32 protein-coding genes (1 of these 32 running past the window's edge) are annotated in these 57671 nt (G+C 40.9%); 10 read left to right on the top strand and 22 right to left on the bottom strand.

What is annotated here, in order from left to right:
• The 8 genes from K429_RS0108140 to K429_RS0108105 all read right to left on the bottom strand — a co-directional run.
• Positions 1–1871, bottom strand: partial view of a trehalase family glycosidase gene (locus K429_RS0108140; protein WP_026366581.1) — the 5' portion only. It extends 883 nt beyond the left edge of the window; the window shows 1871 of its 2754 coding nt (coding positions 1–1871); it begins with the start codon at positions 1869–1871; the stop codon falls past the left edge of the window.
• 27 nt (positions 1872–1898) lie between these two features.
• Positions 1899–3287 carry a glycoside hydrolase family 28 protein gene (locus K429_RS0108135; protein WP_007210802.1) on the bottom strand — a complete coding sequence of 463 codons (1389 nt, stop codon included), beginning with the start codon at positions 3285–3287 and terminating at the stop codon, positions 1899–1901.
• Positions 3287–4006 carry a sugar phosphate isomerase/epimerase family protein gene (locus tag K429_RS0108130; protein WP_226810435.1) on the bottom strand — a complete coding sequence of 240 codons (720 nt, stop codon included), beginning with the start codon at positions 4004–4006 and terminating at the stop codon, positions 3287–3289. Before K429_RS0108130 ends, K429_RS0108135 begins: the two co-directional genes overlap by 1 nt.
• Positions 4007–4164: 158 nt before the next feature.
• On the bottom strand, positions 4165–5742 hold the full coding sequence (locus K429_RS0108125; protein WP_026366580.1) for a glycoside hydrolase family 28 protein: 1578 nt from the start codon (positions 5740–5742) through the stop codon (positions 4165–4167).
• Between the two features lie 169 nt (positions 5743–5911).
• Positions 5912–9982 (bottom strand): two-component regulator propeller domain-containing protein, encoded by a 4071-nt coding sequence (locus K429_RS0108120; RefSeq protein WP_026366579.1) that lies wholly within the window; start codon positions 9980–9982, stop codon positions 5912–5914.
• A gap of 196 nt (positions 9983–10178) precedes the next feature.
• A complete protein-coding gene (locus K429_RS0108115) occupies positions 10179–11249 on the bottom strand; it encodes a M20 family metallo-hydrolase (RefSeq protein WP_026366578.1) in 1071 nt (356 codons plus the stop codon).
• Between the two features lie 148 nt (positions 11250–11397).
• Positions 11398–12003, bottom strand: coding sequence for a porin family protein (locus K429_RS0108110; protein WP_026366577.1), 606 nt, complete (start codon positions 12001–12003; stop codon positions 11398–11400).
• Positions 12004–12101: 98 nt separating this feature from the next.
• A complete protein-coding gene (locus K429_RS0108105) occupies positions 12102–12725 on the bottom strand; it encodes a porin family protein (protein WP_022209002.1) in 624 nt (207 codons plus the stop codon).
• Positions 12726–12951: 226 nt separating this feature from the next.
• Between K429_RS0108105 and K429_RS0108100 the strand changes: the two genes are divergently transcribed.
• Positions 12952–14757 (top strand): long-chain fatty acid--CoA ligase, encoded by a 1806-nt coding sequence (locus tag K429_RS0108100; protein WP_026366576.1) that lies wholly within the window; start codon positions 12952–12954, stop codon positions 14755–14757.
• 178 nt (positions 14758–14935) lie between these two features.
• Complete coding sequence (locus K429_RS0108095) at positions 14936–16954, top strand: family 43 glycosylhydrolase (RefSeq protein ID WP_026366575.1); 2019 nt, start codon at positions 14936–14938, stop codon at positions 16952–16954.
• Here K429_RS0108095 and K429_RS0108090 read toward each other — a convergent pair.
• Entirely contained in the window at positions 16948–21306 is a 4359-nt protein-coding gene (locus K429_RS0108090; RefSeq protein WP_026366574.1) for a hybrid sensor histidine kinase/response regulator transcription factor, read from the bottom strand. The two genes, K429_RS0108095 and K429_RS0108090, sit on opposite strands and share 7 nt — an antisense overlap.
• Before the next feature lie 279 nt (positions 21307–21585).
• Here K429_RS0108090 and K429_RS0108085 point away from each other — a divergent pair, with 279 nt between their 5' ends.
• The 3 genes from K429_RS0108085 to xyl3A all read left to right on the top strand — a co-directional run bounded on the left by K429_RS0108085 (position 21586) and on the right by xyl3A (position 29627).
• Entirely contained in the window at positions 21586–24864 is a 3279-nt protein-coding gene (locus K429_RS0108085; RefSeq protein WP_118402094.1) for a TonB-dependent receptor, read from the top strand.
• A gap of 23 nt (positions 24865–24887) precedes the next feature.
• Positions 24888–26912, top strand: coding sequence for a RagB/SusD family nutrient uptake outer membrane protein (locus K429_RS0108080; protein ID WP_007210791.1), 2025 nt, complete (start codon positions 24888–24890; stop codon positions 26910–26912).
• 126 nt (positions 26913–27038) lie between these two features.
• A complete protein-coding gene (gene xyl3A, locus K429_RS0108075; protein ID WP_026366573.1) occupies positions 27039–29627 on the top strand; it encodes a xylan 1,4-beta-xylosidase in 2589 nt (862 codons plus the stop codon).
• A gap of 465 nt (positions 29628–30092) precedes the next feature.
• On the opposite strand, the gene K429_RS0108070 is transcribed toward xyl3A, so the two are convergent.
• From K429_RS0108070 to K429_RS0108060, 3 genes are all read right to left on the bottom strand, one after another.
• Positions 30093–32528, bottom strand: a complete 2436-nt coding sequence (locus tag K429_RS0108070) for a glycoside hydrolase N-terminal domain-containing protein (protein WP_369796086.1) — start codon at positions 32526–32528, stop codon at positions 30093–30095.
• Between the two features lie 76 nt (positions 32529–32604).
• Positions 32605–34080, bottom strand: a complete 1476-nt coding sequence (locus tag K429_RS0108065) for a glycoside hydrolase family 28 protein (RefSeq protein WP_007216954.1) — start codon at positions 34078–34080, stop codon at positions 32605–32607.
• Between the two features lie 190 nt (positions 34081–34270).
• Positions 34271–37189: a pitrilysin family protein gene (locus K429_RS0108060; RefSeq protein WP_026366571.1), complete on the bottom strand. Its 2919-nt coding sequence runs from the start codon at positions 37187–37189 to the stop codon at positions 34271–34273.
• 103 nt (positions 37190–37292) lie between these two features.
• On the opposite strand from K429_RS0108060, the gene prfB reads away from it, so the two are divergent.
• Positions 37293–38408: a peptide chain release factor 2 gene (gene prfB / locus K429_RS0108055; RefSeq protein WP_007210785.1), complete on the top strand. Its 1116-nt coding sequence runs from the start codon at positions 37293–37295 to the stop codon at positions 38406–38408.
• A 95-nt stretch (positions 38409–38503) separates the two neighbouring features.
• Here the strand turns inward: prfB and K429_RS29385 are convergent, their stop codons facing one another.
• The 7 genes from K429_RS29385 to K429_RS0108020 all read right to left on the bottom strand — a co-directional run bounded on the left by K429_RS29385 (position 38504) and on the right by K429_RS0108020 (position 48977).
• Entirely contained in the window at positions 38504–39031 is a 528-nt protein-coding gene (locus K429_RS29385; protein ID WP_026366570.1) for a hypothetical protein, read from the bottom strand.
• A gap of 29 nt (positions 39032–39060) precedes the next feature.
• Positions 39061–39816: a hypothetical protein gene (locus tag K429_RS0108045; protein WP_026366569.1), complete on the bottom strand. Its 756-nt coding sequence runs from the start codon at positions 39814–39816 to the stop codon at positions 39061–39063.
• A gap of 98 nt (positions 39817–39914) precedes the next feature.
• Positions 39915–40175, bottom strand: coding sequence for a hypothetical protein (locus tag K429_RS0108040; RefSeq protein ID WP_026366568.1), 261 nt, complete (start codon positions 40173–40175; stop codon positions 39915–39917).
• Positions 40172–46261 (bottom strand): RHS repeat-associated core domain-containing protein, encoded by a 6090-nt coding sequence (locus K429_RS0108035; RefSeq protein WP_026366567.1) that lies wholly within the window; start codon positions 46259–46261, stop codon positions 40172–40174. Before K429_RS0108035 ends, K429_RS0108040 begins: the two co-directional genes overlap by 4 nt.
• Before the next feature lie 12 nt (positions 46262–46273).
• Entirely contained in the window at positions 46274–46696 is a 423-nt protein-coding gene (locus tag K429_RS0108030) for a T9SS type A sorting domain-containing protein (RefSeq protein WP_026366566.1), read from the bottom strand.
• Positions 46697–46715: 19 nt separating this feature from the next.
• Entirely contained in the window at positions 46716–47096 is a 381-nt protein-coding gene (locus K429_RS0108025; RefSeq protein ID WP_081679755.1) for a DUF3244 domain-containing protein, read from the bottom strand.
• A gap of 123 nt (positions 47097–47219) precedes the next feature.
• Positions 47220–48977, bottom strand: a complete 1758-nt coding sequence (locus K429_RS0108020) for a tetratricopeptide repeat protein (protein WP_026366564.1) — start codon at positions 48975–48977, stop codon at positions 47220–47222.
• Positions 48978–49409: 432 nt separating this feature from the next.
• Here K429_RS0108020 and K429_RS30660 point away from each other — a divergent pair, with 432 nt between their 5' ends.
• The 4 genes from K429_RS30660 (at position 49410) to K429_RS0108000 (ending at position 54144) form a co-directional block, all read left to right on the top strand.
• Positions 49410–49547, top strand: coding sequence for a hypothetical protein (locus K429_RS30660; RefSeq protein ID WP_007210771.1), 138 nt, complete (start codon positions 49410–49412; stop codon positions 49545–49547).
• A gap of 7 nt (positions 49548–49554) precedes the next feature.
• The gene (locus K429_RS0108010) at positions 49555–50022 is read left to right on the top strand and encodes a CYTH domain-containing protein (RefSeq protein WP_007210770.1); all 468 of its coding nucleotides are present in this window, start codon (positions 49555–49557) and stop codon (positions 50020–50022) included.
• Positions 50023–50139: 117 nt separating this feature from the next.
• Positions 50140–51432, top strand: a complete 1293-nt coding sequence (locus K429_RS0108005; protein ID WP_026366563.1) for a DUF4010 domain-containing protein — start codon at positions 50140–50142, stop codon at positions 51430–51432.
• 183 nt (positions 51433–51615) lie between these two features.
• On the top strand, positions 51616–54144 hold the full coding sequence (locus K429_RS0108000) for a TonB-dependent receptor domain-containing protein (RefSeq protein WP_007210768.1): 2529 nt from the start codon (positions 51616–51618) through the stop codon (positions 54142–54144).
• A 109-nt stretch (positions 54145–54253) separates the two neighbouring features.
• Here K429_RS0108000 and K429_RS0107995 read toward each other — a convergent pair whose 3' ends face one another.
• From K429_RS0107995 to K429_RS30275, 3 genes are all read right to left on the bottom strand, one after another.
• Complete coding sequence (locus K429_RS0107995) at positions 54254–56131, bottom strand: PQQ-binding-like beta-propeller repeat protein (RefSeq protein WP_026366562.1); 1878 nt, start codon at positions 56129–56131, stop codon at positions 54254–54256.
• Positions 56132–56180: 49 nt separating this feature from the next.
• On the bottom strand, positions 56181–57401 hold the full coding sequence (locus tag K429_RS0107990) for a S9 family peptidase (protein WP_026366561.1): 1221 nt from the start codon (positions 57399–57401) through the stop codon (positions 56181–56183).
• 126 nt (positions 57402–57527) lie between these two features.
• Positions 57528–57671 (bottom strand): sigma factor-like helix-turn-helix DNA-binding protein (locus K429_RS30275; protein ID WP_155923387.1); only part of this gene is annotated, 144 nt, incomplete at its 5' end.

The following is a 57671-nucleotide window of genomic DNA, read 5'->3' as shown; positions in this document are numbered from 1 at the left end:
TACGCTGAAGTTACTACAGGGGTTACAAACGGATATTGACTCTTATCACTGCGTAGTGCCTGCTGCGGTGGATAGTCGTCCCAGCCTCCGGAATTATAAAAATAATCCCAGGTTCGGAGCAGACCGGAGCCTTTCATGCGCGTAGTAGAGTTCGGGTTGTTTCCTAACATAAAATCAAAGTATTGTTTCAGCCTCGGATAGAGAAACTTCAGTACTTCACGCGATTGGCTATTGTTCCACAAATCATAGTAAGCATACATCTGGATAGGCAATGGAGTACCATGATGAATAAAAGCAGATTCACTTCCCACCGGTGTAGTATAAGCTCTGATACATTCGAAGGCTTTCGTTATATCCACATCAATCATGCCTAAAGCGATGAAGCCAAGGTCCCATGTATAGAGGCTATTCCAATTCTTCCCGGGTGTAAAATGCCGGATATATTCTTTCTGAGTGTAAACCGGATAAACAACATTGGAAAGTAATGCGGCCTGCAATAACTGATGCCCAAAACTATACTTCTTTCCTCCGGGTAGCAGGGCCTCCTCTGGTTTCACCGGTTGCTGAGACTGAGCTAGAGAAACAAACTTTTCAGGAGTGGAATGAAAAAGCTCTAAATCTTGTCTGACTTTCTCACGGCTGCCGGTACATACCAACATATACAGTGTTTGTTCTGAATGAGGAGCTAATACTACCGGTCGCAAAAAAGCATTTGTATAGTGCCATTGTTTGTCACCAATCAGTTTTCTGGCTAAATGATCGTGTGTTTTCTTTCGGAAAAATGACTCTAATTCACTATTCAGCACTTCCCGGATAAACGATTCTTTATAATTCCAGGCTACTCCATAGAAATTTTCACAATCTTCATATTTTAATATGAAATCCTGCTTCTCGTTTCCCACTTCAATTATTGGTGTAAAAGGTATTGCGGTGGGGGTAAACTTCAGTTTGCCCATATCTTCAGCAGTCCCGATAAAGAATCCGTCCAAACAAATCTCGGCAGTTCCTTCGGAAATAAGTTCCAGAATGTATTCACCACTCTTTCTGCCATAATAGGAGATCGGGAGAATTGTAAAATCTCCGGTTCCGGTGAATTTTACCACTTCATCAGTCAGTCCTTTCAAACGTAAAGTTGCAGTTTTCCCTTTTTCAACTTTATATCTGAATCCTATAGCCCCATCTTCCATACCTGAAGGTATATCTATCCGGTAGCTTACCCGGTCGCCCGCGTCTTTTCCAAATCCTTTTCCCAAAACGGACCCATCCAGTGAAAAACTGCTACGTTCTTCATTTCTGTACCACCCGTCGTACACCAGTCCATACTGAGGAGTTTTAAAAGCAGGTTCATTCTCTGTATAATCTATCGCACTATACCATTGCAAACGAGAAGCTCCTGAAGCTTTCACCTGTGGGTGTGCTTCCGGATAATCGATATAGGCCATTTGATTCAGGGCCAGATTTTGATAAGTCTCCGTATTGTTTACACAACGTATGCCTACCAGTGTGCTGCTTTCATCCAATATATAATAAGTAACATCTGTAAATACCCGGTCTTTCCACTCCAACTCATAGCGATAGGTGATGCGATTCATGGAAGGATTTATATTCCATGGATAATAGGACGATTCAAAAAGGACATGCGGAACCAACTGCCGGTTTCGGTAATAACCGGGCATTACAGAAAAGTCAAAGCGTATTCCTTTCTTTATGTCAGGTATATGCGAAATTCCTGCATAACGCTTTGAATAAGGTCCCCAGGATGTTAATGAAGTTATATCATGACTATCATTGAAACAAGATGGAGGGACGATCGCCCCCAACTGTGGAATCATTAATCCACTCATCAACAGCCCTGCTATAAATCGTTTCATGATGTGATTAGATTAAAGTTATACAGATTAAAGTACTCTAAGCTTCACCAATTCTTTGGGAGTCGGTTTTTCATCCAGCTTTTTACCGTTTACCTTTACACTTTGAAATCGAATATTTTCTCCGTTCTGGAAACAGTAGGGGGTAGGTACTTTACCGATTGTTACGTTTTTCAATACAATGTTCTGAAGAGGACGTTCTGCAAAACCGGCCATGTAAATACCACATTCATTGGATTGCTTGCAGGTTACATTCTCAATCAAGAATGAGTCAAATAACGTTGGATGGAAAGCTGAGCGTTCCCCTTTATAGTTCGGTTCAAAACGTATCAGGGCAGTACGTACTGTATCTGCTTGTACATTACGTACATATACATCCTGTATGTAAGCTCCACGGTCAAGATTCGATTTGAAATAGATGGCATTGGAGGACTTCGGAATTGTAATATTTTCAATAAAGATATTCCGGACTCCACCGGCAATCTCGCTACCAATACATACACCATTAATTTTAGAGCGGAAAGAACAATTACGTATCACAACATTTTCCGTCGGCTGACCGATGCGCCATGCGTCATTATCCCGTCCTGATTTGATGGCTATTGCATCGTCGCCTGTGGAGAAAGTACAACCTTCAATCAGTACGTTCCGGCAGGATTCCGGATCACAACCATCATTATTATAATTATGACTGTCAACTGTTACATTACGGACAATTACATTGTTACAGAAAATAGGATGAATCACCCAGAACGGAGAATCCATGATAGTGACGCCTTCTATTCTTACATTAGCACAGCCAAAAGGTTCGATAAAACCGGGACGAAGTTTATAGCCTTCGCCGAATATACGACGATAAACCGGTACATTGGTACGCCCCATCTTACGAAGCATTTCCTGTTCTACTGTCTGAATATTATTCCATGGTGAGAATTTTTTTGAGCCATTTCCATTTACGGTGCCCTCACCTGTCAGAGCTATATTCTGCACATGATATGCGTATATCAGCGGAGAATAGTTGAACAGCTCGGTACCTTCCCAACGAGTAATGACAGCCGGTAAATAGTCACTTTCATTAGTGCTGAAATCAAGTATCGCTCCTTTTTCCAGATGTACATTTACATTGCTTTTGAAGACCAGAGGCCCATTCATATAGTAAGTACCTGCAGGAACAGTGATTTTTCCTCCACCGTTGTCGCTACAAATTGTAATAGCCTTTTCAAAGGCTTCTTTACACAATGTTTTTCCGTCTCCGACTGCACCAAAGTCCGTGATGACATAAGTTTTGTCGGGAAATGTCACAGGATCTAGGCTCTGCACGATGGCATCTGCTTTATCCCAAGGTGATTGCTGAGCGCAGATATTCATAGCAAATGTCAACGCCACAGATGTGATCATTAAAGAGATTTGTTTCATCATTATTTATTTTTTAATAGGGTTATACTTTCTTGAATAGTACTTTTCAAATTCTTTTCTATCCTGTCGGGTTCTAATCCAACATAACCTTGGTAACCGACCTTTTTCAGCAATTTCATGAACTGTTGATAATTAAAGGAGTCTGTCCGGTTAAGTCCTTTCCGTTCTGGAATGCCCGCAATATGATAATGAGAAATATAAGAATGATATTTTTTTATATCACTCATTATATCACGTCCCATATCGTTCATATGCCAGACATCATATAAAAGTTTGAAATTCGGTGAGTTTAGTTTTTTACATAATGCTACTCCCCATTCCGGATTATCACACTGATAATAAGAGAAACGCTGTTTTGTGAAAATCTCTTCAGTATTACGGCTGCTGAGTAACTCCATTACCAAAGTCACATTTGCTTTTTCTGCGATATCCAATAGGGGCTTTAATCCTTCCACACATGCTTCCAAAGCCTCTTCATCCGATAAGTCCGTATTTATTCCAGAATAACATACCACTTGCTTAATTCCTTTTTCTGCTAATAGGGGAATGAAGCGTTTATAGTTTTCAATTAGTGATGAATGCCACCTCCGGTCGCAAAATCCTCGTTCGATTCCCATATCTATACCATCAGCCATGGCAACGGTTAGTCCTTTCTCTTTCACAATGTCCCACTTTTCCGGATCTACCATATCAATAGCTACAGCTCCGTTTTCTTTTGCCATATCACATAATATAGCAGTCTGTGTACGAAAACTCCACTTTACTAAAGATATGCCTATCGGGTCCTTTCCGTAAACTTCAGTTATGGAATTTATGGATAACCAGCAGATGAATATTACTTGAATATAGCGCTTCATAATTTTCATATATACTTAAGTTTTTATTTGTTTTCAAATAGATTACCGGCTTCTTTTACCTCTTGCCCGATTTCTTCATTGTACAACTGGGATACCTTACTGAAATCATTGCCAATCAACTTTATACCGGAAGATTTGCCGCTGTTTTCCAAAAAAGACGGTAGAGCATTTTCTGTTGAGAATCCTCTGATCATAAGATTTTCCACATTATTTGTCCTGATATAGGCAGATTCGCTCAGGTGCGAAATCGTTTTCACTTTATCTATGGTAATATCACGGCAATCGTCAAGGTACAGCGCATGCCTATCATCTTTATTGTCTAAATTAACTTGTATATCTTCTAAGGTCAGATGGCGTACATGACGGATAAAAAAGCCATATGCCGGTAAGTTTGCACCAAAAATCTTATTTTCCGGATAGCTGTTTTCCACTTCGGGGATAGTGCGTAGTGTATGTTCTTTACGCCCGCCACCAGGACAATTCAGTATTATATGGCTCAACTTTATATTTTCTGCATACTGATCGGGAATACCTGTAATGGAACAACTCATCAGGCTATTGCTTGTGGCCGTAATGTTACTGATTACTATTTCTTTCATTGTACCAACCAGCGGACTATGTCTTTGTCCGTAACGAATAAATATAGGGGTCAATGTATTGAACATGGTGATATTATTAATCACTATTTGCTCCATTGTTCCTCCATCGACCATTTCCAATGCAATGCCCGAATTGTTTGTATAATTGGCTGTTACACCAGGTATAGTATACTTTTTATAATCAAAATAATCATTTTGTTCCGGGCGCTTTATAACACAGTTGGATATGGCAATATTCTTGAATCCACCTCTGGAAGCTGTTCCCAATTTTATAGCATTACAATTACTGGAAACAATACAATTGGAAATGGCAATATTTTCACAAGGGCGTTCTTTGTAGTAGCTCTTCAAGCATATCGCATCATCAATACAATCGATTATACAATCGGATACGGTAATATTTCGCCCATCGAGATCTATTCCATCATTATTAAAATAGCTGGTAGAACGAATTGTAATCCCTCTTATTTGTACATGGTCACAATCGCTGATACGCAAAGTCCAATAAGAGGCATTGATCAGGCTTACATTACGAATATCTATTTGTGAACATCCTTCAAAATTAGCGGCATAAATACGGTCTGGGGATTTGGCACCTCCATGAAAAACAGTATCATTGCCATTCGCATCGATCACTCCACTCCCACAAATACCTGTATTATGGACATTTTCTGCATGAATAAGTCCCTTACGATGAGTTCTAAGTTCAGGATACTCATTTAGGTCCGAACTTCCTCTCAGTACGGCTCCACGATCTAAAAAGAGCATTACATTGTTTTTCAGAAATAATGTTCCACTGATATAAGTACCTGTAGGTATACATACCGTACCTCCTCCATTTGTGGAACATAAGTCAATAATTTTCTGTAAGGAAGCTGTCTCGGATCTTCCTGAATTGGCTTTCACTCCATAGTCTGTTACATTATATATAAAAGACGTAGCCTTTGACGGATGACTTATACAGACTAATAAAACCAGAATACTAAAAAGTGTCTTTTGCATATCGTATCATTTAAAGTTTCAGAATAGCCGGATTTAACTCCGATTGTTCGCTGACAAAGGTATGCGCAGAACTACTTTTTTGTTTGAAGCTATGTTACGGATATTAACACAAATGATACAAGAACATGATATAATCGCTTAATAATCGGATATTTCTGTATTTATTCAATTATTTATGCTGGTAGTCGGATGGTGAAACGCCATAGCTTTCCTTAAAAGTGCGAGTAAAATAAGAAAGGTTATTAAAGCCGACCTGATAGCAGACATCAGAAACAGAAACACCTTCCTGACGAAGCAAATCAGCTGCCACTTTAAGTCTTACATTTAGAATGAAACGGCTGGGAGATAAATTCGTAAGATACTTTATCTTACGATAGAGATGCACACGGCTTACTCCTAACTCTTTCCCGAAATCCTCAATGGTTAGTTCTGAATTAGTAAGGTTCTTTCGCAGAAAGTCATAGCATTTCTGCAAAAATTGCTCATCATAGTCAGTTACCTCTACGTTCATATCTTTCGGACTGATTCTTTTCTGGAAAGATTGTCGTAACCGTTCATTGTTATCTAATAAGTTTTGAATACGCGCCAATAATAAATCAAAATTAAACGGTTTGAATATATAATCATTGGCACCCGAAGACAATCCGTCTTTTACGTGTGTGTCCGATACATGTGCTGTCAGTAAGATTACTGGAATATGATTAATCTCAATATTACTTTTTATAGCTTTACAGAGTTCTATTCCGTCCATAACCGGCATCATTACATCACTGATGACCAAGTCGATCTCTCTCCGGTGTATGATTTCTAATGCTTCATGGCCATTATCACAATCGAATACATTGTATATAGTGGCAAGCTTACTTTTCAGATACTGTCTGATCTCATTGTTATCTTCTACAACTAACAAAGTTCTAAGCTCTTTTTCCACCTTTGGGCGTTCCATAGCAGGCTCTGTTTTGGGAGCGACTGAAGGAGTCAGAATCAAACGATGTTCCTGTTCTGTTTCATCGCATAACTCATCTTCCCGCAAATGGTCTTTACCTATTGGAATCAGGAATTTGAATACAACACCTGTGTCGCCGATATTTTCAACCCAAATATCACTATGATGCAGGCGCATGATCATACGATTGAAACTTAGACCGATCCCTGTTCCCTGCTGGCTCTTTGTGTTTTTAAGCCGATAGAAAGGTTCGAAAACATCTTCAAGTTTATCTTCCGGAATAATATCTCCTTCATTGAATACAGAAATAAGTATAGCTTCCTTTACCCGTTCATCTACCCGTTCCCGATAGGGTGACTTATTCAAAGTTATCACATCAACGTTTAGGGAGATGACACTTTCTTCATTGGAATACTTGAAAGCATTCATCAGGACATTATAAAAGACTTTCTCCAGTAGCTGAGGATTATACCAGGCTATTAGCTCTGTTTCAGGTAAATGTATCTTTAATGGATGATTTTGGATTCTGGACAATTCGCTAAAAGCAAGTATCACCTCCTTGATAAAAGGAATCAGGTGTTGTTTGGATGCTAATAATTCCATACGCCCTTCATCATGCTTGCGAAAATCCATCAACTGATTTACTAACTTCATAATTTTCATGACATTGCGTTGAACTCCCTGTAATACTCCTTTTTCCATCTGTGAAGGAGTGTTAGATGCCAATAGGTCAGTCAATGAACCGGAAATCAGTGTCAGTGGAGTACGTATCTCATGGGAAAAGTTTGTAAAAAGATCAAGTCGGAATTTATGCATCTTATCTAAATTCTTCTTTTCTATATTCTTGATCTCTAAGTCGTGTTCCAACTGCATCTTAATGCGCAGGTAGTAAAAGAACAAGGCCAACAATGCAAGTATTACAATCGTATATGCCAGATAAGCCCACCATGTACGCCATGGTGCAGGTTTAATAATGACAGAAAGCAGATTGGACGGTTCAGACCAGGTTCCATTACTGTTGCAAGCACAGACCTGGAACTGATATTCACCTGCTCCCAGGTTACTATAAGTCACCTGTCTTTGTGTACCGGCTAAATTCCATTCCTTGTCGATACCTTGTAATCGGTAACGATACAGGTTCTTGTCCGGATAGATATAGCTTAATGCAGCGAAAGCAAAAGTAAGATTATCTTGATTATACTTAAGTTCAACCCTGTGGTGGGTACGTATATTTTTACGGGATAGAGTATCTATTGACTGATTATGAACTAGAAAATCTGTCAGAACAACCTTAGGAGCCTTTTTATTAACATGCATCACATCTTTTGGAACGACTTCAACTAGACCGTTACTTCCCCCAAAGTATAGCAAATTGCGTTCTGAAACAAAACAAGACATAGACTTTACGTGCAACAATGGAAATCCATTGTAAGCATCATATCTTATAAATGTATGGTCTTCTTCATTATAATAAGCTATTTCATAAAATGAGCTGATCCAGATACGACCGTCATTATCCTCCAGTATACCGCAAATGTTGTTACCAATGTGATCGCTATTTGTATTGAATACCTGCTTCACTTCACCCGAACTGTCCATACAGACCAGTCCTTGTCCGAATGTTCCTATCCAAATACGATCTTTCTTGTCTTTATAAATGTAACTGACAGACAAATCTTCTCTACCCATAACAGGAATAGGTGTGAAAACATTCTCTGCGATATTATAGCAGAACAGACCATTATTACGAGTACCAATCCATAGCTCATTATCGGAAGCTTCATAGATAAAATACACGTCTCTTACCTTATGAGAACTGTTTGATGGATAGAAAGTCGTAAAGCTTTCATTCTGTTCGTTGAAACGGCAAATGCCACCCGGACCGCCGTTAAAACCAATCCAAATATATCCATTGGAATCCTGCAATGCACAGTTCACTCGATTTCCGGGAATGCGTCCGGTTTGTGAAGTAGCTGTATAATGTCCGATGAGTTGCTTTGTTTTCAAATCAAAAAGGTGGATGCCATGAGATTCTGTACCAACCCATAACGCACCCTTATGAATTAACAGAGGCTTACATTCCACTAGAGGAGTCTCTCCGTTGTATAACTCATAATATTGTTGAGTCCTCGTAACCGGGTTGTAATAAGTGATTCCAAGATCATCACTTCCAAGCCATATTCCTTGCCCATCGGGTACCATTGATCCGATTATTCCAGTGGAGGCTTTACCAGTCCGTTCGATTGGGATGTGAGTGAAATGATTCATATAACGTGAATGGAGAAAGAGTCCCATATAATATGATCCCACCCAAATATTCCCATTATTATCTTTATAACCGCTGGTAAGCATGATCCTTTCTTTCACATCTGTTCCGAGAGGATTCAGAGAATAGGTATTCCGTGTCTTGAGTAATTGCCCGGTCTGTTTATTATAAAAGAAGATTCCCCGCCGTTTACTGATCAACCACAGAATCTCTTTTTGTTCTATAATACAACAGATATTCTGATCGTCGTTCATACGTACCTGTCCGAATGGAAGAAGTGAGATAACGCTTCCACCTTTGGGTACTTTAGCCAACAAAGCTAAATTGTTTCCAATCCAAGTGTCTCCTGCTGTATCTTGCCAGACAGAAAGTACATTAATATTGCCACCTCCATGCTCTAACTGGATGCGTCGTACATTTTTGGTATGAATATCATAAATGTATAATCCATTATGTGTGCCAATATATATTTCTTTGTCACCATATTTCCCTACGGTATTGGTTTCCTCATTGAAAGCTCTGTGGTTTTCCGGAGCTATAAATTTTCTGGAATCTGTATCATACCATGTAATTCCTTTATCTGTTGCAATCCACAATAAATGGGTGGAGGGATCAAAATAGAGTTCATTAATCTTATTGCTTTTTAGTGGGGAAAGTTCGTTAGGGAAGAAAGAAAGAATATGCTGGCTGAGAAGATTTATACAATTAAGGCCATTGTCGGTTCCTACCCATATATTTTTATGAGCATCTTCAGCTATGCAACGTACCTTACTGTTGGAAATAGATTCTTTAACTAATGACTCGCAGTAAACAATAAAATTATAGCCATCATACCGGCATAGTCCATCTTTAGTTGCAAACCACATATAGCCTTCGGAATCCTGAAAGATCTTTTGAACTGTATTATGAGGTAGTCCTTTAGTGATATCAATGTTTTCAAACAACGGTTCAAATGTCTCTTCTTGTGCCACCGAATTATGGATGGGCAACAACAGCAACAGGAGAAAAAGAAATCTGTGTGATATCATTCTAATTAGGATTAGTAATTCAAAGCAAAGATGATACAATATTAGAGAAAAAGTACTATATATCCAAAAAGGAAATCTTAAAAAGAAAATTCCGGCTCTCCGTACGCTTTTAAATCGATAAAGAGCATGATTAAATGGAACAGCCTAAATAGGAAAGGTTGTTCATGTGTTATGAAAGAAAGTAGAAACTGACGAATTATAAGATAGCTCCGTCCAATAGTTTCAGATATAACCCTATCGCTTCTTCTATTTCCTGAATGAAAATAAACTCATCTGCTGTATGGGAACGACTGCTTTTTCCCGGTCCCATTTTGAGAGAGGGGAATGACATCAGTGCCTGGTCGGAGAGGGTAGGAGAACCAAAAGGAACACGCCCCATTGCCACGGCACGCTGTACTATTGGGTGTCTTTCTTCTACATGAGAAGAACTTAAGCGGAACGAACGTGCTTTAGCTTCGCAAGAAATATGTTTTTGTATTTCGGCAAACAGTTCCTGATTACTATAACATTCATTACTGCGAATATCTACCACAAACGTACAACGGTCTGGGATTACATTGTGTTGCGTGCCTGCATTGATCTGCGTTACACTCATCTTTACAGGACCTAATAATGGAGATACTTTTTCAAAATGATGGTCGCGGAACCAGGCGATATCTTCCAATACTTTATATATGGCATTGTCTCCTTCATTGCGTGCGGCATGTCCGGCTTTTCCGTAAGCGGTCACGTCCAGTACCATTAATCCTTTTTCCGCAGTGGCAGGTTGCATCTCGGTAGGTTCGCCTACAATAGCAAAATGTATCGGAGGAAGTTCAGGCAATACACATTCGATGCCTCCTTTTCCGGAAACTTCTTCTTCGCAGGAAGCGAGATAGATGAGATTATACTTCTGTGTGGTGCGGCAAAGTTGCAAAAAGACTTGCAACAGACTGACAATGCTTGCACCGGCATCATTGCTACCCAATCCGTATAGTTTTCCATTATTTTCCAGGGTTGGGGTAAACGGATCTTTCCGCCAGCCGTTCACAGCTTTCACTGTATCAATATGTGAATTCAGTAACAAGGTAGGCTTATTTAAGTCGAACATCGGACTAAGACACCATACGTTATTGCCTTTTCGTCCGGTTGCCATGCCTTGCAACTCTATATAATTCTGTAGATAATCAGCCGCTTTTTCTTCATCGCGGCTAAGAGAAGGGATAGCAATCAGAGATTTAAGAACTCCGGTCGCCTCAGAAACCATTGTCGGTATATCGTAAGCCATATCTCAATCAGTTAAATTATTGTGATGCAAACTTACGGATAAATACTGAAATATGCTTAATCGATAGGATAAAAATCCCCTTCCACTGTTGCTGCAGATAAATATAGAGAGGGGCAGAGTGCGGAAGGGGGAAGAGCATTTAATATTTTTAGAACATATAACTCAAGGAAATCATCATGTTACGGTTCTTGTTATCTATGTGATCGGCGTTATCTATTAATCCCCAGTCATATCCGAAAGCAACCTGAATCTTTTTGCAGAATTCTACACCGAACTTCAGCCCGAGGCCGAGATCAAAACGTTTCATGCCACCACCATCTTCATCAAAAACATTATCAGAAGGATCTGATGATTCGATTCCATCTGTTTTAACTTTGCCAAAGAGACCGATAGCGACATAAGGACCTGCATTGCCGAAAACAGCGAAATTTTCATTCACTGCATATTTATAACCCATGTGTACGGGAATTTCTAAATAGCAAGGATTATACTTGATATCGTAGGAACCAAGATTAACTTTTGCACCTTTTAGTGACAATAGGGCACCTAAATCCAAATATACTCCTTCGGCTATTTGTGGCAATCCCACTTCAGCCTTGACTCCGGCATGGAATCCTACTTTACTACTGAATGCATCACCGGAAAAATTACTGGAGTTCATACCGAGAGTTGCTCCCCATTTGAGGTTCTCTTGTGCATTTACACTTGCGAAACTTACCGCTAATAATGCGAATATTACTAAAATCTTTTTCATGTAATTAAGTCTTTAATTTGGTTTATGTAATTGTAAATATAAGGATTGAGTATGTTGAAAAAGGCGTTATTCAACGCCTTTTTTTATTCTTGATATCATTAAAACATAAGTCCTAAAGAAATCATTAGGTTTCTATTCTTGCAGCCCATCAATTCCTCAGCTTCAATGAATCCGAAGTCGTAGCCGATGGAGAACTGATACTTCTTACTGATTTCTATACCTGCTTTCAGTCCCAATCCAAGGTCAAAACGTTTGAATCCGTCATCGCCAAACACGTTCTCTGATTCGGAAACCTTGGAACCTCCATCTACCAAACTGCCGTCGGCAGTAATTTTTGCTTTGCCGAACAGACCGATTGCAATGTAAGGGCCTGCATTGGCAAACAAAGAGAAATTATCATTTACAGCATATTTATAGCCAATATGTACCGGAATTTCCAAATAGTACGGGTTGATCTTGAAACTAGCCATACTGCCTGCTTCAACTTTGGCGCCTTTTAGCGAAAGCAGTGCTCCGAAATCCATATAAAGACCTTCCGTAAACTGAGGCAGTCCCAATTCAGCCTTAACGCCTGCATGGAAACCTACGCGACTGTCCAATCCGGTTACGTTGAGGCTGCTTACATTCATACCTGCCGTGACACCCCATCTGAGGTTATCTTGTGCGTTGATACTCCCTAAACCTATCGCCAATATGGCGACTAATGCTAGAATCTTTTTCATGTCTGTTAAGTTATTGTATTGATATTTAAAAACTATCGGATGCAAATATATACATATATTTGTATTTCTTTGGAAAAACGAACAAAAATGTAGGGTAATCACTTCTTTTTATAGTAGGATAGTACTAGTATTGCGGAAATATATACTAAATATTTAATTCTCAATATAGAAATAGTTTCAAATGAAACCACTACCTTTGTGCCGTATTTACCAATATATGAATAATATGACTTATCATCATTTATCTGTCCTCGTACATCGACGGGCAGAGAAGTATGGCGACAAGGTGGCTCTGAAATACAGGGATTACGAAACGTCGCAGTGGATACCCATTACTTGGAATCAATTCTCACAGACAGTTCGACAAGTTGCGAATGCACTCGTAGAGTTAGGAGTGCAGGAGGAAGAAAACATAGGAATCTTTTCTCAGAATAAACCAGAATGTCTTTATGTAGATTTCGGGGCATTTGCTAATCGTGCGGTGACCATACCTCTGTATGCTACCAGTTCACCTGCACAAGCGCAGTACATTATCAATGATGCTCAGATACGTTATATCTTTGTAGGCGAGCAATTCCAGTATGATGCAGCTTTCAGTGTATTTGGCTTTTGCCAATCATTACAGCAATTGATCATTTTCGACCGTGCTGTAGTACGCGACCCTCGTGACATGACTTCTATTTATTTTGACGAATTCCTGGAAACAGGAAAAGGTTTGCCGAACAACGATATAGTGGAAGAACGTACTTCCCGTGCATCGGATGATGACCTTGCCAATATTCTTTATACATCCGGTACAACTGGTGAACCGAAGGGGGTGATGTTGCATCATTCTAACTATATAGAGGCCTTCCGTATCCATGATATCCGTCTGGTAGATATGAGTGACCAAGATGTGTCCATGAACTTCCTTCCTTTGACACATGTCTTCGAGAAAGCATGGACATATCTTTGTATCCATAAAGGTGTGCAGATTTGCATCAACCTCCGTCCGGTAGATATCCAGACTACCATTAAAGAAATCCGTCCGACATTGATGTGCAGTGTTCCCCGCTTCTGGGAAAAAGTATATGCCGGTGTGCAGGAGAAGATTGCTCAGGAAACGGGGTTGAAGAAAGCTATGATGCTGGATGCCATCAAGGTGGGTAAGATACACAACATCGATTATCTGCGTAAAGGTAAAACTCCGCCGTTGATGAATCAACTGAAATATAAATTCTACGAAAAGACGGTTTATGCTTTACTGAAAAAGACGATTGGTATTGAGAACGGTAACTTTTTCCCTACTGCTGGAGCTGCCGTACCTGATGAAATCTGTGAATTTGTTCATTCGGTAGGTATCAATATGTTGGTTGGCTATGGTCTGACCGAATCGACTGCTACTGTTTCTTGTTTCCTTAACCAGGGTTATGAAATTGGTTCCGTAGGCACCGTGATGCCTGATGTAGAAGTGAAAATCGGTGACGAGAATGAAATACTTCTGCGTGGAAAGACTATCACGAAAGGCTATTATAAGAAGGCGGAGGCTACTGCCGCTGCTATTGATAAAGATGGTTGGTTCCATACCGGTGATGCCGGCTATCTGAAGGGTGACCAACTTTATCTGACTGAGCGTATCAAGGACTTGTTCAAGACTTCCAATGGTAAGTATGTCAGTCCGCAAGCTTTAGAAACGAAACTGGCTATTGATCGTTATATCGATCAGATTGCCATTATTGCCGACCAGCGTAAATTTGTGTCTGCCCTTATTGTACCGGTCTATGGTTTTGTGAAAGATTATGCCAAGGAAAAAGGCATTGAATATAAGAATATGGAAGAACTGCTGCAACATCCTAAGATTCTCGGTTTGTTCCGTGCTCGCATAGATACCTTGCAGCAACAGTTTGCCCACTATGAGCAAGTGAAACGTTTCACACTTTTGCCCGAACCTTTCAGTATGGAACGTGGCGAACTGACTAATACTTTGAAGTTGAAGCGTCCTATAGTTGCAAAGAATTACAAGGAAGTGATAGATAAGATGTACGAAGAATAAAGATATAATAAACCTATCTATTGAAAATAAAAAGCTCCCGGTTAAGAGTCAGAACTTTTAATCGGGAGTTTTTTATATATCCGTGTGCCTAAAAAGTGCACGTATATTACCGGTTTATCCCCTCTTGATGGCCCTGTACCGCATATATTTGCATCCTCACTTTATATATTTATGTAAGATGTATAACTTATCTATTACTACAGGAAAAATAGCGGATGGCTTTTCCGCGTTGTTAATGCTTTGTTGCATACTCATGGTACAGTCGTGCACTGTTCCCGTACAAACTACAGCTTCTTTGTCGTCTGACAATGGAGACGGTACTTATACCAATCCGGTGATTAATGCCGATTATCCCGACCCTGACATTATACGGGTAGGTGAAGACTTTTATATGGTCAGTTCCTCATTCGTTGCTATGCCGGGTATTCCTATCTGTCATTCTAAAGACCTTATAAATTGGCGTATCATAGGGCATGCCTACGACAGCATCACTTTCCGTCCTCAATATAGGATGGAGAATGAGCAGACCGCGTATAGTCGTTTGTGTTGGGCTCCTTCCATTAAATATCATGATGGCACCTATTATATAGGAGTTAATATTGCCGATGATGGTTTTGTAATGTTTAAGAGTAATAAACCGGAAGGGCCGTATTCAATGCATAAGTTTGACAAGCGTTTGTATGATCCGGGATTTTTCATTGATGATGATGGTAAGAAATATGTCACACATGGAAAGACGAAAATATACCTGACACGTTTGAAAGATGATGGAACCGGTGTACTGGATCCTAACGATGAGGGTACCCTGATTATAACAGCTCCCAAGGGATATGAATATCTTTTTGAAGGATGTCACACTTATAAAAGGAATGGCTGGTATTATATATTTAATCCGGCATTGGGATACAATGGGGTGCAGATGATTAGCCGCTCCCGTAATCTTTACGGTCCGTATGAAACAAAGGTCCTTATTGATGATGATATCAACTATGCTGATGCCGGTGTACATCAGGGCGGATATGTGGAGACACTTGAAGGCGAGTCGTGGGCTTATACTTTCCAGGACAGGGATTATATGGGTAGGTGTGTGATGCTGTATCCGATGAAATGGAAAGAGGATTGGCCGGTGGTAGGCCCGGAAGGTAAACCGGGAAAAGGAGTGGTAACTTATAGAAAACCGGCAGTCAAGGCCAAGCAAGAGATTACATTTCCCCAACATTCGGATGATTTCAGTTCTTCAAAACTGGCTCATGTGTGGGAATTCAATCATGTACCCCGGAAAGATAAATGGAGCCTGACGGATCGTCCCGGCTATTTTAGGATTTATGCGCAGTATGCAAAGGGATTTGAATGGGCGCGTAATTCTCTGACACAGAAAGTGTCTGGACCTTATAGTACCGGAACTGTTTCATTAGATTTGACCGGACTCCGTGAAGGGGATTTTGCCGGAAATGGTATAATGGGGAGAGTCATGTACCAACTGGGAGTACGGAAGAAGGCGGATGGCTTTTGGCTTGAGATGAGGCAGGGAGGAAGAGAAGGAGAGACTGTTGTCGATAGTCTTCCTGTCAAAACTGATAAGATATACCTGCGCACTGAAGTGACAAAGCAAGGATCTTTACTGTTTTATTATAGTCTGGATAATCTTGAATATAACCGTTTGGGGCCGGAAGGAGTTTCTAACTTCTGGGGATTTCTGGGTATCCGTCATGCTTTATGTTGTTATAACTTGAATAAAGGTGCTACTGGCGGCTATGCCGATTTTGATTATTTTGAATTAGAAAGTAATCGCAGGGGAAATCACTACGATGCATTTACCGAGATAGACTTTTCTCAGTATGATGATCGTGAAGGAATGAAATTAGTACGTCCGGTAGCAAAACGCCCTATGCAGTTTATTTCCGGAGTACGGGATGGAAACTGGCTCGTATTCAATAATATGTGCTTTAAGCAGAACCCTCAAAAAGTAACTATCGAACTTCAGGCGGAAACTCCCGGAACAGTGATTGAGATAAGGGAGGGAAGTCTCGATGGGAAGTTGATAGCCACTTGCCCGATAAATCAGAACCAGACTCCGGGAGAATGGGAGAAGCAAGCCTTTGAGGTCAGTGGAGCAGTGAAAGATAAGTCCAAAATTTATTTCCTGTTCCGTGGACAGAGTCAGGGACTTGCTATAAAGAACTTTGTCTTTTATTGATCCGGATTATTATCCTCGTTATTAATGGAGTTTTTATACTCACTTGGAGTAACTCCCATGTGTTTTTTGAAGCATCTGCTGAAATACTTCGGATCGCTGAAACCGGTCATATAAGCTATTTGAGAGAAGTTGTATACATCACTTCTGATCAGCTGGGCGGCTCTTTTTACACGAATTTCCCTGATAAAATCTACCGGAGGCATTCCTACAATGGACTTAAGCTTCCGGTAGAAAATACTCCGGCTTAGCAGTAGCTTGTTGGCGAAATCGTCGATCACCAGATCCGGATTATCTATTTGCTCTTCCAGGAAATCCATCACTTCTTTCATGAATAACTTATCATGCGGCATCACTTCGGGTTCCGAAGGAGTCCATTCCTTAGAATTATCGGTTTCATTGTTTGCTGATAACTGCTTCATGAATATTTCCTGTAACTGCTTACGCTTGGTAAACAGAGAAGCAATACGGGCTTTGAGGTACGAAGAACTGAATGGTTTCGTAATGTAATCATCGATACCTTGTTCCAAAGCGGTGATACGGTCATCCAATGATGCTTTTGCTGATAGAAGAATGATTGGAACATAGCAGATATCTTTGTTTTCCTTGATACGTTTAATCATTTCCAATCCATCCATGACAGGCATCATTACATCACTGATTATCATATCGGGTATGGCTTCCGATGCAAGTTTCAAACCTTCTGCTCCGTTTGCTGCTTCCAGGATAGTGTATTTCTTTGATAGTATATTTCTGAGCAGGCTTCTCAGCTCACGATTATCTTCTACGATTAAAATGGATAAAAAATCCTCTTCCGAGCTGTTTCCAGATTCAGTTATACCGTTCTCTACAGTTGTGGTAATATATTCTGTATTGTCCGAACTATCAGCAAGGATTAATTCGGCCTGTGCATCTTTCTCAAACACTTCACGTTCCAAAGGTAAAGTTACACTGAATTCGCTACCCGTTCCCGGTTGGCTCTTGACCTCTATATCTCCGTGATGCATATCCACCAATTCTTTGACGAGTGATAAACCTATGCCTGATGAAGGTTGCAGAATATTGTTGTTCTTGCTTAGTGTCTCAAAGCGTTTGAAAAGAGAGCCTATCTTATCAGGAGCAATACCGATACCTTCATCAATAATGGAAATGCGGATATGCTGATCCGACTTCTGTACTGTAATCTTTACGGTTTTCCCAGGTAGAGTATATTTGAATGCATTGGATAACAGATTGAATACTATTTTTTCCACTTTGTCCCTGTCTATCCATATATATACTTCTTCTTGATCAGCTTTGAATGTGAAGTCTATTTGTTTCTCTTCAGCTATCAGACGGAAATTTTCTGTAATTTTCATCAGGAAAGCAATCAATTCTGTTTGTTCAACCATTACTTTCATCTTCTTATTCTGTATCTTCCGAAAATCGAGTATCTGATTGACAAGACGCAACATACGTTCCGTATTTTTATGTACAACGGTCAGGTGTTCCCGCACGGAAGGAGAAATGGTCTGGTCCTCCAGAACTTCACTGACCGGACTGGAGATAAGAGTCAATGGTGTGCGTAGCTCGTGTGAAATATCGGTAAAGAATTTCAGTTTGATATTTGATAATTGCTGTTCCATATTCACTTGGTGACGCAGTCGATAGATGTAAGAGAAGATATACAGAATTAATCCTGTGAGAAGGATGAATGCTGCAAGATATGCCAGTAAAGCCCAAGGAGTCTCCCAAAAGGTAGGAATGACCTTGATGGAAAGTGTACGGATATTGTTTACCCATACTCCGTCACTGTTTGTTGATTTCACTTGGAGACGATATTCGCCTGCGGGTAGATTGATGTAGCTTGCTGATTTGTTTTTATCGCTATAATTCCATTCTTTTTCAAGACCTTCCAGGCGATAGGCATAGCGTATGTCATCCGGTCTTGTGAAGTCTAATGCTGAAAATTGTACATTAATATTTCGTTCCGAAGGATGTAAGGCTATCTCTTTCAAATCATCGGTGGAAACAGTTGATTTCTTTCCGTTGACTTTCAGATCTGTAAAGACGATAGGAGGTACATAATCACTCTTCTTCATTTGTTCCGGAACAATTTCCAGAAAGCCCATATCTGTGCCGAAAATCAATTGTTGCCGGGCGTTTATGGTGGGTATCGCTTCGCTAAAGTTCATCTTTTGTCTGAGAAATCCTGTACTATAGTTTTCGAATGCCTCTGTTTCCGGATTAAATTTGGATAAAGCATTTTCTGATGCTATCCACAGATTCTTTTGGGAATCTTCTATCATGGATAGGACCATATCGGATCCTAGCCCTTCCTGCTCGGTGTAATACTGAAATTCAATGTTTTCGCTAAGTAGGGTTCTGGATGTGATTTTGTTGACTCCTCCGGTGAATGTCAATATATAGATGTCTTTATGGCTATTTTTGTATATATGCATAATGTCATTTCCTGTCAGACTAAAAGGATTGTTCCTGTTTTGTATATTTCTGTAGAACTTGATTTCTTCCGGTTGTGCAAAGTCATTTGAGAATGTAACTAAACCAAAGGTGGTTCCTACCAACAAGATACCATTTTCCGTACCTGTAATATAGCGGATATTATGGCAGGTGCTGAACGGATAGTTTTGTAGCTTATTCCTGTGGTTGATAAAATACACTTTTCCCTCAGGGGTTTGTTGTAGCAGATTTAATCCACCACCGTAACATCCTACCCAGATGTTGTCATGATTATCGGAATATATGGTAAATATGTCATTGTAACTCAAACTATATAGGTCTTCAGAGTCATACACATAATTTTGTATGTTGTAATTTCCATCGGCTTTCTTTGTGAGTTGGAATAGGCCGTTTCCTTTGGTTCCTATCCAGATTGTTCCGTTCTTTCCTTCGCAGATGCTGTAAACACTGGCATTGAATGATACTTTATCTTTACCTATCTTTCCCTGTGAAGACAAGTAACCGGCCAGGCTGCCATCAGGGTGGTATATCCTGACATATTCGCTTTTGGAAGCTACCCACAATCGTTGTGAACTATCCAAAAGGAAAGCACGGATTTCGAATCCCCTGTCTATTCCTTTCAGATTATAAATTTGTGGATAGAAAGACATTTTCTTTATTCCTCTGGCGCTGGCTAGCCAGTAGTTTCCTTGTCTGTCCTGATAATGGTAGCGAACAAGCGGGGCAAATAGCGATTGAGGATTGTCCGGGTCTGTATAAAAAGCTTTCAATTCTTTACTTTTCCTATCATAATAACAGAAGTTTCCATTATGGGGAATCAGCCATAAAGTACCTTGTTTATCTTCAAATATGGTGTTTTTGTTCTCTCTGCCATAATTCACGACCTCTTTTGGGGGTGTAAAGAGGTATTGCTTTTCACCTGTTGCCGGATTAAAGCGTATCACTCCGGGAGTAGTGGGGAATATCCATAGCTCTCCCTCTTTATCTTCATAAATGGAGATAGCTTCATTGGAGGATTGCATGGGAGTACGGATATCAATTAGCTGAGAAGTCTTATTTTCCGGATTGAACAGGATGACACCATTATCAGTGGATATGGTGAGTAGCCCGTGGTTGGTTATGTCTAAAGAGCTTATTTTGTTGATGGGGTAAGGAAACTCTATAAATTTTATGCTTTCAGTTTGTTGGTTATAATAGGCTATCTTTTCAGAAGCGGAAGCAAGGTAAATTGTACCGTTGTATTCCTGAATAAACTGGAAAGGAAAATCACTGTCGATCTTTTTGTTGCCTATAATGGATATACCTTTGTCTGTCAATATCCACTCATCCTTATCGGAATCCTGGAAGATAGTGAAGATGTGCTCGCCTTTTAAAAAGCCATTGAATGTGCTATAGAGTGTAATTCCGTCTTTTTCTTTATATCTCTTTTCATCGATTCTGTAACAATAACCCTTGTCGCATGTCACCCAGGCTATGCCTTCTTTTAGGGGAAATATTTTCTGAACAAAGTTTCTTCTTTGCATATCTTTATCTACTGTTTGCAGAACATCATAGAAGATTTCAAGATGCGTGTCGAATATATAAGCCTTGCTGTCATACGTCTGGCACCAGATATCGCCATATGCGGTTTCTGAAATAAAGGTTATCCGATTGTTGGATAGTGTATATTCTTTATGTGGCGCGGATTTGTAGTTCTTGAATGTATATCCGTCGAACTTATTGAGTCCGTTACGGGTACAGATCCAGATAAAGCCTTTCTGATCTTGTAAAACTGCTGATGCGATATCTTGGGGTAGTCCGTTCTCTGCTGTAAAATCAGTAATCTGGCAGATGGGCTGCGCCGATGAAAACATCGGTATCATTAAGTATAAGAAGTAGATAATCAGTCGTCTCATAGTACTGTTTTGAATAGTGCAGAACAAATGTATAGAAAAAAGGGAATAAATGAAAAGTATAGGATTTGTTTGACCGAAAAAAACGATATTTCGCCCGAATAGTCCACCTCCTTTTTGTCCCATTTTGAAAAAGTACACTCTTGTTACCTGATTTTATTCCGTTGCTATGACACAGGTTGGCTACTTTTGCGGAGTGAATCATTTTAATCATTAACTATTAAAAACACATTACTTATGAATTTTGAAAGACTTGTTCAAAGGACAGCTGCTACTCTCTTGATGAGTATGATCTGCCTTATCTCTCTTGCACAGAGTCGTACTGTTTCAGGTGTTGTGCTCGATAGCAGAGGTGATCCTGTTATTGGTGCTAATATCAGAGTAGTAAGCGACGCTTCTATCGGTACAATTACAGACCTGGATGGTAAATTCTCCCTTGCCGTGCCGGGTACAGCCAAACAATTGGAAATAAGTTTTATCGGAATGCAGACGCAAACAGTATCTATTGTTGCAGGGCAGCCGGTTCATGTGACATTGGCTGAAGATGCTGAGATTCTGGATGAAGTTGTAGTAATCGGTTATCAGACGGTAAAACGTAAGGATCTTACCGGATCGGTAGCCTCTGTTTCGGGTGAGCAAATTGCAGCTATGCCTGTTGCCAATGCAGCTCAGGCTTTGCAGGGTAAGCTGGCTGGTGTAAATGTAACAACGCAGGATGGACGTCCCGATGCCGCTGTTTCTATTCGTGTACGTGGTGGCGGTTCTATCTCACAGAGCAATGATCCGCTGGTGCTGATTGATGGAGTCAGTGGTTCGTTGAGTGATATTCCGGGCGATCAGATTGAGTCGATTGACGTTTTGAAAGATGCCTCATCAACGGCTATTTATGGTGCCCGTGGTGCTAATGGTGTAATTCTTGTTACCACAAAGGGGGCTAAAGAAGGGCGTGTTGTTGTCAGCTACAATGGTTATGCGAAGTTCAATACACCGACTAAGTATATGGATGCGCTCAATCCTTATGACTACCTGGCATATAGCTGGGCAAGTGCGGCTTCGGTTGGTGGTAACAGCTATATGGAACCATTGGAGAAACTGTATGGAATAGGACGTTATACGACTACCAATCCCGGTGGTATAGAAAGCTATCGTAATGTAAAGACGGATAATATCCAGAAAAAGATTTATGGAGATTCTTTTTCTCATAATCATGACCTTTCTGTTACGGGTGGTACTGAAAAGACCAAAGTATTGTTTGGTGTTAACTACATGGATGAGGATGGTATGAAACTCGCTTCTTACTACAGACGTGCCAATGTTTCGTTGAAAGTGAACCAAAAGATTGCCAAGAATCTTGATTTGAGTCTTGATACCCGTTATACCAATATTAAAAAGATGGGTGATGAAGGTGTTACGAATGGTAGCGGGTCTATCCTGTCGTCTTCTTATCGCTTCCGTCCAATTGCAACAGAAGATATTTTGGGTGATCTATCCGCAATGAATGAAGGTATGATTGAGAACTATGCCAAACAGAGTCAGTGGGACAGATATAATCCGGTAAACCGTATCAATGATAAGTATGCACCGAATGCTCAGCAGTCATTGCGTGGTATTCTTTCGCTGAACTGGGGAATTGTGAAAGGATTAACCTATCATACTGACCTGTCTCTCAGCCAGACTTGGAATCAGAATAAGGAATGGACGGGAGCCATCATAAATAACTATCTGGATGATAATACCGGTGAGGTCCTATATGCAGGTAACGCGAATCTGGAGAAAAAGAATAGCTGGGGACTCCGTTGGACAAATACTTTGAGCTATGACTTTACTTTAGGTAAGATACATCGTTTGAATATACTGGCCGGTCATGAAGTTTCCGATTCGGGCGGTGACGGGCTGAAAGCCTCAGGAACTTATTTCCCTGCAAACTTTACGAAAGAGAATGCATTTGCCATGATCAATCAATACGATAGTACTAAGGGAGTGGGGGATTTCTCTTCAAGTGTTTCTACGCCGAGCCGTATCCTTTCTTTCTTTGGTCGTTTGAATTATAACCTTATGGAACGCTATCTGCTGACGGTTACGTTCCGTGCGGATGGTTCATCTAAATTTGCTCCCAGTAACCGTTGGGGATATTTTCCGGCTGCCGCTTTGGGATGGCGTATGTCTGAAGAAGCATTCCTGAACGATGTGGACTGGCTGGATAACCTTAAACTTCGTGTTTCCTATGGTGAGGTAGGTAACGATGGTATAAATTCCAGTTTGTGGTCACAGAATTGGGAGGCTACCAGTGACAAGAGATACCAGGGAGCCGTGAATGGCGCCTTCTTGCCTTCTTATTCACTTGGTGCAGATATGGCGAACAAGGACCTGAAGTGGGAAACTACGATTACCCGTAACATCGGTGTTGATTTCGGTTTCTTTAATAGCCGCTTGACAGGTACGATTGATGCCTATTGGAATACCACCAAGGACTTGTTGATGAAGACAGCTATTCCGGGTATCACAGGTTTCACTTCAACCTACGCCAATGTAGGCCAGACCAGCAACAAAGGTATTGAAATAGCTCTTCAGGGTGTACTCGTGAAAACGAGGGACTGGAATGTAACGGCTGGTTTTAATATTAACTTCAATCGCGGTAAAGTGGACAAACTGGCTGATAATGTCACTGGACTTTATGGTACGGAATGGGCTACTTCATCTACTTTCCCGAAATCAGATTATGTCTTGAAAGAAGGGCGCCCTGTAGGCTTGGTACGTGGCTTGACTGCTGATGGCTTCTATACTACCGACGATTTCACTTATGAAAATGGGGTGTATACTCTAAAAGAAGGAGTTGCGGATGTTTCTTCTGCTGTATTCCCTAACTATCATTTACACAATGGTATGAACGAACGCCCTGCAGGACAGTTGGCCTACCCGGGTATGGCAAAGTTCAAAGACCTGAACGATGACGGTATTATCAATGATGATGACGTGGACGTTATCGGCGATATGACACCTGTCCATACCGGTGGTTTTAATATTAATGCTACTTATAAGAACTTTGATTTAGGTTTGTATTTTAACTGGAGCTATGGTAATGAAATTTATAATGTAAATAAGTTGGCAGCACTTTATGGTTATAAAGAAGGTGCCGTTTACGAGAATAAGCTCTCTATAGTAAAGGACTGCTATAAAATCTATGATGTAGTGAATGGCGAATTGGTTGCATTGACCACTCCTGAACAGCTGAATGCTGCCAATGCGAATGCTAAGTTACCACTGGCATACAGTGAGAATGGCTATGTGTCTACATTGGGTATTGAAGACGGCTCTTATCTGCGTTTGAATACACTGACTTTGGGGTATACTTTACCGAAGAGTATGCTTCAGAAGGCGGGTATCAGTAATCTGCGTGTTTACGGAAGTATCTATAATGTCTTTACAATTACAGGATATTCCGGAATTGATGCTGAGGTAAGTACGTCTACTTCTACAAAGACCTATCCTCAATTAGGTATGGACTGGGGTACTTATCCGCGTGCCCGTTCCTTCGTACTGGGTGTAAATCTTAGCTTCTAACCATTTAAATAAAAGATGAAATTATGAATAAGTATATAAAAATGGCATTTGCGTCAGCCTGTTGCGTCTTGTTTGCACAGTGCAGTGACTTTCTGGAAACTTCTTCTCCTTCTAATACAGATGACGAGTTTGTAACTTCCAGTCCCGCAGAAACTCTGAAGACTTTGTCAAGAGCTTATGCACTTTATCGTGAATCGTGTAATGGGGCATACGATTGGAATGACCATTACCGTTCGGATATCGAATATTTCCCCGAGAATAATACTTCCAATAATATCAATGCAAAGCTGGTTCCCGAACAGATTCCTTGTGATCACATGAAAGGTAGCTTCAATGCTCTGTACAATGTGATTTCCTATGCCGGAAAGACCGCTGACCTGATTGCTGCCAAAACAGCTTATCAGGATGATATCGCAGCAGGCAGGACTTCTGACTGGACACATCTGAAAGGTGAAGCTGAAGCATTACGTGCATTATGTTACTTTGACTTGATTAAACATTGTGGTGATGTACCGTATGGCTATGAGAATAATTATGTAGATGATTACGGGCTGACTTCACGTTTTGATATTTATGATGCATTGATTGAAAAATTGAAAGCAGCGGAACCGTATATGTATAAAGTAGGTGAAGGTGGTTTGAACGGTGAGCGTATTACGAGGACGTTTGTTGATGGACTGATTGGTAAAATGGCTCTTTATGCCGGAGGCTATCAAACAATCCGTACTGATATGCCTGAACTTTATGGAAGTGTACAGTTCGAAACTCTCAGTACGGATGCTAAACGTAAATGCGCTTATGCCCGTCGTTCCGATTACAAGAACTATTACACTATAGCTGAAGACTATTTACAGAAAGCTCTTTCAACCAATGCAGGAACTACCAAACTGGTTACTACGGATGAGCGTAGCTATGCGAACAATCCTTTCCAACGCCATTTTCAGTACGGAATGGATCTTCTGATGAGTCCTGAAGCTATCTTTGAAATAGGTTGTGTACAAAATCAAGCTACAAGCCGTATGTATTGCTATGATTTCGGTCGTGGCTCTAACGGTGGTAACAATACTGCCCCGAATAAGGTATTTGCCGGTATACGTATGGTGCCGAGTTTCTATTACGGTGGTTATGATAACGCTGATAAACGTCGCGATGTCAGTGCGGTGGTTACCGGGCTGGATGGTAAAGGCAATGAGTTGGCATTTACTTTTAAGGCGGGTGCTAAGATTGATGGAGGTATTTGCTTGAACAAATGGGATATTTGCCGCCAAAATCCTTACTTTGTCGGTCCTCAGATGGGCGCGGGTTTCAATATACCGATTATGCGTGTAGCTGATGTCATCTTGATGTTAGCGGAAGTGAAAGCAGGATTGGATGCAGATACTGAAGCTATAGGCCTGGTTAATCAGATTCGTGAAAGAGCTTTTGGAGATGATTTGCATAATATTTCCGGTTTGTCCGGTGAAGCACTGAAAGAAGCTATTCTGATGGAACGTAAGTTTGAACTTTTCGGTGAAGGGCATACCAGTTACGATCTGGTTCGGAGTGGTAAATTCTCACAAAAAGCAATGGAAGTACGTAATGAGATGTCAACCCTTGCCGAAAATCTGAAGACTAAAGGTTATCATGAATTTGAGAATGGCAACATCTTACCCGCTTACATCTGGACAAAGCAGGTTGCAGGTGCCAAACTGACTTATGACTGTACGGATGAAAATGATCCTGTACTTTTTCCGGGATGGCGTGGTGTATTGGATTTTGCTGAGTTAGGATTGTCTGTAAATGGAACCAACCATAATACCGCTATCAAAGGGTTATTTGAATATATTGCTCCGGATAGTGAGACTGCGGCAGAATTAGAAGCGGAAGGATATGTGAAGACAGAGTGGGGAAGCACTCTTGCTGCCAATATTGATATATATCTGAGCAATATTCTTCCGGGCATTACATCGGAAGAGAGTGTTCCGTGTTATTACTGGCCTATTCCTTATGAAACAATCAGTCAATCCAAAGGAAAAGTGACAAATGGCTATGGACTGCCACAGCAATAATAGGTATTTGGTATAGAGCTTTGAGAAAACTGCAGGATTTCATTTCCATCGGATTTAAAATCTTGCAGTTTTTGTCGTACTATTTCCTTTGATATATTATTTTTGTAAAAATATAGAATAGAAATGATGAAAGAAAAACTTTTTTACTTACTGCCTCTCCTTGCTTTGGCAAGTTGCGGAGAGCCATCCTACAAGGATGCTTCTTTATCTCCTGAAAGGCGGGCGGAACTTCTGGTGAAGGAACTTACGCTGGAAGAGAAGGCGCATCTTATGATGGATGGTTCCCGTTCTGTGGAACGATTGGGTATTAAACCGTATAACTGGTGGAATGAGGCGCTGCATGGCGTTGCCCGGGCAGGCTTGGCTACGGTTTTTCCCCAGCCGATAGGTATGGCAGCGTCCTTTAACCCGGAAATGGTGTACGAAGTGTTCAATGCCGTGTCGGATGAGGCACGTGCGAAGAATACCTACTACGCATCTCAGGATAGCCGTGAACGCTATCAGGGTTTGACCATGTGGACTCCCACAGTGAATATCTACCGTGATCCGCGCTGGGGCAGGGGTATTGAGACCTATGGTGAAGACCCTTATCTGACAAGTCGGATGGGCGTGATGGTGGTAAAAGGTTTGCAAGGACCTGCCGATGGAAAATATGATAAACTGCATGCCTGCGCCAAGCATTTTGCCGTACATTCGGGACCGGAGTGGAATCGTCACTCTTTTAATGCGGAGAATATAAAGCCACGTGATTTGTATGAAACTTATCTGCCACCCTTCGAAGCATTGGTGAAAGAAGGAAAAGTGGAAGAAGTGATGTGCGCTTACAACCGTTTTGAAGGTGATCCCTGCTGTGGAAGTGATCGCCTGCTGATGCAGATATTGCGTGGAGAATGGGGATTCAACGGTATAGTAGTATCTGATTGCGGTGCAATAGCTGACTTCTACAACGACCGTGGTCATCACACCCATCCCGATGCAGAGTCAGCCTCTGCCGCGGCGGTGATCAGTGGAACAGATTTGGAGTGTGGTTCCAGTTATAAGGCTTTGATAGAGAGCGTGAAAAAAGGATTAATTTCAGAAGAGACCGTAGACACGTCTGTCAAGCGACTGATGAAAGCCCGTTTTGCATTGGGGGAAATGGATGAACCGGAAAAAGTATCCTGGACCAAGATACCTTTCTCCGTAGTAGCTTCTGCTGCTCATGACTCTCTGGCATTGAATATGGCCCGTGAATCCATGACATTGTTGATGAATAAGGATAACTTTCTGCCGTTGAAACGTGGCGGACTGACGGTAGCCGTTATGGGGCCGAATGCGAATGACTCAGTGATGCAATGGGGAAATTATAACGGAATGCCGGCGCACACCGTCACTATTCTTGATGGAGTGCGGAATTTGCTTGGCACTGATGATAAACTGATCTATGAGCAAGGCTGCCCATGGGTGGAAAGAACTCTGATTCAGAGTGCATTCAGCCAGTGTAAGTCTGACAAAGGTCCCGGGTTCACGGCTCGTTACTGGAATAACCTGAAGCGTGAAGGCGAACCGGTGACCACAACACAAGTCACCACTCCTTTCCGCTTTTGTACTTCGGGGGCTACAGTGTTTGCTCCGGGAGTGAATTTGACGGATTTCTCCGCAACCTATAACAGTGCATTTATTCCTAAAGAATCAGGAGAAATTGTTCTTGAGGTTTATTGCTATGGGAGCGGAAGACTTCGTGTGAACGGAGAAGAAGTGAAAAGTTTCTCAAACAAGCATGGTGCAAGGAAATCTACTCATGCGATGAAGGTACAGGCTGGTAAATCGTATGATCTGGAACTTGATTTTGAGTATCTGAGAAGTGATGCACAGTTGAACTTTGATCTTGGATTTAAGAAAGATGTGGATATAAGGAAATCTGTTGAACGTGTGAAGGATGCAGATATCGTTATTTTTGCGAGCGGTATATCTCCCAGCCTTGAAGGAGAGGAGATGGGAGTAAATCTTCCCGGTTTCAAGAAAGGAGATCGTACGGATATTGAGTTACCTGCCGTTCAGCGTGAACTGATTGATGCTCTGCATCGTGCAGGTAAGAAGGTTATTCTGGTTAACTGTTCAGGATCGCCTATCGGTTTGGAACCTGAGACTCAGAAGTGCGAAGCTATCTTGCAGGCATGGTATCCCGGTCAGCAAGGTGGTAAGGCTGTTGCCGAGGTATTGTTCGGTGATTATAATCCGGCGGGGAAATTACCGGTTACTTTCTATCGCAATGTGTCTCAGTTGCCTGACTTTGAAGATTATAACATGACCGGAAGAACTTACAGATATATGCAGGATGTGCCTTTGTTCCCATTCGGTTACGGCCTTAGTTATACCACCTTTGGCTATGGTAAAACCGTACTTGACAAGAATGAACTTACAGCCGGACAGTCTTTGAAACTTACTGTACCTGTTACAAATACGGGCAAGTGTAACGGAGAAGAAGTGGTGCAGGTTTATCTTAGAAAACAAGGAGATGCAGAAGGACCCATCAAAACCTTGCGTGCTTTCAAGCGTGTATCTATTCCGGCAGGAAAGACCGTCAATGTGGAGTTTGACCTGAAAGATAAAGAATTGGAGTGGTGGGACGATCAATCCAATACAGTAAGAGTTTGTCCGGGTAATTATGACATTATGGTGGGAGGAAGCTCTAAAGAAGAAGATTTGCAGCGAACAACGATTGCTATAAAATAATTGTTGGAAAGTGAGAAAAATCCCAATATACTTGACATCGCCTTTCTGATGTCGTATATTTGTATTCGTAAATCTATTTAATATTCAATTTTAAATTAGCACGAACGGAGAAGCATTGCTTCTCCGTTCTTTTTTTATCCCTATGGCTTGTCATTTGAAATGCCACATGTTTACTTCCCCAATGCCACAGCTTAGCAGCTTAAATGCCACACTTCAACAACCTAAATGCCACACTTCAACCGTTTTAAGCCCAGCCGTTTCACTTGCTGAGGTGTGGCGTTTCACTGATTTACCCCAGCGAAACGGACGATACATCTGAGGTAAACAGACGATACGTTTGAGGCATACTGATCATGTGTTTGAGGCAAACAGACGGTCTGTTCCGAAAGTAAAACGGGAGGTCTATGCCTCCCGTCCGTTAATCTTCTGTAAATATGCTCTTGACAAAGAATGTCCGGTTGCCTGTTACCGGACATTCGTAAAAGTATAAGTTTCTCCTGCTTGGGTCGCGATCTCATAAACGTATGATTTCTTTAGCTCAATACCTTTCAAAGGAGCTTTCTTACTAATCAAGGGGCGGCTTATGGGCTGCTTGGCAAAGAAAGGATTGGCATTACCGTTGTCAGTAACAGATAAACTTTTTCTATCCATAGCCAACTCCTGATGTACACGTAGATGAAGATTGCCTCCGAGAGTCGATTTGATCACGGCAGATTCTATCTGCCCGTTTTTCCACTTCAATGAAATGATTTCAAAGCCTCCGCGTGCCCGAAGTCCCTTTATTTCACCGTCCTTCCATACATCTGGCAAAGCAGGTAGCAAGTGTATGGCTTCATCATGGCTTTGCATTAACATCTCGGCAATACCGGCTGTACAACCGAAGTTTCCGTCTATTTGGAAAGGAGGATGTGCATCGAAAAGATTAGGATAGGTTCCTCCTCCTTGTCCTTTCTGGACTTCGGGGGAGACCAGATTGAGTTGGTCAGTGATAAGTTTGAATGCATGATTCCCATCCAAACATCTTGCCCAGAAACAAACCTTCCATCCCATAGACCAACCGGTAGAAGGATCACCACGTTGGATTAGGGTGTTGCGTGCAGCCTCAAAGAGTACGGGTGAGGAGTATGGAGATATCTGGAATCCCGGAAAGAATCCCCATAAGTGAGAAATGTGGCGATGATGATCTTTGGGGTTGTCCCAGTCCTCAAACCACTCCTGCAATTGTCCGTATTGCCCTACTTGCATAGGAGGCAATTGTTTTCTGAGTGAGAGGATCGTATCGCAGAATAGCTCATCCTTCTCTAATAGCCGTGCGGCTCTTTCTGTATTTGTGAATAGATCAAATACTAGCTGATTGTCCATGGTGATGCCTGCAAAGAGATTGGCTTTTGTTCTCCATTGTGGAGGTGAATTCTCTGGTGAATTACTTGGGGTGACTACCATATAACCTGTGTTGGGGTCTTTGACAAGGAAATCGACAAAGAATTCGGAAGCACTTTTCATGATCGGGTATGCCTGGGCCAAAAAATCTTTATCTCCCGAATACAGATAACGATCCCATAAATGATGGCATAACCAAGCGTTGCAAGTGGGCCAGGGACCGCAATATGCTTTGTCTACCGCCCCGTTCATGCGCCACAGATCGGTGTTATGATGCAACATCCATCCACGGCAACCATACATTTCGCGAGCAGCTTCCTGACCATTCTCATAGAGTTCCTTTATCATTTGCAGGAAAGGTTCGTGCATTTCGGGCAGATTAGTTACTTCAGCCGGCCAGTAGTTCATTTCGGCGTTGATATTCGTAGTATAACGGCATTTCCATGCCGGATTTAGCTTCTGATTCCAAATGCCTTGCAGATTGGCCGGCTGCCCTCCCGGCTGTGAACTGGAGATTAGAAGATAACGTCCAAACTGGAAGTATAGGGCTACCAGGTGAGGATCATTGGCTGTGGCAAACTCTTTGACGCGTATATCGGTTGGCTTGTCAGCCTGGGCGGTACGGCCTAAATTCAACGATACGCGATTATAATATTTCTGATATTCACTTATATGAGCCTGAAGTGCTTTGGTATAATTCTTCCCAGCATTCTTTAAGTATACTTTGTTGCGTTTGACAGGATCGCCGGATATGTCTTTGTAATTGATGAAATTGGTGGATATCGCTAGGTAAATTGTGGCGCTGTTTGCACGAGTTACTATCAGGGTAGAATCATTTGCAGAGGTTTTCCCTCCCTGTACGTTGAGCTTTAAATCTGTACGGAAGCGGACTGCCCCTTCTACAAACTCATTTCCTTTAGTCACTCCCTCCATAGTCATGGCGTCTTTGCCGGAAGTTGTGACGTCGACATCTTGCGGGCATGTTAGAGCAGTGGTGAATGTCAGTTTCCCCGGTTGTGAAGCGGTCAGCCGGATGATGACTAATTGATCTGCAAATGAAGTGAATACTTCACGTTTGTAGTCGACGCCATCCACTGTATAAGTGGTTGATGCGACGGCTTTTTCCAAATCCAGCTCCCGGCGGAAGTTTGTATAACCTTCCTGATCCTGAAACCTTAACCGTAAACTGCCTGCTGTTTGATAAGGCATGCCAAAACCATTCTTCGAGAGAAGCCTCTCACCCGCCAATGTCTGGGCTTCAGGATATTTTCCTTCAAAGATCAACTGTCTTATTTCAGACAGATAGTTTTTAGTTTCCGGATTGTAGTTCTTGTAAGGAGCACCGGCAGAAATCGTTTCTTCGTTCAATTGGATTTCTTCATTTACCGGATTTCCATATACCATTGCTCCCAGTCTTCCATTACCTAAAGGGAGAGCTTCTTCCCAATATTCAGCCGGGCTGTCGTACCATAAGACCGGCGCTTGCTGGGCTTTTAAGTCTGTACTTGCTATGATTGCCATACAGACTAATGAGAGTTTTAAGAAACGGTGTGCCATATTATAGATTTTTTTGAGTGGTCTATTTGTTTTTCTTCTATTATTTCCTGACAATTTGTGTGGAATCACAATGAATGATTGACAGGTTTTCTATTGCTTCTAAATCCACCACCGGCTGACCGGCTATCGGTTGCTTTGTCCGCACGTCATTCAGGAATATATCCTTGCATTGTCGGATGTTGAGTGAAGGTCCTTCTTCTACGGTGAAACTTACGTTGTTAAAACGGATATCGGTGGCTGTTTCTGCTTGAAATCCTTTTCCGGCTACTATGTTCATGTTGGAGAAAGACAGTTCCGATATAGGCATTTCCTCAATACCTTTTATATAGCCTATCCGCTTGATATCATTTCCCGTAACATTACTTAAATGGATATTCCGGAAAATAGGAGTACGTTCGCTTACCGGTTCCACTTTCGATAAACGGTCATAAAATAAATCGAAAATAAAGGCATCTCCTTGTATATTCTTCATTACGATATTGTCTACCCGTATATCTTCTACTACACCACCGCGTCCGCGGGATGCTTTTAACCGGATACCGGCATTCGTTCCATCAAACACACAATTGGATATAGCTATCCTTTTTACACCGCCCGACATTTCGCTGCCGATGACCACTCCACCGTGACCGGAAAGCATGATACAATTGGTGATTGTGATGTTTTCGCATGCTTTCCCATATTTACGCCCGTCGGCATCACGTCCGGACTTGATGGTAATACAATCGTCTCCAACACTGATAAAACAGTCGGAGATACGTACATTCCGGCAGGAACTCGGATTGATACCGTCCGTATTCGGCCCTTTAGGATTGCTTGACGGGTTATTGATGGTTACTCCATGTATTGTAACGTTATCACAGAAGGCCGGATTGACAGTCCAGAAAGGAGAGTTGATGATCTTCACATTTTCAATAAGGATATTCGTACATTCGTAGAATTGAATAAAAGGCGGACGGAACATTTTACGTTCCAGAGAAGGCTTATAGTAATCGGATATTTCCAGGTCCTTATTGGCATCCACCCACATTTGCTGTAACTTATCCAGAGAAGGTAGCTTGCCACCGTTCTCTTTTATCACCTTACGTGTCTCAAATTCCCATAACCACCATTTCAGTCCGTTCCCATCCAGCGTTCCGCGTCCGGTAATGGTCAGATTATCTGCCGAATGAGCGTAAATCAGTGGGGATAAGGTTTGCATAACGGTTCCTTCCCAACGTGCGGTTACAAAAGGCAGATAATCCTCGAACCTGTCTGAGAAGCGCACAATGGCACCTGATTCCAGATGCAATGTAATATTACTTTTCATGTGGATAGTAGCAGTCAGATAAGTCCCGGCAGGGAAATAGATGGTTCCACCTCCTTCCGAAGCTGCTTTTTCAATAGTCTGGTTAATCAGTTTCGTACATGGCTTGATGCCTTTGGCATCAGCCCCCAATTGTTTCATGTCGAACGTGCGGGACGTGGCTACCACAGCCATCATTACTCCCATAATAAAGATGAATAAACGTTTCATGGTCTGTCTTATACTCTTTTAGATATGTGATACAAATTAGAATACGGGGCAAATGTACGTAATCACAGTGCGGGGAGGGTGGACTTTTTGTGTAATAAAGAGTATTTATAAATAGAACCGGTAGAAATTATAAAAAAAGAAAGGGTTACATGACAATGCAACCCTTTCCCTGTTTTACTGCTTAGATATATTAATATCCGAAGATATCTTCCTGTTTCAGTTCAATTACCGGACCTACTTTTTTCAAAGCATTTATATCCAGCTCTTTTTTGTCACCAAGGATACAGTATGTATAGGTGCGTCCCTTGATCCATTTATTCTGGTAGTCGATAACATCCTGTAACGTCATGTTCTGCACATCGTTATACAGCTTGATACGGCTATCTACGTTCTGTCCCAGATATTGAGCGCTGATATAATCCCAGATAATATCCATCTTGATGGTGCGGTTGGTACGCATACGGGCAATCATGCCGTCTTTGGCCAGTTTGAAGGCAGCTTCCGATTCAGGCATATTGTTGATGATGTCATTGAATGTATTGATGGCGTCTATCATCTTGTCATTCTGCGTAGCAATTTGTGTGCGTAGCATATAAGGATCTGTCAAATAGCTTGGCTTCAACATACCGGCCCATGCCGAGTAAGCCAAACCGCGGCTTTCGCGCATTTCCTGGAATACGATGGAATTCATGCCGCCACCGAAGTATTCGTTGTATAGTTGACGACCGGATTCAGCAGCAGGATCAAATTTCTCTCCCTTGTTGGAGATTTGCGACATATAGATTTGTTTAGCATCATACGGAGCAATGAAAATCTTCGTTTCGGGTGTCAATAGTGCTTCAAAGTTATTTCCTTCAGGAATTTCTTTCAAAGCCTCCGGTGCTTGATGCTCTTTATTAATGATGGCAAGCAGGTCATCCTGATTACTTGGCCCATAGTAAAGAATACGGTGCTTGAAGCTGCTCAGCTGTTTGATACGGTCCACAAGCTGTTGCGGATCCATAGAGGTCAGTTCAGCTTCGGTCAGCAGATTGGTTGCCGGAGATTTCGGACCATAAGTAGCATAAGACACCAGGCGCGAGAAGTTTTGCATCTGATTCAGCTTAGCGTCTTTGCGGGATTTCAGAATATCGTTAGCCATATTTGCATAAGCCTCTTTATTTACCTGGGCATTTGCCAACAGTTTTTCAAAGAGAGCCATGGCAGCAGGCATATTTTCGTTGAGGCCGGAGAGTACAACATAAGTACGTTTGCTACCCGGAGATACAAAGAATGAGCACGCAAGACGATAGAATTCGCTCTTAACCTCTTCCGGAGTCATGTCGGCAGTACCGAGGTATTCCAGATATTGGGCAGCGGTACCGAGTGCCTTGTCATTGTTGTTACCCATATCAAAGAGGTAAATCAACTGGAAAATATCATTCGTTGTATTCTGTTTGTAGAGTACAGGAATATCCGATTTTGCTTTCAGTTGGGTAAGATCTTTGGAATAGTCCAGGAATACCGGTTCGATAGGAGTCACTACGCTTGCCTGTATTTCTTTCAGGAAGGTACTGGCGGTGTCGCGATTCATCACGATAGGAGTGATTTCGGGTTTTGGCATCTTCTTTTCATTCGGGTCTTTACCTTGTCTTTTGTAGATAACGGCATAGTTATCATCTTTCAGATATTTATTGGCAAAGGCTACGATATCATTCTTGGTCAGTTTGGACATGCGGTTGAGGGCGGTAACTTCGTCTGCCCAGTCACTACCGTTTACGAATGACTGTACAAACATGTCGGCACGCGCATCATTGTTTTCCAACTGCTGCATCTGATACAGTTTGAAGTTGTTGATATTGGCTTCCAGCATCTTTTCGTCGAAGTCGCCGTCGCGGAGTTTCTTCAGTTCGCCCAGCATGAGGTCTTTCACTTCGTCCAGAGTCTGTCCTTGTTTAGGGCGTCCCTGCATCAACAGTGCGCTGTAATCGCTCATGGTCAGAGGATAGCAATATGAACTTAACGTCTTCTGTTGTTGTGTAAGGTCAAGGTCGAACAGGCCGGCTTGTCCGTTATAAAGTATCTGGGAAACCACTTGTAACGTTTCCACATCTTTGTCGGCCGCTCCGGGGAAGCGCCATGCAAGGGCAACGCTTTCGGCATCCGGGCCGATTACTTCACGTACAACAGGTGCTGTAATCGGGGTTTCTTTCGGCAGATCCAGTTTCGGCAGATCAGTGTTTGGTTTCAAACCACCAAAATATTTGTCAATGGTTGCAATCATCTGATCGGGATCAAAATCACCGGAAAGACAGATAGCCATGTTGTTGGGCACATACCATTTCTTATAATATTCTTTGATGTTGGTGATTGAAGGATTCTTCAGGTCTTCCTGAGTACCAAGTACGGTTTGTGTTCCATAAGGATGGTGTGGGAAAAGAGAAGAAAGTACTGCTTCGTAAACTTTGCGTGGGTCGCGGGTCAGCGACATATTCTTTTCTTCGTAAACCGTTTCCAACTCAGTATGGAAACCGCGGATCACGCAATTCTCAAAACGTTCTGCCTGAATTTTTGCCCAGTTGTCAATCTGATTGCTGGGGATATCTTCCGTGTAGCAAGTAACGTCGAAACTGGTGTAGGCATTTGTTCCGTTGGCACCGATGGCAGCCATGAGTTTGTCATATTCGTTGGGGATGGCATATTTGGAAGCCTCGTAGGAGATGCTGTCAATTTTTGCATAAATAGCTTTACGTTCAAGGCTGTCTGTTGTCTTGCGATAAACTTCGAATTGTTCTTCGATCTGGTCCAGCAAAGGCTTTTCAATCTCATAGTTCTGAGTACCGAAGTTTGTGGTACCTTTAAACATCAGGTGCTCGAAATAGTGAGCTAATCCGGTTGTTTCTGCGGGGTCGTTTTTACCACCTACACGTACTGCAATGTACGTTTGTATGCGCGGAGTTTCCTTGTTTACAGTCATGTAGACTTTCAAACCGTTGTCCAGAGTGTAGATACGCGCTTTCAGCGGATCATTGGGTACTGTTTCGTAGCTGTACTTCGAAGTACAACTTCCTAAGCTTATCGCTACCAGTAGGATAAACGTTAAACCAATTTGTCGGAATAGTTTGTTCATAAGCTGACTTATTAGATTGATAACTGCAAAAATATGCGTTTTTTTCATACCTTTGCACTCAAAAAGTAAATATTTTAAATAAGAAGGTTTATTTTCATAGATTATGATTACCATAGAACAACTGAAAAGCATTAAAGAGCGCACCGAGGCACTCTACCGCTATCTGGACATCGAAGGAAAGAAGATCCAGGTAGAAGAAGAACAGTTGCGCACGCAGGCTCCGGGCTTTTGGGATGACCAGAAGACGGCTGAGGCACAAATGAAGAAAGTGAAAGGTTTGCAACAGTGGATAGCCGGTTATAATGAAATAAAGACATTATCGGATGAATTGCAATTGGCTTTTGATTTCTATAAGGACGAACTTGTAACCGAGGAAGAGATAGATGAAGCTTATGCCAAAGCTTCCGTTGCCATTGATGAGCTTGAACTGAAAAATATGCTTCGTGATGAAGCTGACCAGATGGACTGTGTGTTGAAAATCAACTCCGGTGCGGGTGGCACGGAAAGCCAGGACTGGGCAAGTATGCTGATGCGTATGTATTTGCGTTATGCCGAAACCAATGGCTACAAGGCTGTCATTTCTAACTTGCAGGAAGGTGATGAAGCCGGTATTAAAACCTGCACTATTGAGATTTCAGGTGATTATGCTTATGGATATCTGAAAGGCGAGAACGGTGTACATCGTCTGGTGCGTGTATCTCCTTACAATGCGCAAGGCAAGCGTATGACTTCTTTTGCTTCTGTTTTTGTAACTCCGCTGGTTGATGATACTATTGAGGTGAACATCAATGTTGCCAATATCTCTTGGGATACTTTCCGTTCCAGTGGTGCCGGTGGTCAGAATGTGAACAAGGTAGAATCCGGAGTTCGTCTGCGTTATCAGTTCAAGGATCCGTATACGGGCGAGGAAGAAGAAATCCTGATTGAAAATACGGAAACTCGCGACCAACCCAAGAATCGCGAGAATGCAATGCGCCAGTTACGTTCCATTCTGTATGATAAGGAACTTCAGCACCGCATGGCCGAACAAGCCAAGGTGGAAGCCGGGAAGAAGAAGATCGAATGGGGTTCGCAGATACGAAGCTATGTATTCGATGATCGCCGTGTAAAAGACCACCGTACTAACTTCCAGACTTCGGATGTCAATGGAGTGATGGATGGTAAGATAGATGGTTTCATTAAAGCGTATCTGATGGAGTTTGCTGGACAAGAGGATTAACTTTTATTTCTATATAAAGAGAATGGGTGTCACTTGATGAATGAAAGTGATGCCCATTCTTTGTTTTCTATTCTTATCTGCTATACAATTCTGAATTATTCTTTTCTAAACAGTGATGAAAAGAAAGAAAACAGGTTCCTCTTCTCGGCTTTTGACTGTCCCCGACTTCTTATGGAACAAAATGTATTTCTCGTATCGTCAAATCCGAAGATAACATCGGATTCTTTCTCGATTTTAGGAATAGCAATGAATTGCAATCCTTTGTAATTCTTGATATTATCTATCGGAATCCAACATTCCTGTTCCGGCTCCCAGTAAGTGACATCATCTAACGTTTCTTTTTTTATACCCAGATTTGCTGATATGTCATACTGCCCGTCTGTACTTTTCATCAGGATATACGCTTCGACTAATTCGTGTGTTACGTTGTCGTAATTTAATATTGGCTTTTGCCAGGTTTCATCTATCTCCTCAGAGTCTTCTTCATCTAATGCGAATATCCAGATTGGATTTTCCTGCATATCTTGTAGGCTCACTTCATCTATGGGCTTGGGCTTCCCATAGATAATTTCAATAGAATAAACATTATTGTTGTTTACTCCTTTCGTACCAGCTTCTTTCATTTTCTTGTTTCGTTTTTATGTTCTTGCTCTCATTCCGATTGAATATGCTTTAGTATCTCTCTGACTTTTGCTTTTATGTCTGATTCAGTCGTAAAAGCTTTCGGGTCAAGCTTATGGTCTTCGCTAAACTCAGAATATAGTACGGCTATTGTGCCCAATTCATCAAGCCATTCCTTTTCATCTGGTTCTGCTCCGTACTTATAGTCGCCAATATCATACCATTCGTAGATTTTGTTGCAAAAGTCTATCGTATTGACTTTGTCACAAGAATACTCTTTCAGAAGATTGCGCATAGCTGTTTTCTGGAGAACATGCATGTCTTTATCCACATTGGAGCGTTCTAACAGCAATAGCAATTCTTCTCTTACTTTATTGAAACTCATGATACCTTCAAGATATTCACCACGACACTCGTCTACATAATAGATTGATGTTAGCTCTTTTTGAGTGAATTCCACTTCATTTTTCAATGCCAATAGTGTGTCTATAACAAATATGACGTTCGTAATGGAAGATAAATCATATTGCTTCAAATAGAAAAAAAGCAGGTTACCAGATATTTTCAGAGACGAATTTTGTCTTTTATAGATTTCATCCATTAAAATCTCTTGGATACGTTCTTTCGTATGAGCCCATGATAATTCAATAATAAAATAATCTTTTACACCTATTTCATTATTTAGAATATAGTTATCAGCCCAAGAAGTAATGATAGAGATGTCTATAAAGTCATACTCAAGTGCAATATTAAACAATATAATATTTTTATCAATTGTCTTTTCCATATTGGGTTCTTAAATCGATCAACTACCTCTTATATACGAATTAGGAGATTCTTAATACTTGGAAGCAGCGGGTGAAGAACATCCGCTGCGGCGGAAATTTATTCAAAGTAAAACTTGTCAATAAAATGTTCTAATATCCATCCTTCTTCTGTTGGCTCATAATTCTCATCAAAATGCAATGCGACTTCATCACTTGCCAATCCACGGATTTCATATGCTGTATCTTCATCTAGATAGAGTTTTATAGAATCTGTTGAATTGAAGATTTTTATTTTATTTATTAAATTCTCACGTCCTTTTAAAAGAGAATGTATAAGATAGTCATACTCTTTTTTAGATAATGTCACTTTTTTAATCATTTGTTACCTCCTAATTTTTTTACATCTTTTGTATGAGTACCGTGTACGGTTATGATTTTCCCTGTTGTAGGATTTACTACTACGGTTGCATTTGTTCCTATATACTTAATACTAGGTCTTCCTTGTGAATCATATTTTACATCTGTAACTTTTAGTGGATTATTTAGAGCATCGTCAATATTACTTTGAGAGATCCCACGTTCTTGAGCTCTTTCTGTTGCGTGTTTGCTTGTGTTATTGTTTTCTTTATTCTTTATATCGCTTTTCCAAGGGCTTTTTCCTGCATCTCTAACGGCTTTTATACCGTCAGCAGTCCCACTTATTACACCAGACATTAATCCTAATGCAGCACTTTGACCTCCTTGTTTTAATGCCTCTCCAAGATCAGCACCTGAGCCTAATGCCATAGCCGTACCTAAACCAAAGCCTGTAGCAGAGTTTAATGTACCTTGTGTCAAAACCTCTTTTAGTATAGGGCTTGCAATCCCTTCTGTTAATTTGCTAATTGGTTTTGCTAAATAGCTACCTAAACTTCCCCCTAAATAAGAAGTTGCTCCTCCTATTATACCTGAACCACCAACCTGCATCCAATCTATATTACCCCAGCCATTGTTGAATCCTTGATTAACAATGCTATTTGTTGCTCCTAATACCGCCGCTCCAGCTATTGGACCTGCATAGATTGTTACAAATCCAGAAGCGGCTCCTGTTCCAAAAAGGGCGAATCCTTGTCCTACACTATGTATATTCCCTTGTACGGCATTAACTACTACATTGATTACTCCACCGACAAATGCTGCGATTAAATCGTCAATGAAAAACCATTCACCGTTTTGGTCTACATATATTAGCGGATTATTTAAACAATAGCTGTAACGATTGAAATTCTGACTGAAATCCGGGTTCTGTACATACGGATCAGGACTTAGGAAACGTCCTAATGCCGGATCGTATAGTCGGGCATTCATATTAATCAAACCAAAGATCGCAAGGTGTTCGTGTCCGGTATATCCTCTGCCTAAAAAGAGTTCCGGTTCACTACCTGGCGCATAGATAGCTTGTGTAGCTGGATTTCTCAGTTTACCCCAGGCGTCATAACTCAATTCTTGTACAATATTACCGGATGCGTCTGTTATTTGTGTAATACTGCCTAAGTGATCGCGACAAAGGTAATATATATTCCATGTACCTGTACCATTTTTAACTAAAACTGTTTGAGCAGAATATGCGTCGCCACCTACATAAAGTTTTTCTTTAGTACTGTTAGCCGTTTTATCCAGTTCATATTTGTTCCCTATATAATATCGGGTCAATTTATCAGCGGTGCCTTGCTTTAGTAACATTTTGACACGATTGGCATCCCCATTGTAAGTGAACGTAGCTGTATACCCATTTTCTGTAATGGATACGGGGCGTAGCATAGCATTGTATGCTATTGTCTGGTTACGTAGTGGTATGGTATTACCTGAAGCCGTTACCGTCTCAATTGCATAGGGTTTACTTGCACTATATTCAAACTTGCCTATACCACTTGAATTCGTAATATTTCCTTTGATGTCATAAGCTACAGTCTGCTTGGCAAAGGCTGTCAGGCGATTAAGGTTGTCATACCCAAAATTTTCTTTCAAGTTTCGTTTTGCATCCGACCTCCAGTCTAAATTGCCGGTCGTTGCAATAAAGCTACATCCGAAGTTTTGTATGGAAGTCGTATTTTTCTTAGCGATGATAGATGTTACCCTTCCATCAGTGTCATACGTTTGAGTACGGCTTAATATTCCAGTGGTATAAGCCGTTGGTAGTCCTTGATTGTTTTCTCCGGTTAATTTCCAAATAGAAATAGAATCGTTGAGTTTGATTTCGGATAGATTCCCATTAGTATATTTGAAATGCTCTGTTGTAATATTGCCGGATTGTGATAGATAGTTTACAGAGGAAATGTTGCCGTTATTATATAAGTAATATTTTTGCAACCATTTCCCATCAACTATTACTTCTTTTTCCACAGATAAACGGAATAAGTCATCATACATGTAAGTCTTGGATGTGCCATTATTGCTCTGTTCAGATGTAATCAGGCCATCTGTATTATAAGCATAATTAGTCGTTAATTCACCCACATATTCAAGTTTCGTTAAACGATTATATGTATCATACGTCATACGTGTGGCTTTCCCATTGGCATCTGTCTTGGAATTGGTGTTGCCTGCTGCATCGTAGGTAAATGTAGTACTTCCCGCACTTGGATCTGTTAGCTGGGTTTGCCGTCCGTATGTATCATAGCTAAAAGATGTTGTGATATTGCCAGGAGCAATAATTGAAGATAATTGTCCGTCAGGACGATAATTGTAGGTTATTGAGCCACTTGAATCTTCAACCTTTATTAAATCTCCCATCGCATTATATATCTGTTTGGTCGATATACCATTTATTACACTTGTTGTTGTGAGGCCACTATAAGAATATGTCTCTTGTCTTCCTGCAGGATAAACTACTTTAGTTATTCTGTCATAATTATCATAGCTATAAATTTGCCATAATCCCGGGGTTCCTTTACAAGGATATGAAGTCTTGGACAGATGTCCTTGGTTGTCATATAAGTTATCGACATATAAATATTGTCCATCAAAACATTTCTCTCCTGTTCTAACCTCACGATTAAGAGCATCCAAATATGTTTGTGTATCTGGTTGTCCGGTGGAACTCTCATTGATAACTATCAATGCATTCGTGGGAGAAGATGCCCAAGAAGCTGTGCTGGTTGAAATGCTTCCATCCGCATAAGTTGATTTGATCTTTCTGCCCCATGGGTCATAATCGAAAGAGGTCTTTTTATTTTTGTGATTTTGGACTGCGCTTAGTAATCCTTTCCCATTATAAGTATATGTTTCTTTTAAACCAAGTGGGTCGGTTTGGCTGCTAAGTTGCCCATTAGAATTATATTCATATCCGACAATTTGTTCATTGGGAGAAGAGTAATATTTGGTTCTGGTTCGTATCAATTGATTGATTGAATTATATTCAAACTTTTCTTCTTTTATTTTATTGGTATTAGCTACATAATATGTCTTTGAAATAGGAAAATATTGAGTATTATACGTCATTACTGTACGGTTTGTAGATGTTCCTCCGTTGCGTGCAGTTATTGATTGTTCGGTGAGTGGCAATCCTAATATATATACCGAATCTTTTGTGATATTTTGATAAGTATTATTCTTTGTAGTAGAAAGCCCATTGCCATAACTGATTATCTCTTGAGTAATGTTACCGTATGTATCGTATTTGTATTGCCCTGTTATTGACAGACCTTTGGATTTATCTGTTGTCGTTTTTTGTGTAAGTAATATATTCGTTATTTTGTTTGATGCAGTAGAAATACTATATGTATATTTACTTGATAGTTCGTCAGAATCATCTTCCACCAGGACAGAAAAACGAAGGGGGTCAAATGTTTGCGAACTATGTTTACCGGTAACATTATCATAAACATTTATTTTCTCAAATCCCTTGAAACCAAGTCCTTGTTTGTGGATAACAGCATTGGTATATAAATAGCTAAGGTCTCGCAATAATGTTCCATTGTTATAGGCTACCAGATTTGAACATACAGTTAATCCCCCCTTGAAGTTTTGATAGGGAAATTCTGCGCCTGCCCCGGGAGTGTATAGAGGGGTGGTTTCATCGTTCAGTTGTTGATAACCGGCCTTTGTTATAACACCATAACTGTTGATAATTCCGGTTAATAATCTATTTTGGGAGTCGTCATTCTTATAGTATAATCTGGATGCGATTCCTCCTGTTTTTAAGCTGATAAGATTATTGTAATAATTACGGCTTTGTATATTTGTAGGAATTAAAACAGTCTCTTTGGGTATAGTTGTGTTGCTTGAACCTTTATAAGTTTGATAAGAGATAAAATAAGTTGCTAATGATACATTACTGGAACTGCCATAGGTTTCAATTAGATCTGTCTGTCCGTCACCATTCATATCTTGTAGTATAAATTTAGACGTTTCAAGTCTTGATGTGATAGTGATATCTTTTTTGTCCCAAAGTCCATTGCCTTTTGAGGAAAAGATGCTCCAGGTTGTACCGTTGCTTTTCAATGGTGAAAGAATAAAGTCTGATTTGCCGTCTCCATTAAATTCTCCCAATAAGAATTCTCTGTCACGTAACATTGAATTATTCAGTTGGCTATCTGTTGCAACAGTGCTGTAGCCATTGATATTTGCTCCTGTACCATAAAATGAAAAAATAGTAGTTCCACTGTCATTTATTAAACATAAATCTGTTCTTCCATCCCCATTGTAATCTATGGTATATAATTTATTGGATTGGGCATAGGCTTCTTCTCCACTTATATTTTTATCTTGATAAGCAGGAAATGCTAACCAATATGAGAAGGGACTACCTTCATATAATATTTTATTGTTTTCTAAATCTATTATATAGCATTTACTCGGTGCTCCTTTATCCATTGCATTGTAGGCGGAGACAACCAGTACTTCCATTTTTCCGTCCCCATTAAAATCACCGGTATAGTAATATTTAGGGTTGATACTTTTAGTTCCTCTATGATCTAGTAATGTGTTAAAACTGTAAGAACGTGTATACTTTTTGGCTATTCCAGAAAGTAGATTGCCTGTATAAACATGAAAATCAATTTTGTCCATATCACCTGAGACGTAGTTGTTAACTTTGACGATTTCTTCTCCATCAAACTTATCTAAATCCATGCAGAATATATCAACAAAGCCTGCTTCTGTTTTCAATTCAGGATTATACATGGCAAAGTCACCGCTAAGTCCGGTAGCTACGATTATAGTTTCGTCTCCTGTATATTGGTTTTCAAAATAGTTTCGTGAATGATGAAATGTTCCAGATTTTCGGTAATATTCTACATAAGAGGCTTTGTTGGGCAGCATTATAATACCGTCATTTTCAGAGCCATAATCAAACTTTCCTTTAGTAGTGCGTACCTGATTAGCTTCTTCGAAGTTATACCAGTGTATTAACTGGGTGTCTTTTTTGTCAAAACCTTTAATTTGTTTGTTGTCTCCATAATAAAATTTCAGAGGATTTAATGATTTTCCAGTCGCAGTACAGGCTATTTGTGAAATGAGTGATACCGATCCTCCTGTTATGTATGTTAATGAATACGTTCTTATTGCAGAGCCGTATAGATTGGTCGTAATAGATGAAAGCTGATAATCGTAGGTGATTTTTTTTCCACCATTAAATATGTTTTGTACATCAGCGGAACGAGATATGTAGTTGAATGATAGCCATGCCTGTTTACTCTTCCCGTATGTTATTTTGCTTATTCGATAGTGGTCATTTATTTTTGTATACGTATAATTGATTACGGAACCTGATTTGTCCGTCATTTGTGTGATATAGTAGTTGATTCCATCTGTGATATCATATTTTGCTTTTCTTCCATCAGGAAAAATTACCTCAAAACTGTTAAAGTCAAATCCTGATATGATTCCACGTACTTTGATAAAACCTTGTTCAGTTTGATAGGCTACTTTGCCTGCTGATATATCCGTTTGAATTAATCTTTGTCCATCTATGAAATATGCATTAGCATAAAGACCAGTTAGTACTCCATAAACTTGATCGTCATAATATATGGACATATTTCCTTTAGATATAACAGATGCCCCAGCTATATTCCATCCCCATCCTAATGGGCCATTACCAGATAAACTATTATAAGTCAACGAAATTTGTGGTGTGAAGCCATCTGGGCTTTGATATGCTTCTATTGGTATATTGATGGTCATTGCACCTGTAGGTGAAACGGTAGAATTACATGGAATTTCACCTACATCCTTAGTTTTGTCAATGGTATAAGAGGTAGGAATATGTGGATGAAGTTCGTTTCCCGAGATTCTGGTTATTGCTTGTAACGATCTGGAGGTGGTAGGGATATTCCTGTTATCAGTACTGTCCATTGTGATATTGAAGCCTATACTGTCAATGGGAAGCCCGATAAGTTCTTTCATTGTAGTTTGACTAAAGGCGTTGCCTGTGAAGAATATTGTTGCCAAAATAATGGCTAATTTGAGTCTAATTTTGTCCATATTATCTTGTTATTATTCTTTTATAATTTTCCAACTAGATATTTTATCTTCAATCCTAATTTGCATGATATAAATACCATTGGGTTGTGCACTGAGATCAAAAATTTGATTATTGCCAGATAGTTCAGTCTTTTCAATTAATTTCCCGACAATATTATAAATACTAATAAATCCCTTAGCTTTGTCTAATCCCGTTATTTTAATGTTTAAAATCCCTTTCGTTGGATTGGGATAGATTTTGATTTCATGACTTTGCATTTCCTCAATGTAAGGCACTTGCTCATTTTCTTCTGAAAGTATACTTCTTGTGGCTGATAACACAATCTCTCTTTTAGTACGATTACCGGCACTGTCGTAGGAATACTTGATTTTGTTTTGAGCGTGTACATAAGTTATTGTACAAAATAAGAATGCAATAAATAGCAGTTTTTTCATATTTAGTATATTGTTGAATTTAGTAAAGTGTGAATTGTCCCCAGAGTGAGTATTCTCCGTTTGTTAGCTCAATAGTATATATTCCTGCTCCCATTGTGTTAATTTGAAAAGAATAGTCTTGGTTGTTGAAGACGGTAATGGTGCTTGAATAAACGATACTATCGAATTCATTGAGTATTGTAATCTGTAGGTCTTCTAAAATAATATCTGAGTAAATATAGATAATGTTGCCGTTATGGGAGAGGTTGGGAACATAAGAAATTGAGCGTTTGTCTTCACCCCAACTCCTTTCTATAACTTTAATATCCTTTTGTTCTTTGAAATTCCAATTCTCTTTATGCCCTGCAAAAGAAGTTAATGACATAGTAATGCACATAAATGCGACTAATTCTCTTTTCATATTATTTATTTTTTGAAATTTAAGCCGCAAATATATGCTGATATGGATGGACTAGTTTAGAATCTTTGTACGGTTTTAGTACGGTTCTGATTTTGTGTAGTAATTTGTGATATAACCTTGGACTTAAAATGCTTGTATGAATTGATCCCATTTCTCTGGACCGCCTTGTTGCCCATGCGTCTTCTCGTAGAGTTTCTTGCGGGAGGAAGTTACAGCTTGTTTAGAGCGCAGTGTCAGGTTAGCAATGCCTGTAGCTGATATTGATATTTTGAGTAATAGACAAATGCGTAATTCCTGCTCACTAATTTGCGGGAAGAGCGCATAAAGCCGTTTAGTGAACATTCCGTATGTTTGGTCTATCATTGCTTGTAAATCGTTCCACTCTGCTGCTGTTATATTGGTTTGGTTTTTGGCAGCTTGGTGGAAATGGATATAAATATCAGATCGTTTTAAATTACTTTCTAAGAGTGTTTGTTCTTTCTGTTCTGCTTCTATTTGTTTATTTGTATTTTCAATCAATTCTTTTTGTGCTTCTAATAACTCTTGTTTTAATTCGTCCTTTTCTGATTGTGCAACCTGTAATTGTGTCTCTAAAAAATGAATATGTTTTGCATTTTTCTCGATGAATTCAATACTTTTCTGATATTGCCTTTCTTTTATTTCTTGCAGTCGCCTTTGCTGTTCTTTCTTTTGTTCTCTCTTTCGCTTTGTATATTGTGAATAAAGTAGGAAACTTGTTATTGATAGTATAAGTATGAAGATGAGACCTATTACCTTTGCTTCTTGTTTGGCGTTTATATCCTTGAGTTTTTGATTTTCTTTTTCTCTCAATTGATAGTTGTACAAAGATTGCATTTTACGTATGGTTTCCGTATCAGTCTGTTTCTTTATGGAGTCTGTATACGCTAAATATAAATCAACATAATCTAATGCCTCTTTATATAGGTGATTCTGTTTGCATATGTTGCTTAAACCTTCATAACCTCCTTGTTTAGTATAGTAATTGTCGAATTCTAATAATTTGTGATAATAGTAATAGGCTGAATCTTGATTATTCATCTTAAAGTATAAGTCGGCTATTGTGGAGATGCGAGATGCTAAATTCCTTTTTTCCTTTGCCTGCATAGAAATGCGAATTGCTTCTTCAGCTTGAGAGTACATCCCTAATTGTGTGTAGAGACTGGCAAGTTCTCCTGAAATAATGGTTGTCAGATGTTTGTTCTTTATCTCTCTTGCCTGCTTATATGCGTTTTCATAGTAGAAAAGAGAACTGTCGGCATTATTATATCCTGTAAATGTACGCCCTATATCGCGTAAACTGTATATTTGTCCAATACTGTCATTCGATAAAATGTCATAATTATAGCTTTTCTTGAAAACGGATAATGCTTCATTGTATACTCTTTGGTATAGATACAATGTTCCCATTTGGCTATAGATTCTACTGATTAACTTATAATCCTTGCTGCTTTGTGAAACATCCAAGGCTTTTTGATAGTAATCCAATGCTTGCGGTGCATCTCCTAAATCTCTGTAAACACGCCCGGCATAATAATAGGCCTCTGGAAGATGCTTTTTTTCTTCTTTTTGTTCGTAATATTTTAATATTTGAAGTATACTGTTATCTGAAGTATGGGTAATATAAGCTTTGTCTTTAGCTTTTAGACATATCAACTGATAGTACATTTGTGTTTGTTTATTTTCGGCTGCAATCTTTTCTTTCATTGCTGTTAGTATGGCTATTGCACTGTCCGGATTCACGCTTGAGAGAGAATCTGCCGATATTAACGTTTGGGGATAAGATCGGTTTTCGCATCCACAAAAACAATGTAGCAAGATGATAGATAACAGATATATTTGTAGTAATGCCCCTTGTTTCATAACTTTTATAAATTATATCACAAATTTACATGTTTATTTTAAGTGAGAAGCTAAAAACGGATAGTTTATTTAAGGTAAAAGTATCATTTGATCTCATTTAACCTAGAGCGACGAAAAACTACTACGTAGTAAATACTAAACTACCTGTAAGTAGGTGGGCACTTACTGCGTAGTAGTTTACTAACTACTTGTAGGTGGTTCGGGATGCCTTTCTGCCGTACCTGAGATGCACTTGCTCCGTACCAAAGCCGTACTTTCTTCGTTCAGAGATACTTCTGACCGAAGAATGTACGGAGCAAGTACGGCTCAGATACGGTTCGGGTATGGTTCAGATATTAGCTTGTTACAAATAAATTTCCTCTTTTCTTTTGGAATCTTCCCGAATTTCATGTTACTTTGTTATCAGTTGAACTTTAATACTAAGAACACATTATGGGAAAGAGTAAGAAAAAGGTTATGCATAGCCGTAAGGAAGAAGAACAAGCTAAGAAAGTGTTGTTGATTATTGGTGTATCTGCATTGATACTGGTGCTGGTGATGCTGATAGGATACTCGTTCTTAGGGAAATAACTGATAGATGTCGCAAGAAATAGAACGGAAATTCCTCGTGACGGGGGAGTACAAATCGAGGGCGTATGAACAAAGCCGTATTGTACAAGGTTATATCAGTAGTGCAAGAGGCCGGACCGTGCGGGTGCGCATCCGTAACGGAAAGGGATATCTTACAATAAAAGGTGCTTCCGATGCCTCGGGACTCAGCCGATATGAGTGGGAAAAAGAGATTCCATTGAATGAAGCGGAGGAACTGATGAAACTTTGTGAACCGGGTGTTATCGATAAAACTCGTTATCTGGTGCGCAGCGGACGGCATACCTTTGAGGTGGATGAGTTCTACGGTGAAAATGAAGGTTTGGTAGTTGCTGAAGTGGAATTGACTTCGGAAGACGAGGCTTTTGAAAAACCGGATTTCATAGGGCGGGAAGTAACAGGCGACGTCCGTTACTATAACTCGCAACTGATGAAGCATCCATACACCGTTTGGTAAGACCTTAATACCCTGTCAACAAGAAGTTAAGAGTTTGTCAACAAGGAGTTAACTTCTTGTTGACAGGAAGTTAACTCCTTGCAAATGGTTGCTAATCAAGTATATTCAGAGGACGAAATGGAGAAACTTTATGAATACCTGCCTAGAGAACTGGTGACCTTTGTATTGGTGACTTTGTTTTCTTTATTAATAGGACTTTCACAGCGGAAAATCAGTTTGAAGCGCGAAGGGGAGACAACGTTGTTCGGTACGGACCGCACGTTCACTTTTATAGGTATTTTGGGGTATCTGCTTTATATTCTTGATCCGGTGGATTACCGCTTGTTTATGGGCGGTGGCGCTATATTGGGACTGCTACTGGGATTGAACTATTACGTTAAACAATCTCAGTTCCATGTATTCGGGGTTACCACCATTATTATCGCACTCATCACTTATTGTATTGCTCCTATTGTAGCCACACAACCCTCCTGGTTTTACGTGATGGTGGTTGTGACAGTATTGCTCTTTACCGAATTGAAGCATACTTTTACAGAACTCGCACAGCGCATGAAGAATGACGAGATGATTACTCTCGCCAAGTTCCTCGCTATCAGTGGCATTATCTTACCGATGTTGCCGAATGAAAATCTGATACCCGACATTAATTTGACTCCTTATACCGTCTGGTTGGCTACGGTAGTTGTATCCGGTATCTCTTATTTATCTTATCTGCTGAGGCGATATGTATTTCATGAGTCCGGTATTCTGGTATCTGGTATTATAGGTGGTTTGTATAGCAGTACGGCAACTATTTCTGTTCTGGCACGTAAGAGTCGCAAGGCACCTGCACAGGAGGCGCCGGAATATGCCGCAGCAATGTTGTTGGCAGTGAGTATGATGTTTCTTCGTTTCCTTATACTAATAGGTATATTCAGTAAGGCGATTCTTGCGGAAATTTATCCATACCTCCTTATTATGTCCTTCGTTACGGCGGGAGTGGCCTGGTATCTGCATCGGAAGCGTAAGTCGATTCCGGTGACGGGCGAAGAAGCTGAAGAAGAAGATAGCAGTAATCCGTTGGAATTTAAAGTTGCACTGATTTTTGCCGTTCTGTTTGTGATATTCACCATTGTGACACATTATACTTTGATTTATACCGGTACGGGTGGATTGAATGTCTTGTCGTTCATTGCCGGGTTGAGTGATATCACTCCATTTATTCTGAACCTGCTGCAAGGTTCGGGTGTTGCCGTTGTGGTGGTGACAGCTTGTTGTATGCAGGCTATCGTGAGCAATATTGCCGTGAATATGTGCTATGCGTTGTTCTTTGCCGGTGGGAAGAGTCCGTTGCGCCGGTGGGTACTGCGTGGGTTTGGTGGTGTGATTGCAGTGAATGTCTGCCTGCTACTTTTTTTCTATTTGCTATAAATTCCGCAAGAACGCTTACAAATATTCTCTCTAATCCCTTTTCTTTGTGCTTTTTTAACTCCGAAAATCTCGTAGATAAAGAAAAAGAGCCTACTTTTGCCGCATTCATGTGACAAAATAGCTACGATGTACGTCTAATACAAAAACAGTCAACTAATATTCATCAAACAAACTAAAACAGAAATGAAAATTAAATGCCCTTTGCTGCTTATAATGCTGGTAATATCCTCATTGGTAGCGGCACAGAATGCGGCACCTCCATTTCAGATTAAAGGAGTCTTACTGGATTCTTTGACTCAAGAGGGAGAACCTTATGCCACAATTAAAATCGTGAAAAAAGAAGCGCCTGCCCATGCATTGAAAATGCTGGTAACAGACATGAAAGGTAAGTTTCAGGAAAAGGTTCCGGGGACGGGTGATTTCGTGATGACGATTTCTTCTATCGGTAGAAATACCATTGTGAAAGATTTTACTGTGAAAGCAGGAGAGAAAATTGTTGATTTCGGTACGCTGTATATTACAGATGCGTCCAATGAGCTTGGACAAGTAGAGGTGGTAGCTCAAAAACCACTGGTGAAAGCTGATATTGACAAGATAGAATATAATGTACAGGATGATCCTGATTCAAAGTCAAACTCTGTATTGGAAATGCTTCGTAAAGTGCCTTTGGTTACTGTAGATGGCGAAGATAATATTAAGGTGAACGGTAGTAGCAGCTTTAAGGTGTATGTGAATGGTAAACCTAACAATATGATGAGTAATAATCCGACGGAAGTACTGAAAAGTATGCCCGCCAATTCTATCAAACATATCGAGGTTATTACTAATCCCGGTCCTAAGTATGACGCTGAAGGTGTAGGGGGGATCCTGAATATTGTCACTGTAGGTAGCGGACTGGAAGGGTATACGGCTACATTTAGTGGAAACGTTAGTAACATGGGGGCTGGTGGCGGCCTGTTCGGTACAATTAAGAGTGGTAAGTTGACGATAAGTGCTCGTTATAATTATAATTATAATGATCGTCCGCGTAGCTATTCTGGTGGTACTCGTCGTACAGTAGGCGACATAACCGACGGTTCTTCAGATTTAGATTATAGTGGCGATAGTAAAGGACATGGTAATTTCCAGTCCGGCAGCATGGAAGCCAGTTATGAAATTGATACTTTGCGTTTGATAACCATGTCGTTCGGACTTTGGGGTGGCGGAAATAACAGCAATGGACTGAGTAATACTTTTGCAACGATGCCCGGTACCGGTGATGATCTGTATCAATATGTATCGAACAATAGAAGCAAAAGTTCCTGGTATTCTATTGATGGTGGCATTGACTACCAACGTATGTTTCATGTAAAAGATCGTATGTTGACCTTCTCTTATAAAATCAATACCAGACCGGAAAGTTCGGATTCATACTCCACTTATGATTATGATATGGAGGATGTAGCTCCGGATTGGCAGGATTTTATGAAACGTATGAAAAATCAGCATAATGATGGATCCCAGAATACTACTGAACATACTTTTCAGGCTGATTATACGACGCCTATCGGCAAGATACATACTCTTGAAGCCGGTGCGAAATATATTCTCCGTGATAATTCTTCGGAAGATGATCGTTATGAACAAGCGTCAGCAACTCAAGCTGATTATGAGTTTGACAATGATCACAGTTCGCATTATAAACACCAGAATGACATTTTGGCTGCATACCTTGGATATGGACTGAAAGTGAAGAAGATTTCCGGAAGACTTGGTGTGCGTTATGAGCATACGAAGCAGGAGGTGAAATATCTGTTGGGTAAGGGAGATAACTTTGATAAGAATTTTGATGATTTAGTTCCTTCTGCAAGTATTGGCTATAAGTTGACAGATATGTCTAATCTTCGTTTTGGTTATAATATGCGTATTTACCGTCCGGGGATCTGGTATTTGAATCCTTATCTGGACGATAGTAATCCTACAAATATAAGCCAGGGTAACTCTCATTTGGATAGTGAGAAGAGTCATTCGTTTAACTTGAGTTACAGCAACTTCACGCAGAAGTTTAATATCAATCTTTCAGCCCGCTATAGCTTTACCAATAATAGTATTGAACGGGTAACAGAACAGGTGAAGGATACAGAAATTTTTGGTCTGCAAAATCCTACTGGTAAAGAAGTGCTTTATTCTACTTATCAGAATATAGGTAAGAGCAGGAATGCCAGCCTAAGTGGTTATATCAACTGGAATGCTACCTCCAATACACGTATCTATGCAAACCTTTATGGTAACTATACTTATTTGGAAGGCGCCAATGGATTGAAGAATGACGGTTGGAATTTGTTTGCTTATGGTGGTGCTCAGCAGTCTTTGCCTCACGATTGGCGTATCAGTCTGAATATTTATGGTCAGACGCCTTGGATCATGTTGCAGGGAAAGGGGAGCAGTTTCTTTGACTACGGATTGAGTGTAAACAAATCATTCTTGAAGAAGCGTCTGACCTTGTCGGCATTTGCTAGCAATTTCTTTAAGAAATATCAGCATCCGACTTCAAGTATAGAAGGTGTAGGCTTTATACAGGATAGTTGGAATAAATATACTCGTCAGCGTTTTGGTGTAAGTGTTAGCTATCGCATCGGTGAGTTGAAAGCCAGTGTGAAGAAAGCCGCGCGTACCATCAGCAATGATGATGTGAAGAGTAGCGGTGGTGAAGGTGGCGGTGGCGGAGAATAATCTGACCGTACTTTCCTGAATTATTTTTCATCCGCAGATGGCGCGGATAACGCAGATTTATGATTAATGAAGTCTGCATTATCCGTGACGTCGGCGGATGAACTGTTTTCTATAGGGGATATTCCAGACAAGTCACTGTACCATCCATTGTCATGACAATGATTTTCCCTTTTCCTGCATTCTTTAGTGAAGTTATTGCCGAATGGGAGATTTTGTGTGACCAGGCAATGCCGCTTCCGTCTGTCCGCACGGCATGGAGAACACCAAATTCAGTAGGAATGAACACCAGTTGTTCGGTTGTTTCCATACGGGTGGGGATGAAGTTGCTTTCGTAGGGCATTGATGTATTCCAAAGACTGGTATAGGTGCCGTGAGATATATCCGCAGCGGTGATGTTGTTCTTGATTCCTTTCACATACATTGTTTTTCCATCCGGTGAGAAGCCGAGGGACTCGCGTCCTTTCGCTTCATCGGAAGCCCAAAAGATTTCTCCCGTCCCGGGATGGAATGAGCGGACGAAATAGTCGGAGCTGAGAACTATGACTTGTTCATTCGTCTTTCCTTGCCGCGTATACGGCAGTACTACCGGCCAGCAGGCACCCGGTGAGAAATATCTGCCTCGTTTGGTGTCGAACTCCCATATTTTCTCCCCACTCCTGCGGTCGATGGCATAGAACATCGCTCCCCAAGTGCCTATATATACGCGCTCCTTATCCACAGCCGGGCGTGATTCGATGTAGCCTTGCAGACCATTACAAGTCCAGTTCAGTGTTCCGTCTGTCAGCTTTAAAGAGTAGAATTTACCGTTGCTGCTGCCGATGTAGACTGTACCTTCGGTTACGACAGGGCACGCTACAATGGGGTAATTAGTATTGTATTTCCATCGCACTGTGCCCTGCTTTCTGTCAAGGGCATAGATGAAACCATCACAGGAAGAGACAATGACAAGTTTTTGGGTGATAAATGGGGCTGAAAATATCTTGTTTCCGGTGGTATAGGTCCACAGGGTTTTGCCGTTCTTCGCATTAAGGGCATGGACAACACCGGCTGTATTGGTGTAAACGTACAAGTTACCGTCTATGCTTCCCTGCGAAGCGATATCAGTCACATCCTTCAATTTCCAGGTTTCGCGTACCGAAGGATAAGTAGCATTGATAGCGAAATCCGGACGATAATAAGTGGTATCCTTTTTCTCCTGCAAAGGTGCCAGATGGATCGTATTCCATACAGGGCGGGTTTCTGTTTTGATGATGCGTTCATGGAACTCTAATGTATTGCCGCGAAGTGTGACCAGGTTATATCCGCCTATCGGATCTTTTCTGCGCAGGGACGAACGGCCGATTACGGCGGGAATACCTTCGGCATCATAAGCACGGTTCACGTGTAGGTGTCCGCCGAGTATTGCCTGGATATTGCGCGCTTTAAGGATGTCGACAACTTCGTACCAGTTACTCAGATCCTGATCGATAGGGAAGTGATTGATGAAAATAATGGGTTGTTCTGCCGGAGTGGCGCGAACGATAGAATCGAGCCACAGAATTTCTTCGCGGGGAATGTGAGGTGGTCCCATACGCAGACTTGGGCCGGCGCCACAGCCGATGAAACGTACTCCCTGCCAGTCGTAACAGAAATGGGAGGCTTGGAAAATCTTGTCGAACATAGTGCATCCGTTTTCACTCCAGTTTACATCATGGTTGCCGGGGATGAGAAAATAAGGTTTCCGGAAGTTCTTCAGAATGTCTTGCAGCAGATAAAATTCCTTGGTGTCACCGAATTCAGTGACATCGCCGCTGAGGATGGTGAAGGCAACGTCAGGATTGGCATTGATGTCTTCAATGGATTGCCGCAGGTCGTCTTCGGCATAGGCGAAAGAATTGAGATGTACATCACTGAGCCATGCGAAAGTGAAGACTCGTTCGTTGCTGCCTTGTCCGTAGGAAAGGAGAGACAGCGCTATCACACAGATAGCCAATAAAATTCTTTTCATGATTCTTTGGGGGTATTAGTAAGTGTTATACCCCCAAAGATAAAGAGTTTTAGTGGAATAACCAGCGCTCATAGTCCACCTTTTCGTAAAGTGGTGCAATGGTTACTTCTGTATTCGCGTCTTTCTTTCCAAGCAGGAACTTGTCGACAAACGCTTCTACTTCAGGATACTGGCTTTCGGGCAGCTGGCAGTGCCCATGTCCGCCTACGATGGAGAAGCCCATTCTGTCGGCAATGCCGAAGGTTTCCCATACTTTACGGGCAGCACGGCAGGAGACATAACCCGATTCATCAGCCAGCCACACATAGTCCGGGTTTCCGAGTACCAGCAGTGCACGCGGTGCTACCATGGCACACAGTTCGTGGTGGTCATACGGCAATTTCGATACATTATCTTCTTTATACTGGAACATACTTTCTTTAAACCAGGCATGACTGGTTCTTCCCAAAGTTTCCACTTCACCCAGCGTTTCAGAAACACGCCATGCTGCCGCACCGCCACCACCCGGTTCCTGAGCAATGGTCAGTGCAATACGCTCATCGAATGCTCCGGCAAAAAGAGCCATTTTCCCGGCGAAGGAACAACCGGATATGGCCAGTCGTTTGGTATCTATCTTGCTCTTTTTACCTACGATTTCCAATCCGTCAATGATACGGCTCACTCCCCAGGACCAGGCGCAATAGGCTCCCATGTCCGTACGGTCAGGATAAAGTTTGTTGATAGGCTCGTTGCCGCGCTTTTGTGTGTGCGACATGACTTGTGTGAAGTTGAATGCGATTTGTGCTATATTGCGGCTCGTGAAGATGGTGGGAGGAAGACTACCCGTGCCTCTGCCTATTCCAATGATGGCTGGGAAAGGGCCTTTACCTGCCGGATAAGTAATTTTTGCTTTCAGGGTGAGCGTTTGTCCGTTCACTGTTACATTTACTCTAAGGGTATCATCCACGATATCCGCGGTAATGTCTTTTTTCGATACTACGGGTTTCTCGCCGATTTCGTAGTGTTCTATTTCGCGGGCTATCTCTGCACGCCGTCGGCTCCAGTCCTTGAAGTTGGTTGAACGGCCACTGCCATCGGACCATTGGAAGGGATCGGTCAGTGTTTTTACCACCGGCAGTTCATCGATACCCGGCAACACGGGTGCAGGATTCTTTATTCCTGTATTTTCCACAGTGTAGACTAAGGGGATTTTCTGTGCGAATGTGGAAATGCCCATACCCATGTTCAGCAGAACAATCAGTACCCATAAACGTGTTTTCCAGTTTTTCATGTTTCTATCTTTTAAGAGGTTTACATCTGTTGGCAAAGATAGACGATGTTTTTTTTAACCGGTTAGTAGGATGTTACAGATACTTTTCATGGTGTTACATAATTAGAGAAATAGACTTCGTTTTTATTAATCTATATTCAAAAAGTACTCATTCAGGTTCTGTGTAGGTTTCAGATCGAGCTTCTTTCGCAATCGGTACCGGTTATTCTCTACTGCACGGACCGAAAGGTTCATTAATGAGGCAATATCCTTAGTCTCCATATTCAGCTT

The sequence above is a fragment of the Bacteroides sp. 14(A) genome (assembly GCF_000526555.1).
Classification (GTDB): Bacteria; Bacteroidota; Bacteroidia; order Bacteroidales; family Bacteroidaceae; genus Bacteroides; species Bacteroides cellulosilyticus.
This window is presented reverse-complemented; position numbering and strand designations above follow the sequence as displayed.

What these genes read in the sequence shown, in the direction of transcription:
- K429_RS0108080 (WP_007210791.1), top strand. Translation starts at nt 24,888, where the DNA reads ATGAATAAGTATATAAAAATGGCATTTGCGTCAGCCTGTTGCGTCTTG.
- K429_RS0108125 (WP_026366580.1), bottom strand. Translation starts at nt 5,742, where the DNA reads ATGCAAAAGACACTTTTTAGTATTCTGGTTTTATTAGTCTGTATAAGT.
- K429_RS0108010 (WP_007210770.1), top strand. Translation starts at nt 49,555, where the DNA reads ATGTCGCAAGAAATAGAACGGAAATTCCTCGTGACGGGGGAGTACAAA.
- K429_RS0108045 (WP_026366569.1), bottom strand. Translation starts at nt 39,816, where the DNA reads ATGGAAAAGACAATTGATAAAAATATTATATTGTTTAATATTGCACTT.
- K429_RS0108115 (WP_026366578.1), bottom strand. Translation starts at nt 11,249, where the DNA reads ATGGCTTACGATATACCGACAATGGTTTCTGAGGCGACCGGAGTTCTT.
- K429_RS0108020 (WP_026366564.1), bottom strand. Translation starts at nt 48,977, where the DNA reads ATGAAACAAGGGGCATTACTACAAATATATCTGTTATCTATCATCTTG.
- K429_RS0108035 (WP_026366567.1), bottom strand. Translation starts at nt 46,261, where the DNA reads ATGGACAAAATTAGACTCAAATTAGCCATTATTTTGGCAACAATATTC.
- prfB (WP_007210785.1), top strand. Translation starts at nt 37,293, where the DNA reads ATGATTACCATAGAACAACTGAAAAGCATTAAAGAGCGCACCGAGGCA.
- xyl3A (WP_026366573.1), top strand. Translation starts at nt 27,039, where the DNA reads ATGAAAGAAAAACTTTTTTACTTACTGCCTCTCCTTGCTTTGGCAAGT.
- K429_RS0108095 (WP_026366575.1), top strand. Translation starts at nt 14,936, where the DNA reads ATGTATAACTTATCTATTACTACAGGAAAAATAGCGGATGGCTTTTCC.
- K429_RS0108135 (WP_007210802.1), bottom strand. Translation starts at nt 3,287, where the DNA reads ATGATGAAACAAATCTCTTTAATGATCACATCTGTGGCGTTGACATTT.
- K429_RS0108100 (WP_026366576.1), top strand. Translation starts at nt 12,952, where the DNA reads ATGACTTATCATCATTTATCTGTCCTCGTACATCGACGGGCAGAGAAG.
- K429_RS0108060 (WP_026366571.1), bottom strand. Translation starts at nt 37,189, where the DNA reads ATGAACAAACTATTCCGACAAATTGGTTTAACGTTTATCCTACTGGTA.
- K429_RS0108105 (WP_022209002.1), bottom strand. Translation starts at nt 12,725, where the DNA reads ATGAAAAAGATTCTAGCATTAGTCGCCATATTGGCGATAGGTTTAGGG.
- K429_RS0108040 (WP_026366568.1), bottom strand. Translation starts at nt 40,175, where the DNA reads ATGATTAAAAAAGTGACATTATCTAAAAAAGAGTATGACTATCTTATA.
- K429_RS0108065 (WP_007216954.1), bottom strand. Translation starts at nt 34,080, where the DNA reads ATGAAACGTTTATTCATCTTTATTATGGGAGTAATGATGGCTGTGGTA.
- K429_RS0108030 (WP_026366566.1), bottom strand. Translation starts at nt 46,696, where the DNA reads ATGAAAAAACTGCTATTTATTGCATTCTTATTTTGTACAATAACTTAT.
- K429_RS0108130 (WP_226810435.1), bottom strand. Translation starts at nt 4,006, where the DNA reads ATGGCAAAAGAAAACGGAGCTGTAGCTATTGATATGGTAGATCCGGAA.
- K429_RS0107995 (WP_026366562.1), bottom strand. Translation starts at nt 56,131, where the DNA reads ATGAAAAGAATTTTATTGGCTATCTGTGTGATAGCGCTGTCTCTCCTT.
- K429_RS0108025 (WP_081679755.1), bottom strand. Translation starts at nt 47,096, where the DNA reads ATGAAAAGAGAATTAGTCGCATTTATGTGCATTACTATGTCATTAACT.
- K429_RS0108070 (WP_369796086.1), bottom strand. Translation starts at nt 32,528, where the DNA reads ATGGCAATCATAGCAAGTACAGACTTAAAAGCCCAGCAAGCGCCGGTC.
- K429_RS0108000 (WP_007210768.1), top strand. Translation starts at nt 51,616, where the DNA reads ATGAAAATTAAATGCCCTTTGCTGCTTATAATGCTGGTAATATCCTCA.
- K429_RS0108005 (WP_026366563.1), top strand. Translation starts at nt 50,140, where the DNA reads ATGGAGAAACTTTATGAATACCTGCCTAGAGAACTGGTGACCTTTGTA.
- K429_RS0108090 (WP_026366574.1), bottom strand. Translation starts at nt 21,306, where the DNA reads ATGAGACGACTGATTATCTACTTCTTATACTTAATGATACCGATGTTT.
- K429_RS29385 (WP_026366570.1), bottom strand. Translation starts at nt 39,031, where the DNA reads ATGAAAGAAGCTGGTACGAAAGGAGTAAACAACAATAATGTTTATTCT.
- K429_RS0108120 (WP_026366579.1), bottom strand. Translation starts at nt 9,982, where the DNA reads ATGATATCACACAGATTTCTTTTTCTCCTGTTGCTGTTGTTGCCCATC.
- K429_RS0108085 (WP_118402094.1), top strand. Translation starts at nt 21,586, where the DNA reads ATGAGTATGATCTGCCTTATCTCTCTTGCACAGAGTCGTACTGTTTCA.
- K429_RS30660 (WP_007210771.1), top strand. Translation starts at nt 49,410, where the DNA reads ATGGGAAAGAGTAAGAAAAAGGTTATGCATAGCCGTAAGGAAGAAGAA.
- K429_RS0107990 (WP_026366561.1), bottom strand. Translation starts at nt 57,401, where the DNA reads ATGAAAAACTGGAAAACACGTTTATGGGTACTGATTGTTCTGCTGAAC.
- K429_RS0108110 (WP_026366577.1), bottom strand. Translation starts at nt 12,003, where the DNA reads ATGAAAAAGATTTTAGTAATATTCGCATTATTAGCGGTAAGTTTCGCA.